Here is a 56,694-nt window from a genome sequence, read left to right as displayed (position 1 = left end):
GCGCTGGAGAAGTCGTTGCAGACCCTTATTGAACGCAACATGGAAGCGTTCCTCGGTGTGCGGTTTCTTGCATCGGAGTTTCCGACGACAAACGGCGGACGCATGGATTCGCTGGGCATAGACGAGAATGGTTCGCCAGTGATCGTCGAGTACAAACGGGCCAGCAATGAGAACGTCATCAACCAAGGCTTATTCTACCTCGACTGGCTGATGGATCACCGCCGTGATTTCGAATGGCTTGTTCTGGAGCGCTTCGGCGCCGAAGAGGCGAAGGCCGTCGATTGGACGACGCCCCGGCTGATCTGCATCGCGGGTGATTTCACAAAATACGATGCTCATGCGGTCAACCAGATGAACCGAAATATCGCGCTGGTTCGCTATCGCCGCTTTGGTGACGAACTGTTGCTGTTCGAACTGCTGACCTCGGCATCGGAGCGGCCCGCGCGCGAAATCTCCGCCAGCGTTGACGCCCAAGGCGAGCCTGCGGCGATGCGACCTCGGTCGCGCCAGAAGACTGTTACGCAGTACCTCGCGGATGCCGACCAAGGTCTTGTCGATCTCTACGAGGCAACGAAGGCGTACCTGCTGGCGCTAGGCGATGATGTCGAGCTGAAGACCCTAGACAACTATGTCGCCTTCCGCCGCCTGAAGAACTTTGCGTGCGTCGAGGTCAAGCCGCAGATCAGGCACCTCAAAGTTTTCGTCAAGGTCGATCCGGCCACCATACAACTTGAGCCGGGTTTTACCCGCGACGTGCGCAATATCGGTCACTTCGGCACTGGTGACCTCGAAATTATCATCACTGATGTCGCTACGCTGGACAAAGCCAAGCCTCTTATGGATCGCAGCTATGATGGGGCCTAATGCTGGAAATTAAGTCTATAAACGGCAAGAAGTATATGAGTGAAATGATTTATCGTCGGAGTCGAGGCGTCTTATTTAAAACTGCCTTTTCCATTGACAGCTAAAGTATAGGTGATGAGTTTAGGGAGGGGGATTTTGGACACGCGACACGTAAAGCCATTAACGAAACGCAGATCCGATGGCGCGCTCTACAGCCGTCGCACGGATGTTGAAGAAGCGTTGGCGAGACTCGTTGAGCAGTCGCGCGAGGAAATCATAGCTGCCCTGAAGATCCGCGACACGTCATCACCGCTCTACGTGAAGTCCGAGTGTATCGTCTATCTGATACGCGACACGCGGCATGACAACGACGAGAGCTATTTCAACGATCTTTACCGCGAACTCATGCGTCGACTCTCATCGGCACTGCCACGCATCGCCGGCGAACGCATCGATGTGTCCGAGAGCGTCCATGTCGCGGATGCTCGCGATAGGGTGAAGGATACCTTCGTCCGCAAGTTGATCGAGGATCGAGCCGAGCCAGGGGCAGCCCTCGATTATTTCGAGGTCATGTTTGCGAGTGCCATCGCAGCGCTCCGCACGACATCCATGCACAGGGCGAGGAGACAGGCGGCGCGCACCGAAGCCATTGAGGCTGACCAGGAGACAAACGAACCCTCGCTGGCGGTAGAGCGCGCGGTCGGGAGTTTAGACCTCAAAGAGGAATTGCTGTCCGACGATCCGATTTACCGGTCGCGCGTAGCCGACGCGATTAGGTCCCTACCAGACAAGTTACGCAGAGTCGTGGAGTTGATCATGAGGGATATGCCAATCGATTCGTCGGACGATAGCGTCATGACCATTCGAAAGGCGATCGGCGTCAAATCCGAGAAAACCGTTCGGAATAGACGTGACGAAGCATACCGACTGATACGCCAAGCTCTGTCGATTGGAGACGATCATGACTGACAGCCGCAACGACAGCGCAGAGGAGATCCTCCTCGCATTCGCAGTTGAGCAGGCGCACGACAATGCGACTCTTGACCGCTACCTTCAGCTATACCCACATCTTTCGGGCGAGTTGATCGACTTATCCCTTGATTTGAGACTGCAGCGCGCGACTGTAGAGATCACCACGCCGGCCGATGAGGCGTGGGTAGAAGCGTCCCTTGCAGCCTTCCGAGCCACGTCGCCGGTTCAGGCATCCGCCGCGGTGGTCGACCCCTTCGCCAACGTCTCGCCCCAGGAGCTGGTAAGTCTTCGCCGTGCCCTTGATGTGCCCAGTGGCGTGATCCAGGGGTTTAGCTCCCGGCTCGTGGACATCGCCAGTGTGCCGGCGTGGTTCGTCGACGCTCTTGCGCGCGGCCTCCGCTCCACCGTGGACGACCTGCGCCGCTTCATGGCAGCACCACCTCGACTTGCGCCTGGCGTCAGCTACAAGGCCGACGATGCTCCATCAGCCGAGCAGGAGAAAATCACGTTCGAGGACCTGCTCAAGCAGTGCAAGGTGCCGGATGAGCGACGGCAGCAGTTGCTGGCCTCACAGGATTGACCCATGGACGCTGTCGAACTCGCGCGGCAGCGTGCCGCGGCGCTTCACGATGAGGTGGTCTCCAAGGGCGCTGACCCCTGGGATCCCGAGGCGCTCGTTAAAGCCGCCGCATCCAGTCTGGAATTGGACATCGAGCTCGTCGAGCCAGGCAGCGCGATCCTGGAGGGCGGCCGGGCACAGTTCGATCCCATAAATCGTGCCATCAGGCATGAGGACTCGGGAACAACCTTCTTCAAGGCCTTCCTGGTGGGCCACGAACTCGGTCACGCCACGCTCGGCGACGACCGGATCGAGCACGTCGCCCACGACGTCGATCCCACGCGGCCGGCGGAAGCTGCCCCCGTTGGCGAGGATCGGGTCGTCGACTACAGCCGGCGGCAGCGCCGCGAGGTCCAGATGGACCTGTTCGGTCGCGAGCTCCTGCTACCGCGCAAACGGGCTCGCGCACTTCATCTTGAGGGCATGACGGCGTCGGAGATTGCGGCGAAGCTGGCAGCGCCCTTCGACGTCGTCGCGCTGCAGCTTCTCGACGCGTTGCTGCTTCCCGCGGTCGAGCCGGAACCCGAGGAGGCCGAGGTAAGACCTCCGAAGCCGCTCAACGTCGAGCAGCGCGAGGCCGCGCGGCATCGTGGGGTCCCATATCTTCTGGAGGCCGGACCGGGAACGGGAAAGACGCAGACCCTCGTCGGGCGCGTTGCCGGCCTCGTCGACGAAGGCATCGATCCCCGGTCGATCCTTGTGCTGACCTTCTCTAACAAGGCGGCCGGAGAACTATCTGAGCGCATCGCTGGACTGCGACCAGAGGCGGCATCGGCGATGTGGATCGGGACATTCCACGCCTTCGGTCTCGATCTGGTGCGACGATACCACAAGCAACTGGGTTTCCCGAAGGAGCCCCGCATGATGGATCGCAGCGAGGCGATCGCGATCATGGAGCGCGAATATCTCGCACTCAACCTCACTCACCATCGGGAGTTCATGAATCCCGACCGTCCGCTCAAGGACATGCTCACCGCGGTATCCCGGGCAAAAGACGAGGTCGCGGACGCTGACCGCTACGCTGCGCTCGCCAAGGAGATGCTGGACAAGGCCACCGACCCCGACGCCCGCAATGCCGCTGAGCGGTGCGCCGAAGTCGCGCTTGTCTATAAGAAATACGAGGAGTTGAAGCTCGCGGCATGCGCGGTGGACTTCGGCGATCTCGTGTCTCTGCCCGTAAAGCTGCTCGAGTCCGATGCCGAGGCAGTCTCGATTCTGCGCGCGACATATAGCCATATCCTCGTCGACGAGTATCAAGACGTGAACCGCAGCAGCGTGAGGCTGCTCCAGCGACTGACGGATGGTGGCAAAAATCTTTGGGCCGTTGGTGATGCGCGGCAGGCCATCTACAGGTTCCGCGGTGCGTCCTCGTTCAACATGTCGCGATTCAAGACTGAGGACTTTCCCGGTGGCACTGGTGATCGGCTGCGTCTCAACTATCGCTCGACGCCCGAGATCGTTGGAGCATTTTCGAATTTCGGTGGGGGCATGCAGGCTGGCACCGGCGATGCGTCCCTCAAAGCAGATCGACCGTCCAGTGGTGTCCCGCCGGAGCATGTCACCTTCGGTGACAACGACGACGAGGCGGACGCGCTCGCAGACGAAATTCTGCGCCATTCTCAGGACGTCTCCTTCCGCGATCAGGCTGTGCTCTGCCCCGGCAACGACCGGCTCAACCGCATGGGTCGTGAACTGGAGCGACGAGGGATTCCGGTTCTCTACCTCGGCAATCTCTTCGAACGACCCGAGGTCAAGGATCTGCTGTCCGTTCTGTCGTTGCTCGTCGACAGGCGGGCCATGGGATTGGTGCGTAAGCCCTCGCTCCAGGGACTGTCGACCGGGATAAGTCTGGCGGGTGCCGCAGCGGTGGTCGAGCACCTTCGGAAGACGGAAGCCGGACCGCTCGCCTGGGGCGGTTCATCGCCCTCGCTGCCAACCCTGGACGCCGCTGACACTGACGCCATGCGCCGGGTGGTCGGCATGCTGGACGGCTTTGACACCAATGCGCTTCCCTGGTCCGTGCTGGCGCACGTCATGCTTGATCGAACACGAACGGCGGCGCTGATCGCATCGACGGACGATATCTCGAGTCGCGCCATGGGCGTGGCGATCTGGCAGCTGATGGGCTTCCTGCGCGCTCAACGTCCAGGGCCGGGTCTGCCGATCCAGCGCACGCTCGACGGGATCAGGCGGCTTGTCCAGCTCGCCGATGAACGGGATCTTCGACAGATTCCGCTGGCTGCTCAGGGCATCAACGCGGTCCGGCTGATGACCATTCACGGTAGCAAGGGACTCGAGTTCCCCGTGGTGCACGTCATGGGTCTGAATAAGGGGAGCATGCCCAGCACTGCACGTAAGCCGGCCTGTCCGGTTCCAGATGGCATGATCGCTGGCGGAGAAGGCGGAACGATTGCTCTGGCTGCTGCGGATCACGCGCTCGAGCAGGAATGCCTTTTATATGTCGCCGCCTCTCGAGCGCGGGACCGCCTCCTGCTTTACTCAGCGACTCGAATGGCGAACGGCAATCGACGCAATCCCTCGGATTTCATTGCACGGCTAGGCGTAACGACAGTCCGCGCGGCAACGCCGCACGTGGACCGGAAGCCGGACCCCGAGGATGAGCCGCTCCCGGTCGTATTGGGGCCTGAAATCAAGATCACGACAGCGCAATTGGATTTGTATGATCGGTGCCCGCGGCGCTTTTTGTACACCCATGTGCTTGGCGTCGGCGGTCGGCGCACCCCGTCAACCATGACGACAATGCACGATCTGGTGCGCGCCATCGTGACGGAAATCGCGGCGACTGATCCCTCCGTCGTGTCGTTTGGCGACGTGGAGAGACTGCTAGAGGAGAGGTGGTCTGAAGGGCCATTGGCCGGGGATGAGTATCGGCTGCACCGCGAAGTTGCGACCCTACTTGTCCAGCGGTTCGTGACGATGCGCGCGGGCACAACCCGCTCGATACCACCTGCTCTTCGAACAGGCATCGGAACGACAACGGTCTCGGCAAGTGCAGACGATGTCGTGATGGCGCCTGGTGGACGGCATATCGTGCGGATGGTTCGGACGGGTCACCGATCCTCCAAGACCGGACAAGGCCTCGCCGCCGCCGCCTTCCAGATGGCGGCTGCCAACTCACTTCCCGGCTGCACGGTCGAGATCGTCCACCTCGGCGACGACGATCACACTACAAAGGTCGAGTTCGACCATAAGGCTCTCGGCAAGAAAACGGAAAAGCTTGCCGAAGTCTTCGCGGCGATCGAGGGCGGAAGCTTCACGCCTGAGCGATCCGACCGCACATGCCCCTTCTGTCCCGCCTTCTTTACCTGCGGTCCAGTGGCCGACGGCAGCCTGCAAAAAAATCTCTGACCAAAATTACCGGTCGGCCGATGCTGGCAAGATTAACCCTGTGAGACCGACGCAATCAGGCCAAGGTCCACAGGAAACAACGAACTATGTCCCTTATCGAAAACCCCGACATCGACGATGTCGCACTCGCCGTGCAGGAAGATCGCCCCCTGCGCCCCGGTCGCTACCGGGTCTCGCTCGCTGTCGACAGCGTCGATTTCAACCCGCTTATCCTCGACGATCCGGTTCCGCTAGGCCGCCAGATCCTGAAGAAGGCAGGCATTAACGACATCGACGGCCACTCGCTGTTCGTGATTACTTCCGAAGGCGACTTCGAAGACGTTCGGGCGGACGAGGAGGTCGATCTGCGCGATCGTGCCGCCTTCCGCTTCATCACTTTCAGCACCGACCCGCTCTACCGCGTCAAGCTGAACGAGGCGCGCATCGTGTGGGGCCGTTCTTCCATCCCTGAAGCGGTGCTGCGTGCGCTCGCCGGCATCGGCAGTGACGATGCGGTCTTCCTGGAGGTGCGTGGCGGCAAGGACAAGCTGATCGAACCGGGCACCGATGCGGATCTCGCCGCCAACGGCGTCGAGAAGTTCATCACGGCGCCCAACAAGGTCACCTACACGTTCTTCGTCAACGGCAAGCCCTATGAGACCGATAAGAAGAAGCTGACCGGCGCGCAGATCAAGGCGATGGTGCCCGACTGGGATCCGCAGCACGACCTTTCGCTGGAGGGCGAGGGCGACGATCCGGACCGTATCATTGCCGATGACGAGGCAGTGAGCCTCACCCCGAAGCATGGTGTCCGCCGCTTCTCGTCGGTCCCCAAGGCGAACTTCGGCTGATGCCCGGCGTTCTCGACATGCAGCTGGAGCAGCTGCGGGAGCGCTTCGGCGAGGTTCAGACCCGGCAGTTGCCGAGCGGCACTACGCTCGTCACCGTGCCGGGCGTCCGCCTGCCAGAGGGGTGGTCGAAGTCGTCGACCACCATCCGCTTCATCGTCCCGCCTGGATATCCATTTGCACAACTCGACTGCTTCTGGGCGGATCCTGATCTTCTTCTAGCACATGGAGGCCCGCCACAGAATTCGGCGTCAAATCCTGTCCCGGAGACCGCCGAGCCGGCGCTGTGGTTCTCCTGGCATCTGATGGGACCTTGGAACCCCAACCGCGACACACTGTCGACGTGGATGAATGTGGTGATCGATCGAATGAGGCAGGTCCAATGAGCCGCGTCCGCTTTCCTGCACCTCTGTACTTCGACCTGGCGTCGACGCTGCTCGACGCCGATGGTCTGGAGAGCTGTGCCATCGCGTATGCCCATCACGATGCGCAGAGCGAGACGTGGATCGTTGCCGACGCCAAACCTGTACCGGACGATGCATATGAGCACCGCACCTGCGTATCTGCCGTCCTGAAATCGTCCTTCCTTATCGAGGTTGCAAACCGCAGCCGGGTCACCGGCATGGCCGTCGTCGCGATCCACACGCATCCCGCCAGTCCCGGCCATCCACGTTTCTCGACGGTCGACGATGCGGGCGAAACGGAACTGGGTTCGTATTTTACGCGTCGAGCCGCTCCAGTGCCGCATGTCGCACTGGTGATCGGGCCAGAGGGTTGTCGCGCACGGCTTCTCGGAAACGATGATGAGATTGACGTGTGGGAAGTGGGCGAAAGTCTCATGCTCCATTCGCCCATGCACGGCGTCTCCGATCAGGAACGCGACGATCGGCAGGTCCGGGCATTCGGAGCGCCGGGGCAACGGCTGCTGCGCCGCCTCCATTTCGGCGTGATCGGTGCGGGTGGGACGGGATCGCTCGAGTGCCAGCAACTTGCCCATCTCGGCGCCACGCGGATCACGGTGATCGATCCCGATCTGGTCGAGGAGACGAACCTGAACCGCCTCGTCGGCTCCATCCCCTCGGACGTCGGCCGGCCGAAGGTCGAGGTGGCGGCCAGAATGATCTGTGCCATTAACCCTGATGTCACGGTGGTTCCGCTTCAAGCTGACATCGTTGACGAGGAGGTAGCTAAGCTCATCGCGGGCTTCGATTTCATGCTGCTGTGCACGGATTCCCACGCGAGCCGGGCGGTCGTCAACCAGGCCGCCTATCAGTATTTGGTGCCCGTGATCGATATGGGCGTCAGCATCACTGTCGCGTACGGAGCCGTCACCCACATCACGGGACGCGTGCAGATGCTCGCCCCTGGACTTCCTTGCCTGACCTGCTCGGGCGCGCTCGACGGCGAGGCGATCCGGCGGGAGATGCTGACGCCAGAGCAGCGTGCGGCGGACCCCTATGTCCACGGCGTGCACGAACCCCAGCCCGCCGTTCTGTCGATCAACTCTACCGTGAGTTCGCTTGCGATGACCATGCTGCTCGGGGCTGCCACGTCGGTTCCGGTCAAGCCGCGTTATCAGGTTTATGACGGCATTCGCGGCCGAGTGAAGGAAATGGCTGTCACGGTGCAGCCGAATTGCGTGGCCTGCTCGTCCATGGGCGCATTGGCAAAAGGCCCAGCATGGAAACTGCCGGTCCGGCCGAAACGTCACAACAGGAGCGATAAATGACAGAGCCTGCACGAATGGTCCGGTTGCTTGGCGATGCCGAATACAGAGACCAGGCTGAAGAAACCCTCAGCGCCCCTGGCGACGCTTCCATGGTGTTTCGCTCACGACCCAGATCGATTGTCATGGCCTGCCCTGATGGGTGCGGCGAGACCTTAGTAATCAACCTGGACAGTCGCGCCGACAAGGCATGGCGCTTTGATATGCGGGGAGAAGGACTTACCCTCTTCCCCTCAGTGTGGCGTGAAGGAGGGTGCGAAAGCCACTTCATCGTCTGGCGTGGTCACATTCTGTGGTGCGACCGATTTGAGGGGGGGAATCGGGAGCCGCCTTATAATCCCGAGATCGAAGCGGCCGTTCTCAGCGCAATGGACGAGGTTCAACCACGCAATGCCGTGGAACTAGCCGATGCGATCGACGAACTCGTCTGGGACGTCAGTCGCGTCGCAAGTCGGCTTGTGGGGCGCGGCCTCGCACGATCGTGGAAGATTAATGGAGGGTGGGTGTTCGTGCGGGTGGTGTGACGTGTAGCGGAGAACGACAGGCGTGCTCTTGCGCGCTGCGTTCAGGTCGAGCTTGCCCTGATATTCTGACCCGCCGTTGTCGAGGAACTGGTAGTAACACCCCGCGAAAACTCGTTTAGGCGTCAGAACAAATTTGCCTGGTAGGCAGTCGCCATGAATGACACACGCTCTTCCAGCGGGCGGGCGCAATTCAAAAAAACGTGGCTGCTGATAGTTTGAAAATGCCCCGTTTAGCGTCGCGTCGGTTAGCAAATGTGGCATATGGCAAACTCTCAGTCTTCGTCTTGATACAAATCCTCGGATTCTGGCCGCTGAAAACCGCACTTTGGTATCAGCCAGCCAGAGAGGCTCAGCGTACCTCGGCTCCCTTGTTCGGCAAGGCCACCCCCATCCCAGCGATCTGGGATGGGGTCGGATGTATTGATTTCGCCGGTTTTGACGGTACTTTATCAGAGGCAAAAGATTCGGGATTTGAGGTCTATGCCTCACCGTGAAACGGTCGATAGATCCCGATAGTTCACAAAAAATTTTCTTCCCAGAAATTTCCTAAAAACCCTGCAAAATCAAAAGGCTAACATTTTGACGGCCTCCATCTCGGCGCAGGGAACCAAAAAGGAAATTTTTTGCAGGAAAATCAAATATTTAGGGCGGGAAAAATATTAGAGTGGGAGTAATTCCGGCTTCTGCCATAAAGGCATGAACCAAGCTTGCAGTGGCCCGTTGCGAAGGAAAACCCCATTCCAACGGAGTCCTTGATATGAAAGCCGTCCGCGTCCGCACCCCCGCCAGCCTCGATAGCCTGGAGGTGGCCGATATCGCCGAACCCGGCACCCCAGCCGCCGGCGAAATCACGGTCAAGCTGCACGCCTCCTCGCTGAACTTCCACGATTATGCCGTGGTCGCCGGCATGATCCCGACCGATGACAAGCGTATTCCCCTGTCCGACGGTGCCGGTGAAGTCGTCGCTGTCGGAGACGGCGTGGAGGAGTTCGCCGTCGGCGACCGGGTGATCTCGACCTTCTTCCCCCGCTGGGAACGAGGCGCGCCGCCGCTCGGCAGTTTCGAAACCACCCCCGGTGACGGCATCGACGGATTCGCCCGCGAAATGGTGACCAAGAGTACCAACGCGTTTACCCATGCGCCGCAATCGCTCGATTTCGTGGAAGCTGCTACCCTGCCCTGCGCGGGACTTACCGCTTGGCGTGCCCTGATGGAGGATGGCAAGCTCGTCCCCGGCCAGACCGTGCTGATCCAGGGCACTGGCGGCGTTTCGCTTTTCGCGCTGCTGTTCGCCAAGGCGGCGGGGGCGAAGGTCATCGCCACGTCGAGCTCGGATGAAAAGCTTGAGACGGTCCGCGATCTGGGCGCCGATCACACGATCAATTACAAGTCCTGCGAGAATTGGGGCGATGCCGCCTTCGACTGGACCGATGGCAAGGGCGTCGATCATGTCATCGAAGTGGGCGGGCCCGGCACGGTCAACCAGTCGATCGCCGCCATCCGACCCGGCGGCCATATCCATCTGATCGGCGTGCTCACCGGGCAGTCTGGCGAAGTCGAAACGGCCGCGCTGATGCGCAAGATGGGCCGCTTGCAGGGTCTGACGGTCGGCAGCCGGGTGATGCAGCAGCGCATGATTGCGGCGATCGATGCCAATGGACTGAAACCCCAGATCAGCGATCGCTTCCCGCTGGAAAAGCTCGCCGATGCCTTCCGCCACGAAGAAAGCGGCAAGCACCTGGGCAAGATCGCCATCGAAATCTGAAGCGCTTCGAACGTGAACCTGCTCGATCTCGGTCCCGATCCGCGAACCGAAACGCTGCGCCGCCTACAGGCGCTGCTGGTTCAGCGGTTCGGGCGGATCGAGCGGGCAGCGGCACAGTGGCGCAGGCCGGAATGGGTGCTGGTGCAGGGCGTGATCGGCGCGCGCACCAAATCCGAAGTGTCGAATGCGGCGACCGACCGGCTGCTGAAGCGATATGGCTCGTTCGAGGCCGTCGCGCAGGCACCGCTGGAGGAATTGCAGGCGGAACTTGCCACCCAAACCTATCCCAATGTCGCGGCAGAGCGGCTGAAGGCCAGCCTGACCGCGCTGGTCGAGCGCCGGGGCGCGGTGGATCTGGCGCATCTTGCGAAAATGGATACGCTCGCTGCGATGCAGTGGCTCGAGCAGCTACCTGGGATCGGGAGAAAGATAGCCGCCGGGGTAATGAATGCGTCCACGCTGGATCGGCGCGCCATCGTTCTCGACAGCCATCATACGCGTATCTTGCAACGCATGGGGCTGGTTCCGCCCAAGGCGACCACCGACAAGGCCTTTGCCGCGATCATGCCCGCCATGCCCGATGAATGGACCGGGGCCGATTTCGACGAGCATCATCTGCTGATGAAGAAGCTGGGCCAGACATGGTGCCGCCCCGCCGCGCCCCAGTGCGCAGCATGCGCGGCGCAATCGCTTTGCAAGACCGGCCTCGCACGCACCGGATAAGTACGGGTTGAAACATGGGAGAAGACCCATTCGCGAATTTCTCACGACGCTGCTTCACGATTTCGGCTGGATCCACCGCGGTATCGGCCTGATCGGGAATCTGACCTTCGTCCTTGGCAGCATACTGTTCCTGCCGAGCTTCAGCTCGCTGCAAACTGCCGGAGTGTGGCTGTTCATCGGCGGGAGCGCGCTGATGTTCGTCGGCGCACTGGGCGAATTCCTAATCAGCTTGCCGGGTATAAGACAGTGGGAGGAGAACCGCGCGGACTAACGGCGCACGAGCCGCAGCATAGGTGCGACCGGAGGCAGGCCCCCTGCGGAACGCGGCTGCTTGCTCATCCGTTGGCCAGCTAAACATCCTTTTGGAGATATCATGTCGATCAAAACCGAAAATGCCGATCTGAAGCCGCTGTTCGAACCTGTTCCCATCGGCGCCTTCGAAGCGAAGAACCGGATTTTTATGGCGCCGCTGACGCGCAGCCGTTCCGAGGCGAAGACGAATGAGCAGACCGGGCTCCACGCACTTTACTATGCCCAACGCGCCGGCGCCGGTCTGATTGTCGGCGAAGCCACGCAGATCAGCAAGCAGGGGCAGGGCTATGCCTGGACGCCCGGCATTTTCACCGAGAGCCAGGTGGAAAGCTGGAAAGTCGTGACCGATGCCGTGCACGAGGCAGGGGGAAGGATATTCTGCCAGCTCTGGCATGTGGGTGCGATCAGCCATCCCGTGTTTCAGCCCGACGGGGGCCAGCCCGTTTCCGCTTCCGCCTGGACGCCCGATGGCGAGGCCTTCGTAGGTGACCGGCATGAAGACGGCCCGCAAGTGCCCTTCCAGGAATCTCGCGCCCTCCGCAGCGACGAGATCCCCGGCCTGATCGAGGATTATCGCCACGCCGCCAAATGCGCGGCGGATGCGGGGTTCGACGGGGTGGAGGTGCATTGCGCCAACAATTACCTGATCGATCAGTTCATCCGGTCTGCAACCAATGACCGCGACGACGATTACGGCGGCAGTCTCGACAATCGCCTGCGCCTAATGCGCGAAGTGGTGGATGCCGTCTGCGACGTCCTGCCCGCTGACCGCGTCGGCGTCCGCCTATCGCCGCAGGGCGGCCCGGGCGGGACGGAAGACGCCAAGCCGGAGGAAACCTATCCCGCCGCCGCCAAGGCACTTGCGGGCCGCGGCCTGGCCTATCTGCATGTGATTCGGCCCAATTCGCATACAGGCGAGGGCAAGGATGAAAGCGGTGACAAGATCCTTCACCGGATGCGCGAGGCTTTCGACGGCCCTTTCATTGCCAATGGCAATTTCCAACCCGCAGAGGCGGCGCGGTGGATCGCCGATGGCCACGCCGATGCGGTGACCTTCGGCCGGCTGTTCCTCGCCAACCCCGACCTGCCGGAGCGCATCGCGCAGGATGGCCCCTATAACGAGCCGGACGAGGAAACCTTCTATGGCGGCGGTGCCGAGGGCTATACCGACTATCCCTCTCTCGAGCAGGTGGACGATGCACTTCCGGCATGAGCCTTGCTGACCCTGCCGCAAGTCGAGGAAGTCTACCGCATCCTCGCGCAGGAAATGCCGGGCCGGACACCCGGGGCAAAGGGGCCGAAAGGTCAGCCCGATGCCTTCCGCTCGTGCATTTCCTGCATGCTTTCGGCCCAGTCGCTCGACCGGAATACGGCCAAGGCAAGCGCGGCATTGTTCGCGCTTGCCATCACGCCGCAAGAAATGCTGGAACTGGACGATCGCGCCATTGCCGCAGCGATAAAGCCGTGCGGTCTCTACAATAACAAAACCCGCTCGATCCGCCGCTTCTGCGAGGCCTTGCTGGCCGAACATGGCGGCGTGGTGCCCGAAACCCGCCAAGGGTTGATGAGCCTGCCGGGGATCGGCCGAAAATGCGCCGACATCGTGCTTAGCTTCACCTTCGGGAAGGACGTGATTGCCGTCGATACGCATGTGCACCGCGTCTGCAATCGCACCGGCCTTACCCAGGCCAAAACGGCCGACAAGACGGCAGCGCAGCTCGAAGAGCGTTCACCGCAATGGGCGCTGCATGATGGGCATTTCTGGCTGATCCAGTTCGGCAAGCGCGTCTGCACCGCCCGCACGCCAAAGTGCGAGACCTGCCCGATCAGCGGGATATGCGAATGGTACTCCGGTCAGGCTTGAGGCCTAGGGACCGCGGGCGCTTTGCCTGAAGCCCTTGGCGCCCGACTTAAATGATTTCGCTCAGCCCTCGTCCGCTTTGCGATAGGGCACGAAGTCGTCGAGGAAGATCACTCCGGAAAAGAAGTTCCCCGTGCGGCTGTAGGTCGTGATCTGATCGGTCCGGCAAAGCGATGTCGCGTCGAACTTCTTGATCACAAGATAATCGCCATCGTCGATCGAATCCGGGCTGCGGGTATAATTCACCCACACCGTGTCCCCATCTTTGTAGACCAGGGCGGTGTCGTCGATTTGCGTGAGCGATTTGGAACCGAAGGTGCGGATGCAACGCTCCGGCTCGCCTGCAACGCGGCCTTCGAGCATTTTCGCCAGCTTCGCTTCGCCCCGGGTCTGGGCGGGCGCTTCAGCGGTTTGCGCAGCGACAGGGCCGGCCAGCGCGCCGATGGCTGCGGCGGAAAGGACAAGACGTTTCAACATGATCGTTTCTCCAAATAGCCCAACCCCGATCTCTTACATCCCAACGCCTGAACCGGCGATGAGTTGCCTTCTTGCTGCGACGGTCAGCCAGTACCGCCAACGGTGATGCCGTCGATCAGAAGCGTCGGCTGACCCACGCCCGCAGGCACGCTCTGGCCGCCCTTGCCGCAGATGCCGATGCCTTCGTCCAGCGTCATGTCATTGCCGATTCCCTTGACGCGTGTCAGCACGCTGGGCCCATCGCCGATCAGGGTCGCGCCTTTGATCGGGGCGACGATCTTCCCCTTCTCGACCTTATAAGCCTCGGTACAGGCGAAGACGAATTTGCCGCTGGTGATGTCGACCTGGCCGCCGCCGAAGCTGGTGGCATAGATGCCGTCGTCCACGCGGCTCAGCAGTTCGGCCGGATCGTCGTTCCCGCTCTGCATGAAAGTGTTGGTCATGCGCGGCATGGGTGCGTGCTGATAGCTTTCGCGGCGGCCGTTGCCCGTGGCTTCGACACCCATCAGGCGGGCGTTGAGGCGGTCCTGCATATAGCCTTTGAGGATGCCGTCCTCGATCAGCACGGTTTCGCGGGTGGGGGTGCCTTCATCGTCGATGCTCAGCGAACCACGCCGTTCGGCCATGCTGCCATCGTCGACCACCGTCACGCCGGGGGCGGCCACGCGCTCGCCGATACGGCCCGAAAAGGCGCTGGTGCCCTTGCGGTTGAAATCGCCTTCCAGTCCGTGCCCCACAGCTTCATGCAGCAGAACGCCCGGCCATCCCGGGCCGAGCAGAACCGTCTGTTCACCCGCAGGAGCAGCCACGCTGTCGAGATTGACCAGCGCCTGGCGCACGGCCTCGTCGATCCCGCGCATCCACGCCCCTTCGTCGAACAGGCGATCATAGAGATAGCGGCCGCCGAGGCCATAGAAGCCCGTTTCGCGCCGCCCGTTCTGTTCTGCGACGACCTGGATGTTGAGCCGGACCAGCGGCCGGATGTCGCGCGCGATATGGCCATCGGGCCGCACGATCTCGATCACGCTCCAGTTTGCCAGCAGGCTGGCGGAGACTTGCGCCACGCGCGGGTCCTTCGCTCTTGCAACAGCGTCGATCTTTTCGAGCAGGGCGACCTTTTCCTCGAACGGCACGAGATCGAGCGGGCACAGGTCGGTATAGAGATGGCGGTTGGTGCGCTCGGGCGGAGCGGCGAGAGGCTGGCTTGTCGCATCGAGTAGCTTTAGCGTTTCGCCGGCGCGGGTGATCGCCGCCGCGCTCACCTCGTTCGCATGGGCAAAGCCCGTGGTCTCGCCAGAAACACCGCGCAGGCCAAAGCCCGAATCGCGTGAATAGTCGGCGGTTTTCAGCCGTCCATCGTCGAAGCCGAAGGCTTCCGAAGCAATGAATTGCAGGTAGAGCTCGCCATCGTCGCACGGTGCCAGCAGTCTGGCGGTCAGTGCCTGGGCCTCGTCGGGCGAAAGCTTGTTGCCGTAGACGAGAGCGAGCGGATCGGTGAGCGGTTCGGTCATGCAAGGGAGATAGGCACGAACATGCGCCCCGTCACCCTTTCATGTCATGCTATTTCCATTGGAAAGGCGCGCGATACCGGCGCCTCTGCGGCCCCCGGATCGCTTCGGCTTATCAGGGGTGCCCCGGATCCGCGCCTTCGGAAATATCTTTAAGCAGCGACTGATCGACGCCGTCGGCGGGGCCGCCTTCGAGCACGAAGCGCCGGTCGCAATAGCCGCAATCGACATAGCCATGTTCGTCGATCTCGAGATAGATCTTCGGATGGCCAAGCGCGGAAGGCTTGTAATTCTTGCCGCTGCGGATGTCGGTCGCGCCGTCGCACCATACGCGGTGGGTGGTGACCTTGGACACTTCGGGTGGGGGCAGACTCATGGCAGCGCCGATAATGGGTTTTTTCGAACCGCTCAAGCGCCTAGGGCATGGGCATGACCACACCTCCTGCAATTCGCATCGACAATCTCGTCAAACGTTACGCGCCCAGCGGCCCGGGAGACGAGGGCAAGCTGGCGCTCAAGGGCGTGAGCTTCGATGTGCCGCAGGGCGGTGTGTTCGGCCTGCTGGGCCCCAATGGGGCAGGCAAGTCCACCATCATCAATATCCTCGCTGGCCTTGTGCGAAAGACCAGTGGCAGTGCCGAAATCTGGGGTTTCGACACCGACGAAAATCCGCGCAACGCCAAGCGTTCGATCGGCATCGTCCCGCAGGAAATCGTCTTCGATCCCTTCTTCACGCCCTTTGAGGTGCTGGAGAACCAGGGCGGCTTCTACGGCATTCCCAAGGCGGACCGGCGCAGCGAGGATCTGCTTGCAGCAGTGCATCTGTCGGACAAGCGCGATGCCTATGCGCGCACGCTGTCGGGCGGGATGAAACGCCGTCTGCTCATTGCCAAGGCCATGGTTCATTCACCGCCGATCCTGGTGCTGGACGAGCCGACCGCAGGTGTGGACGTGGAACTGCGCCGCCAGCTGTGGGAGCTGGTGCAGGAACTGAATGCGGAGGGCGTGACCGTGGTTCTCACCACCCATTACCTCGAAGAAGCCGAGCAATTGTGCGACCGGATCGCGATCATCAACCACGGCGAACTGATCGCCAACAAGCCGACGCGCGAACTGGTGGGGATGGCGCGCGAAAAGATCGTGTCCGTCAGCGTCGACAAGGATCTCGGCGGCCCGGTCATGGAAGAAGCCTTTCTCAAGGCGGAAGTGGTCGGCGAACGCCGGCTCGACATCACCTATGATCGCGACAAGACCAGCGCCGGACAGGTCCTCGCGGTGGTCCAGTCACATGGGTACGCCATCGAGGATGTGACCACCCGCGAAGCCGATCTCGAAGATGTGTTCGTGCAGCTGACGGGCGCGGGCTGACCCGCGCCTTCTCTATCCCTCAGCCGAAATAGCGGCGGCCCAGCCCGGCGTCCTTCACCTGAAGCACGTCCCAGACATTTGGCTCGATCTCTTCCATCGGGGTTTTGCAGCAGACGCATTTGCCGACATGCATGCCCCCGGCTTTGCGCTTGTTTGCGACATCGACCGAATGGCGCCCGAAGGCGCAGGCGAGCAGACCCACTTTCATAATTTTCGACCCTCCAAGATCCCGTAGGCCCCCACGATTCCCTGTCGAATCGCGGCATAGCGTTCTGCAGCCCCATTTTAACCATATTTCGGCGAATCGTTCTGTGCTTGCCGCGGTGCGAAGTCCTCGCCATGACAGCCCGATGACCGAAGCATACGACGTCCTTGTCATCGGATCCGGCGCGGCCGGCCTGACTGCCGCACTCGAACTGGCACAGACCAAGAAAGTGCTGGTGCTGGCCAAGGGCAAGCTCGACAGCGGATCGACCGCCTGGGCGCAGGGCGGCATCGCGGCCGTGCTCGATACCGGGGACACTTTCGAAAACCACATTCGCGATACGATGGTGGCCGGCGCTGGCCTGAACGATCTCGAAACGGTGGAATTCGTCATCGAACGCGCGCCTGCCGCGATCGACCGGCTGTGCGAACTGGGCGTTCCGTTCAACCGCGAGGAAGGCGATCTTCATCTTACGCGCGAGGGCGGACATTCCCATCGCCGCATTGTCCATGTGAACGATGCGACCGGCTGGGCCGTCCAGGCCGCGCTGCTCAAGGCGGCGGAAGAAAATCCAAACATCACCCTGCTCCCGCATCAGAGCTGCGTCGATCTCATAACCGGCCGCAACCAGCAGGACTATTCGGGATCGGGCCGCGTGTGGGGCGCCTATGCGCTGGACGAGAAGAGCGGAAAGGTCGTGGCGCATGTCGCGCGGGCCACCGTGCTGGCCGCTGGCGGGGCGGGGCGCGTCTATCTTTTCTCCACTGCGCCGCGCGGCGCGACGGGCGACGGTATCGCCATGGCCTGGCGCGCGGGCGCTCGCGTCTCCAACATGGAGATGATGCAGTTTCACCCCACCTGCCTCTATAATCTGGAGGTGAAGAACTTCCTCATTACCGAGGCCGTGCGCGGGGAAGGCGGGCGTTTGCTCAACCCGGTAACGGGTGAGCGGTACATGGAAAAATACGATCCGGAACGCATGGAGCTGGCCCCGCGCGATATCGTGGCCCGCGCCAATGACGACCAGATCAAGCGCTTCGGCCTCGACTATGTCCATCTCGACATCAGCCATCAGCCGCCCGAATTCGTGAAGGAACATTTCCCCACGATCCACGAGAAGCTGCTTGGCCTCGGCATCGACATGACCACGGGGCCCATCCCGGTCGTGCCCGCGCAGCACTATACCTGCGGCGGCGTCAAGATCGGCCTCGACGCCAAGACCGATCTGCCCGGGCTCTGGGCGGCGGGCGAATGCACCGAGAGCGGTCTGCATGGCGCGAACCGGCTGGCGTCGAACAGTCTTCTCGAATGCTTCGTGTTTGGAGAAGCTGCGGCCAAGGACATCCTCGAATGCTGGGACAGGCTGGACGAACCGCCCGCCATCCTGCCGTGGGACGAAAGCCGCGTGACCGATTCCGACGAGGAGGTGGTGATCAAACAGAACTGGACCGAGATCCGCCGATTCATGTGGAATTACGTCGGCATCGTGCGGACCACCAAGCGGCTGGAGCGCGCCGCCCACCGCATCCGCATGCTGCGCGACGAGGTGGAGGATTATTACGGCCACTTCCGCGTGACGACTGACCTCATCGAACTGCGCAATCTGCTCGAATGTGCCGATCTCATCGTGACCAGCGCGTTGAAGCGGCGCGAGAGCCGTGGGTTGCAGTTCATTCTGGATTATCCCGAGACCGATCCCGTCGCGCGCGATACGGTGCTGATTCCCTAAAGAGAGGCAGCCGCTGCAAGATGGCGGCGTTTCTTTCCCGGGGCCGGAAAGCACCCTAAGGGGCAGCGGATGCGATTCTACAAGGCGACCTCCTTTCTCTTTCCACGCAGCTATGCCGCGCGGATGTTCGCGCTGTGCTTCGGATCGGTGCATGTGCCGCTCCTTGCGTTTCTCGTCTTCATGGCAATCCGCGGTGAGTGGCAATGGAGCATCTTTTTCGTTCTGCTGGTGGCGACAGTGATGGGAAGCGCCATGGGAATTGTGGGGATCTGGGGACTGCTGGCGCCCGTGGGCGAGGCGACACGCTCGCTGCGGGCCCTGCGCGACGGCGATCTCGACCGGCCGGTTCCCGTCGGCGGGAGCGATATGGCGGGCGAACTGCTCGAATCCGTGGCCCACGCTGTGCGCTCCACCCGGGAAAGGCTGACCGATCTGGAGGGCCTAGCGACGACCGACAGCCTGACGGGTCTCGCCAACCGCCGGGGTTTTCTTGAAGCCCTCGAAAGGCGGGGAGACGTGGAAGGCGCGCTCGCCATTCTCGATGGCGACAACTTCAAACGGATCAATGATGCGCACGGTCATCTGCAGGGCGACCGGGTCCTGCGCGCGATGGCACAGCGCCTCGCCACCAGCATGTCAGGCGGCGAAGTCGTCGGCCGCTGGGGCGGAGACGAATTCGTGGTCTTCTTTCCGGACTGCACGATGGAGGAGGCCGCTTATCGCCTCGACCGGCTTCGTTATTCAATGCGCTGGCGGCCGCTGGCTGAAGTCGACGGCCAGCGGGTCTCCTTTTCCTTTGGCCTGACTCCGATCGATGCGGCCGATGCCGGGCAATTCGATGCAGCCATCAAGCGGGCCGATGAAGCGCTCTATCGCGAAAAGCGGGGGCGGGCCGAAACTGCCTGAAGCTGCGGTCGGCAGCCTCAGAGAGTTTGCATAGTCCCGCATCCTGACGCACACCTTTGCGGCATATGCGGCGTGGCCCTTTCTGCCACCAGCCCCGAGGGAGAACGACGTGCCAAAGGCAACAGCAAACGGGATCGAGATACATTACGAAGAACAGGGCGATCCGTCGGCCCCGGCGATGCTGCTCATCATGGGCTTCGGAGCGCAGCTGACCCTGTGGCCGGATGAGCTGGTCGACGAACTTGCCGGCAAGGGCTTCCGCGTGATCCGCTACGATAATCGCGACATCGGCCTCAGCCACAAGTTCGACGGGGTGAAAGCGCCGGGCCTCGTCAAGATGACGGTGATGGGAAAGCTCGGGCTCATGCCCAAGGTCCCTTACACGCTGGCGGATATGGCGGCTGATGCCGTGGGTCTGCTCGATGCGCTCGGCATCGCCAAGGCGCATATCGTTGGCGCGAGCATGGGCGGGATGATCGCACAGCATGTCGCGGCCAAATATCCCGATCGCTGCCTCAGCTTCACGCAGGTTTTCTCGACAACCGGCAATCCGCGGCTGCCCGCGGCGAAGAAGGAGGCGCTGCAGGCGCTGGTCACGCGCCCCAAGAGCGACGAGGAAGAGGCGCTGGTCGAACATGGCATCATGCTGGCGCGTACCATCGGTTCGCCGGGCTATCCTTCGGCGGAAGAGCGCCTGCGCGACCGCACCCTGACCAGCGTACGCCGCAATTACTATCCCGAAGGGCCGACCCGGCACCTTTCCGCCATTGTAGCAGACGGGGATCGCAGCGCGATGCTGCGCGAGATCACCGTGCCGACGCTGGTCCTGCATGGCGAGGACGACCCGCTCGTTCCCTGCGAGGGCGGGCGCGATACGGCGGCCTGTATTCCCGGCGCGAGACTCAAGACCATTCCGGGCTGGGGTCACGACCTCCCCCTGGAGCTGGTGGACGAACTCGCGGGGGAAATCGCCGCGCATGCCAAGGGAGCCAGCGCCGCCTGACGTCTGCCCGGCGCGGCGTATCACCGGAGTGAATATAGCGCTCGGACGCGCAAGCCGCAGCGTCATCGGGCGCTATCGGAGAACGATCGCCGATTCCAAAATTGCGCCCCGAGATTCGATTGAGTCGCAAGCCGGCAGGATAATTTTTGCCCGCAAAATTTTTTGCACGACTGCATTTTTGGGCTTGCGAAACCGCTCAGTCCAGCTTGGTCCACGCGTCGCTGCCTGGCCTCATGGCGCTGGCTCGGCATCGGTGCGGCAAATCGAGCTTAAAATTCGCTTACCCCCCTTGCGCCGGACTCGCGTCTGATTCACTATTTAGTGGTCGGTTGCCCGGGGGTACCCACTAGACCTAGCTTTGAGCGCGTTTCTCACCATATGGAGAGTTCGGCAGTTCGCCTTCGGTCTGTGGAGAAAAAGGGGAGAAGTTTTCGCCCCGTCCCATGGCTCCCGGTGCTAGGCAGGACGGCAGTTCGCCGACTCGAACACATGGTGAACGGCGGGCCTTGCCCCGACCGCTCGACGAACAGATGGAACGGTGGGCACAATGGATTTTAAAGGCGGAGACGAAGCGGCGATGGGACTCGATCTGGACACGCATGACACAGCCGAGGACAGCACGCCCGCAAAGACCGAATCCGCCAAAACCGATAAGGCAATGAACATGGCGAAGCAGGATCAGGGCAGCGAAGAACTCTTCGCCGACAAGGCCGGACAGGCAATGGCGGGTGCCATGGCCGAAGTCGCCAAGGCTGCGGTCAAGGAAGACAGCAAGAAAGTGCTCGACCGCCGGTTCGACGTGAAAACGGACAGCAGCCGCGACGATCTGCTGACCGAATTCGGCAAGGAAACGCTGGAAGATCGTTACCTGCTGCCGGGCGAAAGCTATCAGGATCTGTTCGCCCGCGTCGCTGATGCTTTCGCCGACGATGCCGATCATGCCCAGCGCCTGTATGATTACATCTCCAAGCTGTGGTTCATGCCCGCAACGCCCGTGCTGTCGAACGGCGGCACCCAGCGCGGCCTGCCGATCTCCTGCTACCTCAACTCGGTGAGCGACAGCCTCGACGGGATCGTCAACACGTGGAACGAGAACGTGTGGCTTGCTTCCAAGGGCGGCGGCATCGGCACCTATTGGGGCAATGTCCGCGGCATCGGCGAGCCGGTCGGCCTCAACGGCAAGACCAGCGGCATCATTCCCTTCGTCCGCGTGATGGACAGCCTGACGCTGGCGATCAGCCAGGGCTCGCTGCGCCGCGGTTCGGCCGCCTGCTACATCGACATCACCCACCCGGAAATCGAGGAGTTCCTCGAAATCCGCAAGCCGTCGGGCGATTTCAACCGCAAGGCGCTCAACTTGCACCACGGCGTGCTGCTGACCGATGCCTTCATGGAAGCGGTCCGCAATGGCGAGGAATTCGACCTTCTCTCCCCGCGTGACGGTTCGGTCCGCAAGACCGTGGATGCCCGCGGCCTGTTCCAGAAGCTGGTGGAAACCCGCCTTGCCACGGGCGAGCCCTACATCGTTTTCTCCGACACGGTGAACCGCATGATGCCCAAGCATCACCGCGATCTGGGTCTGAAGGTATCCACCTCGAACCTGTGCGCCGAAATCACCCTGCCGACCGGCATCGACCATCTCGGCAACGATCGCACCGCCGTGTGCTGCCTGTCCTCGCTCAACATCGAGAAGTGGGACGAATGGAATGCGGACAAGCAGTTCATCGAGGACGTCATGCGCTTCCTCGACAACGTGCTGCAGAATTACATCGACCGCGCGCCCGAAGAAATGGCCCGTGCGAAGTATTCCGCATCACGTGAACGCAGCGTCGGCCTCGGCGTGATGGGCTTCCACTCCTTCCTCCAGCAGAAGGGCATCGGATTCGAAAGCCCGATGGCCAAGGTCTGGAACCTGAAGATGTTCAAGCACATCCAGTCCAAGGCTTCCGAAGCGTCCATGGTGCTGGCGCAGGAACGCGGCGCCTGCCCCGATGCCGAAGAGATGGGCGCGATGGAACGCTTCAGCTGCAAGATGGCGATCGCGCCGACCGCGTCAATTTCGATCATCTGCGGCGGCACCAGCGCCTGCATCGAACCGATCCCGGCCAATATCTATACCCACAAGACGCTCTCGGGCAGCTTCGTGGTGAAGAACCCCTATCTGGAAAAGCTGCTCGACAAGAAGAGCAAGAATTCGACCGCGATCTGGAATTCGATCCTGGAAAAGGCGGGCAGCGTCCAGCATCTCGACTTCCTGACGCCGGAAGAAAAGGCCACCTTCAAGACCAGCTTCGAAATCGACCAGCGCTGGCTGCTCGAATTCGCTGGCGACCGTGCGCCCTATATCGATCAGGCGCAGTCGCTGAACCTGTTCATCCCGGCCGATGTGGACAAATGGGACCTGATGATGCTGCATTTCCAGGCATGGGAAAAGGGCATCAAGTCGCTCTATTATCTCCGCTCGAAGAGCGTGCAGCGCGCCGGTTTCGCTGGAGGCGTGGAAGCGGACAACACCGCCGATGCCGCGAAATACGAACTGGCCGCGGGCGGTGAGCAGACCGATTACGAGGAATGCCTCGCCTGCCAGTAGGACGTATATCGGAATCGTAAATAATCTTGGGATCGCGCGAGCCGTAATATTCGGAAGCGCGGTCCCTTTGCGATTTAAGGGGTCATTCTTTTAGTCGACACTCCTAAGCAATGGAGGTGTCGGTCAGGGCGGCGGGCGTCCTCGCAGGGCGGAACGCTTCGCATCGTCATAGTGCAGCAATCGCTAATGCATTTAGGCCGTTAAATAAGGCGCAATTCGGCTGTCCGAGATAATTGATGCTTTAAATTGGTAATTTGTTAAGCATACCCAATGCGTTTCGCTCAAAGATCGCTGCAGGTGTTTGACCCATATGTCGCAAGATAACGCCCTTCCGGTTCGTCGGTCGGCGGGATTGGGGCCAGTTGTCCTACTGGCTATCGTCGTTGGTCTGCTTGCTTGGGGCGGCATCACGCTTACGCGCGAAAGCGGCCGCGTCGCGGCACTCTGGATACCGAATGCCGTCGTCCTCGCCGCTATCCTGCGCGCGGACAGGCGTACGTCGATCCATTATCTCGTCGCTGCGTTGATCGCGAACTGCTCAGTAAACGTTGCTACTGGCGATGGCTGGGCGCTCGCCGTTTCCCTCGGCCTGATGAACATGACCGAAGTTTTGGCGGTCGTGGCAATTCTGCATTTTCTGCACCCGGGCCCGCTTGCGATGGACAGGCTGGGCGATCTGGCGAAGCTGGTGGGGGCCAGCGTTCTTGCTCCGATTTTGTCTGGTGGGATGGCGGCCGTCGTGCTGGCCGCTCCGGGAGTGTTTTTCTCTACGGATGTATGGCTTTCGTGGGTGGCAGCGGACGGCCTCGGCCTAGTGATTGTTACGCCCATCATGTTGATCGGGATCGATGCCTGGCGCAATCGCCGTAAGCCGACCGCCGAAGAGGTCAGGGAATGGGTGATGCTCGTCCTTCTCGCTTCAGCGGCCAGCATCGCCGTGTTCGGACAGACGCGCTATCCCTTCCTTTTTCTTGTCTGTCCGATCGTGTTGGTCGCCGCATTCAGGACCGGCGTGCTCGGCACGGCGGTGGCGGTCATGATCATCTCCATTGTCGCATCGGTGGCCACCATGCTTGGACACGGCCCGGTCATGCTTGTCCGGGGGGATTTGCCGGCGAAGCTCGTCGTTCTCCAGCTCTTTCTCGCAAGCAGTTTTCTGATGGCTCTTCCGGTGGCCGCCGCATTGGCAGGGCTTGCGACTACGCGCCGGGAACTGCGCGAAAGTCGCGATTCGGCGAGATCGATCTTGGAAAACATGCGAGAGGTCGTGTTCCGGACCGATGCGAAGGGGCGCTGGGTGTTTCTGAACCCGGCGTGGGAGGAACTGACCGGCTATACCATTGAGGAGAGCCTCGGCTGGCCGACCACGAAACTCCTCGATGCAAATGATTACCAAGAGGCAGTCGCGGTCTATCCCAAATTCGTTTCGGGCGAATTGCAGGATTGCCAGCTTGAGCAAGTCTTCATCGATGCGGCGGGGGAAAGCCACAATATTCTGGTCAATGTAAGACGCCTTACCGACGATGATGGCAACTTCATCGGGACGGCGGGTAATCTGCGCGATGTCACTTTACGCAAGGCTGCAGAAACCCGCTTGCTCGAAAGCAAAGAGCGCTTCCGGCTGCTTGCCGAGGCCGCGCCTGTCGGCATATTCCAGCTGGGACCGGACCACAGACTATCTTACGCCAATTCGGCGTGGAGCAAGATGTCGGGCCTGACGCTCGAAGGGGCGCGCGACAAGGGCTGGACAAAGGCGTTGTCGGCGGAAGATGCGGAACGCGTCTTGGCGGATTGGGAAAAAGCACTGGAAGCTTCTTCCGATTTTCGCAGCGAGTATCGCTGGTTGCATGAAGGCGGCGGCGAAAGATGGGTGGATGTGCTCATCCGGCCGATCAGGCGAGCCGACGGCGAACTGATCGGTCATATCGGCGTTTCGAACGATATTACCGAGCGCAAGCAGATGGAGCTGGAACTGCGTGACGCCAGGCAAAAGGCAGAAGCTGCAGCCCGCGCGAAATCGGTATTCCTGGCCAATATGAGCCACGAATTGCGCACGCCCATGAACGGCATTCTGGGATTCACGGATCTGCTTCTTTCGGACCGACTGAGCGAGCGCCAGCGCAGGCATGCGCAATTGATTGCCGATTCCGGGCGAGCAATGATGCGCTTGCTGAACGACATCCTAGACATCTCGAAAATCGAGGCAGGGCAGATGCATCTGGCCACCGAGCCTGTCGATCTGCGCCACACGCTGCGCAACTGCGTCAATCTGATGAACCCGCTGGCAGCGCAGAAGGGCGTCGATCTCAGGCTCGAGGTCCCGTCCGACGTGCCGGAGTGGATCATGAGCGATCCCCTGAGGTTGCGGCAAATCGTTCTCAACCTGCTCGGCAATGCTGTAAAATTCACGCATGAAGGCAGCATTGTGCTCGCCGTAGCTGCTTCGGCTGACGAGAAGGATCCTGCATTGCGGATCAGGGTGGCCGATACCGGCATCGGTATTCCCGCGGACCGGCTGGATGCGGTCTTCCAGAGCTTCGCGCAGGCCGAGACGACGACCGCGCGCAAATATGGCGGCAGCGGGCTCGGGCTCACTATCAGTCACGATCTCGCCAAGCTGATGGGGGGCTCAATAACCGTCGAAAGCCGCGAAGGCGAAGGCACGACGTTCGAGGTTCTACTGCCGCTGGTAGAGGCGGAAACGACAGTGCCAACGCAACCTGTCGACCAGCCGGCTGAGGCAAAAGCTTCGGGGCTGGAGGCCCGGGTTCTTGTTGCTGAAGACAACGATATCAACCAGGAACTTATTCGCGCCATGGCCCAGCGATTGGGGCTGGAAATCGATATCGCCGGCAACGGACAGGAAGCAATCGAGCTGGCCACCGCTGCGAAGGCCGGCGGCAAACCCTACGATATGATCCTGATGGATATCCAGATGCCTGTAATGGATGGTCTGGAAGCCACCCGCAGGTTGCGCGCCTCGGGCATGGATGCTGCCGAATTGCCGATCGTCGCGCTTACCGCCAATGCCTATGCGGAAGACATCGAAGCCTGCCTGGCCGCAGGTATGCAGGCGCATCTGGCGAAGCCCATGAAGCTGGGGGAATTGCAGCATATCGTGGAGCGGTGGGGGCAGAGCAAAACCGCTACGCCGCCGCCTGCTGCGGAAGTACCCATGCCCGGCACATTGATGGAAAAATACGCCGAGCGTAAGCGCGACACGCTGGCCAAGATCAAGGAGAACCTTGGATCGGATGAGATCGACGAGGCCGAACTTAAGGAAATCCTGGACCTGCTCCACAAGCTGGCGGGCACGGCCGGTCTGTTCGGCGACGATCGGCTTGGCGAGCTCGCCTCCCAGATCGAGCATTCGCTTCTTGCGGCGCCTGGGGAAAGCCCCCGAATTCTCAGCGATGGCTTTCCTCGGCTGCAAGCGGTCGCATAGCGCAACGCACGGATACGTTTCCGTCCCACGCAAGCGAAAGCCCCACCCTCCGGTTTGGAGAGCGGGGCTTTTCGTTATTCGGCTGCGATATATCGCTTAGGACATGACCGCCTTGTTGCCGAGACCTTCGGGGAGGCGCGTGCCTTCCTTCAGATAGATGCGGTTATCATCGATCTTGTCGACGCTATCCAGCTTGATGAAATGGTGCATATCGTCGCTGCTGTCCGACTTGGTGAGCTTGATCGCGTCGTCCTGCGTATCATCGACCGTGCCAACGTGCTGGCCCTTCGAATCGACGATTTCCATGTGTTCCTTGATGCGTAGCTTCTCAAACATAAATTTCTCTTTTCTTTAAAGTGCTTATACCTAATCAACGGGCGGGGCGGTGATCGGGTCCACGGCTCGCCGCCGCTGGGGAACGCCCTGTTGCGTCCGCTCTCGATTGCGCCGTTATGCACCCGGAGCGCTCACGAAAAAGCGCCCCGCCTTTGAGGGACGGGGCGCCGGGGTAATGCGAGACAGGCCCGCAAAAGGGGAAAACCGGACTTGTCCGCTAGCCCCCCAAACTCGTTAAAACCTCAGTCCTTGCCGAGCGGGCGATTGGCATCCGCTTCGGCGCGTTCGTCAGGCCGCGAGGAGGTCTCGCCAGGCTTCACCTTGCCCTTGTCCGCTTCTTTGCCAGCTTCGGCGCCCTTGGCGGCTTCCTTCTCCATGTGGCCTTCCTCGTCGCGCGCATTGCCGTAACCGGGCTGCGCCTGTTCTGCCTGGGCGTTGATATTGCCCGCCTGGTTGACTTCGTACTGGTCGTATTCGGGCCGTGCACCGCCGACCTGCGCATCGAGCGCTTGCTGCTGGTCGCCGGGCTGTGCGCCCTGACCCTGCTGCTGCTCTTGCTGCTGGTCTGTGCCGTCGTCCTGGTCCTGCTGGCGCGTTTCGCTTTCGCGCGGGCCGGTGCGCTTGATGCCGCCGGGCTCGTGCCCGTCATTAAGCGTCACGTCGCGGCTGTCGTCGGGTTCATACTGTCCCATGAGAAACTCTCCTTTGCCCAATTAACCATTCGCCACGCCAATGCGTTCCGCCATTCGTCGCGCGCACGGGGCGCTTTCCGCCCGATTTCGGGGCCGCAAAAACTTACCCCGCTCTTATCCCCACCGAATCATCCCCTCTTGCCTTCGAATCCGAGGCATGATTCCCTATATGAGTCGTTCACACGCAGATCCGGAGACACAAGATGTCGTTGCTCGAAGCCCGCAAGACCTACAAGCCGTTCGAATACCCCTGGGCCTACGAGTTCTGGAAGCGCCAGCAGCAGATTCACTGGATGCCGGAAGAAGTGCCGCTGGGCGAAGACTGCCGCGACTGGGCGCAGAAGCTGTCCGAGCACGAGCGCAATCTGCTCACCCAGATCTTCCGCTTCTTCACCCAGGCCGATGTCGAGGTGCAGGATTGCTATCACGACAAATACGGCCGCGTGTTCAAGCCCACCGAGATCAAGATGATGCTCACCGCCTTTTCCAACATGGAAACGGTGCACATCGCGGCCTACAGCCATCTGCTCGACACGATCGGCATGCCCGAAAGCGAATACAGCGCCTTCCTCGATTACGAGGAAATGGCCGACAAGCACAATTACATGCAGCAGTTCGGCGTCGACAACGATGAAGACATCGCCCGCACGCTGGCCATGTTCGGCGCCTTTACCGAAGGCATGCAGCTGTTCGCCAGCTTCGCCATGCTGATGAACTTCCCGCGCTTCAACAAGATGAAGGGCATGGGTCAGATCGTCAGCTGGTCGGTGCGCGACGAAAGCCTGCACTGCGAAGGCATCATCCGCATGTTCCACGAATTCGTGCGCGAGCGGGACTGTCTGACCAAGGCGGTCAAGGAAGACATCATCGATATCTGCCAGAAGACGGTGCGGCTGGAAGACAATTTCATCGACCTCGCCTTCGAGATGGGCCCCGTGCACGGCATGACGCCCAAGGATATCAAGAAATATATCCGCTACATCGCCGACTGGCGCCTGGGCCAGCTCAACCTCGATCCGATCTACATGATCGACGATCACCCGCTGCCCTGGCTCGCCCCGCTCTTGAACGGCGTGGAGCATGCCAACTTCTTCGAACAGCGCGCGACCGAATATTCCAAGGGCGCGACCAAGGGCGACTGGAACACGGTGTGGTCGAGCTTCGACAAGCGCCAGAAAGCCAGGGCCGCCAACGAGGAAGTCGCGACCGACGACGGCCCGGGCCTGTTCGGTGACGGGGAAGAGGTTGTGGCTGCGGAGTGAGTGGGGGTCTTGACCGGAACGCTTAGTGAACATATCTCCAAAATATCTGGAGATCGAAGCCTTTGCAGAGCACCGAAAATATTAAGTGTGACGAATTCGGTCGAGACGCACTCGTTAGATTTGCGAATGCGCGAGATGCAGCACTCCAACAATCTAATCGATTTCTTTTATTCGGAATTGCTTCTTCAGTTTTTTACGCCATCAAAATGGCGGGTTTACGAATCGATATAGTTATCGCGGATACGAAAATTTTCGAGACGCCGTATGGGTTATTTATATTTGGGGTTGTCGGGGCCGCATGCTTTATTCTAGCGCAGCTACGCTACTTAGACGCAGAAGCATTTGACGATCAGTTGAAAAAGCTTGCGTCGAGTAGCGGGCCAGTAGAGTTTAGATATAGCGCCTTCCCATCCAAGCATCATTGGCTATCGCCAGCGAATGATGAATACGGATCTGACACAGCCTCATTTAGCAAAAAGGTCGCATTCGCCTGTTTGGCGCTATGCGTGTTCGCACTTTACGTTACCCCACTCTTCGCAGCCGTTCACTTTTTGATTGTCTGGCCTAAATTCGCGGGCGAAACTTATACTGACTTGCAATGGTGGCTTGTTTTCGGAATGTTACTCGCCTCTGTGCTAGTTTACGTATTAGTTCAGTCGTTGCAATCTATGCGGGGGTGATGGATTCATGGAAATACGCTTCGAGGGGGCCGAGGCCGAAGAGCACGAAGTGGAAGCGTATACTGGTGCGATCTCTTTAGAAGGCATAACTCGGGCAGCAACGCTTGCGGCACACTATGCAGCAACCGAAAACGTACGATTTCGGGCTCCATACTCCAATGAGCTAGAGTTCCGCATTTTTTCCCCAGAGTCAGGTTCTCTCAGATTTCCGCTAAAGGTATTTGCAAATATAGCCGGCTCCATAGGCAAAGAGAAGCTCGCGGCCGCTTTGTCTCAACCGCTATGTCGAGAAGACAAATGAGTGGGTCAGCATCAAGTTCGTTCCGATCCATTTTGCGGACGGTCGCTTAAAAAGAATAATCATAATGGATTGCGCTCTAGCATCCGAACTCGAGTAATCGAACGAGATCGGGATCGCCATTCCTCAGGCGAGAGTTCCGCCTATAATGCGAAAGGACAAAACTTTGGCTTTCGAAGCTGAAGAATGGCTGGTTTTGAACGACCAGATGTCTATCTGGACTGACGAGAGGCCGTCGATTTTCCCAGTGAACCACCCGCAAACCGACTAACCAAAACCGTTTTCCTACACGGATAAAATCTGCTCCATCCTGCTCGATGAAGCATTATCCTCCTCCGCGCGGCCCCCTTCATCGGCGCAAGCGCTCCATTCCCGCCTTTCATCCCGTACCCGTCTGCCCGCGCGCCGATGGGTGGACGCCGCAGCGGCAGGTCGATTTCATCGGCCATCTGGCCGAAACCGGCAGCGTGCTCGCCGCGGCGCGGGCGGTGTCGATGGGGCGCGAGAGTGCCTATCGCCTGCGCCGGCGGCACGGCGCGGCGGGCTTTGCCGCGGCCTGGGATGCGGCGCTGGGAAAGCCACACGATCCTGTGGATCTGGCATCGGGAAAGGCCACAGGGCTGCTGGCATCCTATCGCTGCGAACACGGGCGGCTGAAGGTGGTCATGTATAACGGCCGCTATGCCGCGCACCGGCGGATTCCCGACAATGACGCGCTGCTGCAATGGGAATCGCAGACCGCCCGGGGGATGCTGTGACAAAGGGCCGGACAGGGTGAAAGTCACACTGGTACGCCCAGCTACTGCGTCAACCTGCGAAGCGTGTGGACTTTACGTTGCTCGCATGTGTATTATTTGAGCAATACACATAAGGGAGTAGACCGACATGATCGCCGCCACCGGGCTTGCCGCCCTCCTGCTCGCGCAGGCCGTTCCATCCGCAGACGCTACTTCGGGCGCACCTTCCTTCGCCAGCGCCGCTGCACCGCCGATGCCGACGGGCGCGGAGATGACCGCGCGGATCGAGGCGAATGACGCCGCCCTGTTCTGGAATTTCTTCGAAGCCTGCGATCCCACCGCCGCCGCGCCCCTGCTGCATGAGGATTTCCGCATGCTCCACGATCTCGCCGGACTGGCCTCCGCCAGCGCGGAGGAATTTCTCGCCGGGGAACATGAGCAATGCGACCGTCGCAAACCCGGCGGCGAGGACGAGGGCTATCGCAACCGCCGCCTGCTGGTGCCCGGCAGCCGCACGATCAAGCAACTGGGCGATTGGGGCGCGCTGGAAGAAGCGCACCATACCTTCCTCGAATGGGGGGGCGAGGAGAAAGGCTGGGTGCAGACCGGCGGCGGCCGGTACATCCACATCTGGCAATGGATGCCGCAGGAAGCGCGCTTCCGCCTGCTCGAAAGTCTCAGCCTCGATCACGGCGCCGCCCCGCAATATCCGCCCGAAGGTGCGCAGTGACAGGCTTGGACGCGATGGGAAGCAAGTGGCCAGACCCCCGCGCCCGATACACTGGATGATAGAGTATTACACCGCCTCGTGCGCAACAAAAGTTAAGAGAAATAAGTAAAATCTGACCCGGATTCTTAAGATACGTACGAATCCTATTTAATTTGGAACGTTTCTCTTCATGGGCGGCTTTTGGCTTAGGGGCACGCGACTTGACGCGCTGTTGGGTAGTTGTGTCCCCAATGAGGAGGATACCCTATGGCTGAAATTCCAGTCGAGAAGAAATCGTCTCTTTCCTGGCTCTGGTGGCTGTTGCTGCTGGCCGGTGTGATTGCGCTAGTCTGGTATCTCGTGGAAAGCACCAATGGCGATGACGAACTTGTCGCCGATGAAACGGTGGTCGAGGAACCTTATGTCGATGAGACGGCCGCCACCACAGACACTGCAATGGCAGGCGAAATGGCGACCGTATCGGGTCTCGCCGGTCTGGCCTCGCTCGGTGACATGATCGGCCAGGACGTGCGCCTGACCGATGTCGCGGTGAACGAAGTTGTGGGCGATGAAGCCTTCACCGTCGGCGAAGGCGAGAACGAAACGCTCGTCATGTTCGACGAATACGCGACGCCCGACACGCCCATGGAAGGCCAGGTCGACGTGAACCCCGGTTCGTGGGTGACCATCGAAGGCGAAGTGCGCGCATTCCCCGGCGATCTGCCCGAAAGTGTGACGCGTGAAGTGGACACCAGCGCCACCGCCATGATCTTCGCCAGCCGTGTCGACACGGTCGAGTAAGGAAATACCCATGCATCATGAAGACAGATTTGCCGATCTCGATGCGCTGTCAAAATGGCAGCTTGTTAACGAGGAACAGGACATTCGCGGCTATCCGGTCCGCTCCGTCGAAGGACAGGAGTATGGCAAGATAGAAGACATGCTGGTCGACAAGGACCGCGAGGAAGTTCTCGCGGTGCGGATGGAAGACGGACGGCTGGTTGCAGCCGAACGTCTCGACATCCACGACGACTATGTGATCTATACCCGTAACGACGGGACATCACGCACCAATTATACCTACACGCGGGTTCGCCCACGCACGTAGCGCGGGCCGTCCTTTGATAGGGATGACCACAGGATCGGGGGCGGCGAGTTTTCGCTGCCCCTTTTTCACATCCACTTTGCTATAAAATGTTGGTTTCCTGCGGCCTTCGGTCGACTGGCGCAATTCCAGCCCCTACTGGCGCAAGGGCTGAAACCATCGCTCTTCCAGTCGCTTGATTGACTGTGGCCGGTATCTTCCGCGCCACGATTTTCCGAAGGAAAACACCATGGACAACAAGGACCAGAAGTCCGGCCAGCCCCAGCAGGGCGGCAAGGACGCAAACTGCGACAAGCAGCCCCAACAGCAGGGCGGTGCCGGTAAGCAGAATGATGGCGCCAAGTCCGACAAGAAGCCCGAACAGAACAAGTAGGGTTTCACCTTAGCGCCTCTCACAAGGCACAAAACGGCGCCCGCCCCGAAACGGGTGGCCGCTGATTTGTTGTGAGGCTTTGTTGTCGGGCGGGGATGGCGCGAAAGGCTGGCGGGGCAGGGCGGCGATCATGCTCTTCCGCCCCGGCGATCCAGCGGCTAATGGGGCGCACGAACCCACAGGATAGCCGATGGAAAGAGTGCCCATGAATCTCACCGATGCCAGCGCCAAGGCGCAGACGCTGATCGAAGCGCTGCCCTATTTCCAGCGCTATGCCGGGCGCAGTTTCGTGGTGAAATACGGCGGCAATGCGATGGGCGATGAAGACGCCGCCCGCGAATTCGCCGAGGATGTGGTGCTGCTGAAAGCGGTCGGCATCAACCCGGTGGTGGTCCATGGCGGCGGCCCGCAGATCGGCGCCATGTTGAAGAAGCTCGGCGTGGAAACCCGCTTCGTCGACGGGCTGCGCGTGACCGACAAGGCCACGGCGGACGTCGCCGAAATGGTCCTGTCGGGCGCGATCAACAAATCCATCGTCGGCTCGATCGCCCGCGCCGGGGGCAAGGCGATGGGCATTTCGGGCAAGGACGGCGGGCTGGTGACCGCGCGCAAGGTCGAACGCACGACCAAGGATCCGGAAAGCAATATCGAAAAAGCGCTCGATCTCGGCTTCGTCGGCGAACCCAGCGCGGTCGATACCACCATCATCGAAACCGCCACCGCGGCGGGCATGATCCCGGTGGTCGCCCCCATCGGCACGGGCGAGGACGGGCATACCTACAACATCAATGCCGATACCATGGCGGGCTCGCTGGCGGCGGCGCTGGGCGCGGCGCGGCTGCTGCTGCTGACCGATGTCGACGGCGTGCTGGACAAGCAGGGCAAGCTGCTCACCGATCTGACCCCGGCGGACATCGCCGAACTGCGGGCCGAAGGCACGATCAGCGGCGGCATGATCCCCAAGCTGGAAACCTGTGTCAGCGCGGTGGAGGCGGGCTGCGAGGCGGCGGTCGTGCTCGACGGGCGGGTGCCGCATGCGATGCTGCTGGAATTCTTCACCGCCCGCGGCGCCGGCACGCTGATAAGCGCGGCTTAGGGGTGGCGGCGCGCGCACACCTCTTGTAGGGGCACAGGCCAAAGGTACTGCCACTCAAGACAACGGGATCGACCCAAGTGCTGATTACCCTCTACCAGATCATCGAGATGATCACGAACATCTTCGTGATGCTGATCATCATCCAGTTCGTCATCGGCCTACTGTTCGCCTTCAACGTGGTGGGCCGCAACGAATTCCTGATGGGCTTTTACGACGCCATCAACCGCTTGCTGGAACCGGTCCTCAGGCCGATCCGCAACCGGATGCCCAATACCGGGTCGATCGATTTCTCTCCGCTGGTGGTGATCATATTGCTGCAGATCATCCTGATCGTGCTGCGCAACATCATCATGTCCGTATGACCGCGGAACGGATCGACGGAAAAGCCTTCGCCGCCAACCTGCGCGAGCGGGTGGGGGACGAGGCCGCGAAATTCTCTGCCGCTACGGGCCGCAAGGCGGGCCTGGCTGTGGTGCTGGTGGGTGAAGATCCCGCCAGCCAAGTCTATGTCGGCAGCAAGCACAAGGCCACCGTGGCCGCCGGCATGGAAAGCTTCGAACACCGACTGCCTGCCGGCACCAGCGAAGCCGAATTGCTGGCGCTGGTCGAACAGCTGAATGCTGACGAAGCGGTGGACGGCATCCTCGTCCAGCTGCCGCTGCCCGATCATCTGGACGATCAGGCCGTGATCGCCGCGATCAGTCCGGACAAGGACGTGGACGGGTTCCATGTTACCAATGCTGGCCGCCTCGCCGTGGGGCAGAGCGGCTTCGTGCCCTGCACGCCGCTTGGCTGCATGATGCTGCTGACCGACCGGCTGGGCGACCTGTCCGGTCTCGACGCCGTTGTGATCGGCCGCTCGAACATCGTCGGCAAACCGATGGCGCAGCTGTTGCTCGATGCGAACGCCACCGTCACCATCGCGCATAGCCGCACAAAAGACCTGCCCGCCGTGGTCAAACGCGCCGACATCGTCGTAGCCGCTGTGGGCCGCGCGGAGATGGTCAAGGCAGACTGGCTGAAGGATGGCGCAACCGTGATTGACGTCGGCATCAACCGCCTTCCCCCCGCCGAAGGTGCGGAAAAGGGACGCCTGGTGGGCGATGTCGATTACGCCGGGGCGGAAGCGGTCGCTGGAGCAATCACCCCGGTACCGGGCGGCGTCGGGCCGATGACGATCGCAGTGCTTTTGCGGAACACGCTGGTCGCGGCCTACCGTAATGCCGGATTACAGGTGCCGGACAGCCTGTGAGCTGGCGTCTCGCTTTCGCGGCCCTCGCAGCCCTGTCTCTCTCCGCGTGTGCAGGCGGTTCGCAGGAACGCTACGGCCGCTTCATCAAGCCCGTCGCCAATCCGGGCAAGGTCGTGGCGACGGAACTCGCCTTCGCCCGCACCGCGCAAGACGATGGCCAGTGGACCGCCTTCGCGGATTACGCGGCGGATGATGCGACGATGTTCGTGCCCGAAGCGGTGAATGCGCAGCAGTGGCTGAAAGGCCGCGCCGATCCCGCACGCGCGGTAGCCTGGCAGCCGCATCAGATCTGGTCGAGCTGCGACGGCAGCCTCGCGGTGTCGCAGGGCGCGGCGCAGTGGCCCGGTGGCAGGAACGGTGAATTCCTCACCGTCTGGCGGCGGCAGCGTGACGGTTCCTATCTCTGGGAAGCCGATATCGGGCAGGATTTGGACGCACCGTTAACAGCGCCGGATTTCGTGTCGACCAAGGTGGCGAACTGTGCCGAACCCGTGCCCGCCGGTCAGCGCATGGCCAGCAGCGAACGTCCGGCGGTTAAGGGCCAGTCTGACGATGGCTCGCTCCAATATCTGATCCACACGATGGACGGCGGCAGCACCGTCACTCTGTTGCTGTGGAATGGCGAATTCGAAGTAACCGGACCAAAGGTGTTCACAGACTGATGCTTGCCCAGCTCTTCGTTTCCGCCTTCATCACTCTGTTCGTGGTGATCGATCCGCCCGGATGCGCGCCTATTTATGCGGGTCTTACCAAGGGCGCGTCGACGGCTGAGCGGCGCAATATGGCTATCCGCGCCGTCCTGATCGCGGCCGTCATCCTTCTGATTTTCGCGCTCTTCGGCGAACAATTGCTGGGCGCGCTCCACATCGACCTCGACAGCTTCCGCATCGCAGGCGGGTTGATGCTCTTCTGGATCGCGTTCGAAATGGTCTTCGAAAAGCGCACCCAGCGCCGCGAGGAGCGGGCCGAGAAGGTCGCAGCCACGCCTGAGGTCGAGGATGTCTCGATCTTCCCGATGGCCATTCCGATGCTGGCCGGTCCCGGCGCGATCGCGGCCATCATGCTGCTCATGAACGAGGCGAGCGATCTGGCCCAAACCTTCACCGTGCTGGGCGCGCTGGCTGGCGTGCTGATCATTACAATGCTCGCTCTGATGGCCGCGGGGCCGATCATGCGTCTGTTCGGAGACAAGGTGGAAGCGGCAATCACCCGCGTGCTGGGCGTCCTGCTCGCTGCACTGGCTGCCCAATATGTGATCGACGGCCTTCGTGGATCGTTCAATCTTTAATGGTCGGACAAGCCTTCGCGCGGATCACTGAAGGGTAACGATCTCGTCACCGTCATCGCGCAGGGCGAAGAACTGCATCAGTTGGATCATCAGTTCGCAGCGTTCCGATAGCGTGTTCGCCTCGAGCAGGGCCTGCTTTGCGGCGCTGTCAAAAGGAGCGATCTGCGCGACCCCGTTGATCAGCGTCTCATCGTCGAGCCGTTCGACCGAATCCCAGTCGACCGAATAGCCTTGCATGGCAGCAAACCGCTTGGCCTCGAACTCGAAGGCGGCGCGTTCAACACTGGCCAGAACCTCGTTCTGCGGATCTTCGATGAGCTCGGCTTCTACTTGCCGGAATGCCGTGCTGACTTCCAGTTCGCGCAGGACGCGGAAGCGCGCTTCGCCGTCGAGTACGATGTTATAGCGGCCATCTTCCAGCGCCTCGACATCGTCTATCCGGCCAAGGCAGCCGATCTCGTAAAGCGGGGAACCGTCGGCGCTGCGATGCGGCTGCACCATGCCGATCAGGCGATCCTTGGCGAGCGCGCTGCCCACCAGATCGCGATATCGCTGCTCGAAAATATGCAGCGGCAGCTGCAAGCCCGGAAACAGGATTGCTCCAGGCAGCGGGAAGATGGAAAGGCGCTTTGTTTCGCTCATCCGAAGAGCAGCTTCGAGAGGCGGCGGCGCGTCGCCACGACCCAAGGGTCTTCGAGCCCCACCGCGTTGAAGATATCGAGCAGCTTGGTGCGCGCAGCACCCTCGTTCCATTCGCGGTCAGCCTCGACCATCGAAAGCAATTCGTCGGCCGCCGCATCGCGTTGTCCGGCGGCGAACGCCGCCTCTGCGTAGGCGAGCCGGGCATCCATTTTGGCAGGATCGGCGGCAGCCTTCTCGCGCAGCGCGGCAAGTTCGCCATCATCTACTTTATTGCCTGCCAGTTCTAGGGCTGCCTTGGCGTTGTCGATCAGGCTGTCATTGGCGAGCGCCGGATTGGTCTCGACCGCGGCAAGGACGGATTTCGCTTCTTCTACCTGTCCCGCTTGCGTCAATGCCCTGATGAGCCCTGCATGCGCGGCGGCATTGTCGGGAGCCATCTCGGTTACTTGCGCGAAAATGCCGGCAGCCCGAGCAGCATCGCCTTCGGCCAGCACCTGCTCGCCCATGGCGACGAACTGCTCTACCTGTTCTGCGGCTTGGGCCTGCGCACTAGCGGCATCATCGCCGCCTTCAACCGGAAGCTGGGACAGGATCTGGTCGAGGGTCTGCTTGAGCTGCGATTCGCTGCGTGCATTCGTAAGGTCGGCTACTGGCTGACCCTGGAACATGGCGTAGACCGTCGGGATCGACTGGACCTGGAATTGGGCCGCGATGAATTTGTCCTGATCTACATCGACCTTGACCAGCACCACGCCTTTGTCGGCATACTCGCCCGCGACCTTTTCCAGCATCGGGGTGAGCGCCTTGCAAGGGCCACACCATTCAGCAAAGAAATCGAGGATGACGAGTTTCGTCATCGACGGTTCGACGACGTCTTTCTTGAACTTCTCGACTGCTTTCTGCTCGTCGATGCTCAAACCCATGCTCGCCACGTAAAACCGCCTTTCGCTATATAAACTGTCACCCGCCCATGTGGGCTTTCCCGAGCGAATGTGAAGGGCAGAAGCCCCTCGCGCAAGCGGAGCGAAAAAAAGCGCATTTTTTTGCTTGCGGGACTCGAGAGCCGTTGCTAGTTGCGCGCCTCCCCACCGGGCCACACGGTTCGGTAGAGCGCCAGTGAGCGGGCGTAGCTCAGGGGTAGAGCACAACCTTGCCAAGGTTGGGGTCGGGCGTTCGAATCGCCTCGCCCGCTCCATTTTCCAGACTGTGAAGACGTAAAGGCTGCCGAAGGCGGCCTTTTGTCGTTTGTCGCACAAATATGTAATTCGTCGCGAGAATGGTTGCGTTCGCATGGATCGCGGCTATGGGGCGCGTTATGTTGTATCACACCGTAACGCTCCGCCGCGCTCTGGGCGCATCCCTGTCACTTGTCGCCCTCAGCTACGCCGCGCCGTCCATGGCGCAGCAGGCCAGCGTGCCGGACGACAGCCCCGCTGCCGAGGACGACTTGCACAACCGCCGGATCGGTCCCGACGGCACCATTATCGTGAGCGCCGAAGGTCTGCGCCAATTCGACCTTCTGGCGGGAACTGACGTGATCTCGGGCGAAGAGCTCGATTCCAATATGGACGGCCAGATCGGCGAAGTGCTTGCCCATATTCCCGGTGTCACTGCAACCGGCTTTTCTCCCGGGGCGTCGCGGCCGATCCTGCGCGGCTTCTCTGGCGAGCGCGTGAAAGTTCTGGTCGACGGTATCGGTGCGATCGATGTTTCGAACACTTCGGCCGACCATGCCGTATCGATCGACCCGCTGACTGCTGAAAGCATCGAAGTCCTTCGCGGTCCGGCCGTGTTGCTCTATGGCAGCCAGGCAATCGGCGGCGCGGTGAATGTGATCGACAAGCGCATTCCGCGCCGCGTGCCTGCCGAAGATGTGCATGTCGACGCGATGAAGCGCGCCAATACGGTAGCCGACCTGCGCGAAGGCGGGGCTTCGATCGATCTTCCTGTGGGCGGTGGCTTCGTCGTCCACGCCGATGGCCTCTACCGCAAGACCGACGATCTCGAAGTTCCCGGCTATGTGCTGTCCGACAATCTGCGCGCGGACTTGCTGGCCGATGCCGACGAGGAAGAGGAAGAGGGCGAACTCGAAGAGGCAGAAGAACTGCGTGAAGCGGCCAATGCCCGTGGTCGCCTCTTCAACAGCGGCACCGAAACCTGGGCGGCCAATGGCGGCGTCGCTTTCTTCCGGGGCGGATCCAACCTTGGCGTATCCGTCGGCGTCTACGATACATTCTATGGCGTACCCATTCTTCCCGGCGCTCACCATCATCACGAGGAAGGCGAAGAAGGAGCCGAGGAAGAGCATGGTGAAGAGGAAGGCGCGGAAACCGTCAACATCGGCTTGCGCCAGTATCGTGCGGACATGCGCGGAGACCTTCTGCTGGGGGATGGCTTCTTCCAGCGTCTGAAGATCCGTGCGGGTTACTCCGATTACACACACACCGAATTCGAAGGTGATGAAGTCGGCACAGTCTTTGACGTGCAGGGTATCGAGGCACGCGCCGAGATCCTCCAGAACCCCGACAATGTGCTACGCGGCTCTACCGGCGTGCAGCTTTACCTGCGCGATTTTGCGGCGGAAGGCGCGGAAGCCTACGTCGCGCCCAACCGTACCGAGCAGCTGTCGGTCTTCACGCTGCAGGAATACGGCGACGGCCCCCTCCAGCTTGAAGGTGCGCTGCGCTACGAGACCACCGATGTAGATTCCGTCCCGCTCGGCATCGAGCGCGACTTCGACGGAGTATCCGGAGCGATCGGCCTTGCCTACGAACTCACTCCCGCATTCCGTACGGGTGTGAACGTGTCGCGCGTTTCACGTGCTCCCAGTGCCGAGGAGCTTTTCTCCAACGGTCCGCACGTCGCCACGCAGCAATTCGAGGTTGGCGACGTCGATCTCGAGATGGAAAAGGCATGGGGGGTCGAACTCTTCGCCCGCGGCACGCTCGGTCCGGTCGATCTTTCGCTGGCGGCCTATCGTTCGTGGTTCGATGAGTACATCTACCTTAGCGAAACCGGTGAAGAGGAAGACGAGTTGCCGGTTTTCCAGTATCTGCAACAGGGTGCGACCTACACCGGAGTCGAAGGGCAGGTCGCCTGGAACTTCATCGATACGCCCGGCTTCGACATGACCGCCGAACTGCGCGGCGAATATCTCGATGCCGAACTGGATGATGGTTTCAACGTGCCGCGCATCCCGCCGCTGAGCCTGGCCGGTGCGCTCGAAGCGGATACGGGCAACATCACCCTGCGCGGTGAAGTCGAATGGTTCGACGATCAGAACGATGTGGCGCCTTTCGAAACGCCGACCGAAGGTTTCACCTTCGTCAACGCTTCGGCAATCTGGCGTCCGCTGCCCAGCGATCCGGCCCTGTCCGTCATTTTCAAGGCCGAGAACATCTTCGATGAGCAGGGGCGTCGCCATTCCAGCTTTACGAAAGACTTCGTTCCGCTGGCGGGCCGCAACTTCAGCGTCGCCGTCCGCATGAGCATCTGACGAAAGATCTGGGGGGAGCGCGCGGCGCTCCCCCTTTATCTTTAATTCTCGACTTCGAAGCTCAAGTGCGCATGTTGGCGCAGCCGGTCCACCAATGCCTCGCCGAGAAAAGAGCCAGGAGTGCCGACGCCTCCTTCCGCGTCGCTATCGAGTAAGGCCATGGCGGTTTCGCCGAGCATACGGCTGGTCGAGCCATAGCCCGGATCGAATTTGCCCTTCACGGCGTAACGCATGGTCTTTCCATCGGGCCATTCTCCGACAAACACCACATCGTAGAAACCGTTTTCGCGCTCTTCCTTCGTCGGTCCTTCGCCTAGCTTGGGCGGCTTGGAGCCGAAGGGGTTTTTGACCATCTGAACCAGCGCATCGGCGGCTGCCTTTCCGGCGTCGCCCGGACTGGTCAGCACCATCTCGTCATAGCGAAAATCGGTGCCGTAAGGATGGCCGCGCAGAAAGTTCGTGCGGTGGACATTCTTCGTGTTGATCGCCGCCATGACAAATGGCGCGGCCCACTTGCCGAGATCCTCTTCATAATGCGGGACCATCCCCGATGGTTGATCCGGCCCTTCGAAGCCCGGCGTCAGGGCGAAAGGGTCCCGTAAGACACCAACTACGGCAGGATTCTTGACTGCTGCCTTCATCGTGGCACCGAGACTGGCGGCGGTACCGCCGGAGAACGTCCCCTTCATCGCCCGTACCCGGCCCTTCACGCGTGGAGCGGGCGATCCATGGCGCTCCTTCGCCTCCTTCTGGAGCATCAGCACGCCAAGGTCGAACGGAATTGAATCGAAGCCCGATGAAAAACAGATACGCGCCCCGCTTTCCTGTGCTGCTGTATGATGCTCAGCGATCTTCTCCGCCATCCAGGCCGGTTCTCCGCAGAGGTCGGCATAGTCCGTACCCGTTTTCACGCAGGCTTCGACCAGCGCATCGGCATATAGCTGGTAAGGTCCGACGGTGCTGATGACGACCTTGGCGCGGCGGCACATGGCTTCGAGGCTGGCCGGGTCTTCGGCATCGGCAACGATCATCGGTGTGACAGGTGAAGCGCCGATCTCTGCGCGCACAGCAGCCAGCTTGTCTTCGTTTCGCCCAGCCATAGCCCATTTGGTTCCGCTGTCGGAAGCGCCGTATTCGCGCACGAAATGTTCCGCCACAAGGCGTCCAGTATAGCCGGTCGCCCCATAGACGATGATGTCGAATTCGCGAGTGTCCACTATATCTCTCCCATTCTTATCGGGAGATGTGGCCTCGCCTCGCGATCAAGTCAAAGACGTTGCGGCATTACCCCTCGGGGTCACAGGCGGGGGAGGGTCACGCCGCGCTGACCCATATATTTGCCCGCCCTGTCCGCATAGGTGACTTCCGGCCGTTCGTTGCCCTGCAGGAAGAGGAACTGGCAGGCCCCTTCATTGGCGTAAATTTTTGCCGGCAAGGGCGTGGTATTGCTGAATTCCAGCGTCACGTGACCTTCCCAGCCCGGTTCGAGCGGGGTGACGTTCACAATAATCCCGCAGCGGGCGTAGGTGCTCTTGCCGAGGCAGATCACGAGAACGTCCTCCGGGATGCGGAAATATTCGACCGTCCGGGCGAGTGCGAAACTGTTCGGCGGGATCACGCAGACATCGGTCTGCCGGTCCACGAAACTGGTCGCGGCAAAATCCTTGGGATCGACCACTGCATTGTCGACATTGGTGAAAATCTTGAATTCGTCGGCCACCCTGGCATCGTAACCAAAGGATGACAGGCCGAAGCTGATCATCCCGTCGCGCCGCTGGCTCTCGACGAAAGGTTCGATCATGTCGCGCGTGGTGGCCGCTTCGCGGATCCATTTGTCGGAGAGAATCGCCATGGATCAGTGATTGACCTTCGCGCCGCCCAACCGCAAGCGCGAGGCACGAATAATCCCCCTCGAATGCCCAGCCATTGGATCAGCGCTGCATGTCGGCGATTGTTTGCGTACTTTTCTCAAGCACGACAAAGCGATCGCAGTCGGGCCGTTTCTTGCGATAGAAAGCGGCAAGTTTGGCAAGATCAGCCCGAAAATCTCCTGTCGGCATCAGCGGTTCTCCCATGCCGCCGGTCATGGCGTCATGATTGACCCAGGCAGGAACAATCGGGACACCGGCGGCCATGGCGATATGGTAGAAACCGCTCCGCCATTCACCTTGCGATGTGCGCGAGCCTTCGGGTGCGATCACGAGCGCGAGCTCATCCGCATCCTCGAATTCTTTCACCACCTGAGAAACGTAATTTGCACGCTGTGAGCGATCGACTGGCACTCCGCCCATGTCGAGCATGAAATTGGTCGCAGGCCATTTGAAAAGGCTGTTCTTGCCCATGAAGCTGGGGCGAATACCCAGATCGTCAGCAACCCCGAGAAAAAAGACGAAGTCCCAGTTCGAGGTATGGGGGGCGCCAAGAATGACGAACTTCGCGACATCCGGGCGCGACCCTTCGATTTGCCAGCCTTTCCACCGGTAAAGCAGGACAAGGATGCGTCGCACGAGGCGGCTGAGAAGGGACGGTTTGCGATGCATCGGGAGCTCCGAGGGGCCGCTTTAGCAGGGCCGCCTCGGATTGGGACTGGCAAGGAGGGAGTTACACCCGATCCCGATCGCGCAGTGCGGGATCACCTGAAGGGCGGACAGGAGCATTCTCATCGCGGCTATCGACGTCACCGTATTCAACGCTCACATTCTGTTCGCGGTACTCTGCAGTTGACCCTTGGTCAGCATCGGAAACTTCGCTCGTCATTTCGCCATACAGGGCTTCGTAGTGATTGATCGCCCTGCGCAGTTCCTCGGTGGTCGCGTCGCTTGACCGGTCGGCGATTTCATGACCCGCCAGATAGTGTTTTGCGACATCGCCATGATCCACGGTAAGATCTGCATGACGCTTTTCGAAATCCGCCATCGGATAACCGCGCGTAGACATGATGTCGGTCAGCAGACGGTCGGCGCGGCTAACAGCCTCGACCGGACTGTCGACGAACAGTGCCTTGGTATCCTTCCACTCGCCGGCGAAGCGATCGCGCTCCGAAGCTGAGAGCGGACGGATTTCCAACTTTTTCACGCGTTCTTCGCGCTCGACAAGGTCGGCTTCAGCGCTTCTGCGGCCGCCTTTCGCCTCGAGCGTACGATCATATTCTTCGCCATAGCGATCACGCAATTCCCTGGTGCGATTTCGCTGGATGAACAGCCATGCAAGCAAGGCCCCCACCAAGAGGACGATGACGATAATGGCGATTGTGACTTCTTGGCCTTCCATGGAACTCTCCTCAGCCCAGCCCAAACCCCATCTTATAAAGCTGGAATGTACGGAGCGCCGAGAAAGTTCCTTCGCTACATCCTGAATACGCCGAACTGCGGGCTGTCGGGTATCGGAGCTTCGAGTGTCGCAGCAAAAGCAAGCGCCAGGACGTCACGGGTCTGAGCCGGATCGATCACGCCGTCGTCCCACAGGCGGGCGGTGGCGTAATAAGGATTGCCTTCGTCCTCGTATTTCTGGCGGATCGGGGCCTTGAATTCCTCGGCCTGTTCTTCGGACCAACTGTCGGCGTCGCGGTGCACGGTGGCGAGGACCGACGCGGCCTGCTCGCCGCCCATCACCGAGATGCGAGCATTGGGCCACGTGAACAGGAAGCGCGGGGAATATGCTCGGCCGCACATGCCGTAATTGCCTGCTCCAAAGCTTCCGCCGATGACCACGGTAACCTTGGGCACGGTGGCGGTGGCGACCGCGGTCACCAGTTTCGCACCATGCTTGGCAATGCCTTCGGCCTCGTATTTTCCGCCGACCATGAAGCCGGAGATGTTCTGCAGGAACAGCAGCGGAATACGGCGCTGGCAGGCGAGTTCGATGAAGTGCGCGCCCTTCTGCGCGCTTTCGGAAAACAGCACTCCGTTATTGGCGAGGATTGCCACCGGCATACCCCAAATATGCGCGAAGCCGCAGACAAGCGTGCTCCCGTAATGCTGCTTGAACTCGTGGAATTCGCTCCCGTCGACGAGGCGGGCGATGATTTCGTGCACATCGTAGGGCGCGCGGACATCTTCGGGCACAATGGCGTAGATATCGTCGGCGTCGAATTTCGGCGCGCGCGGTTCCTTAAGCTCGATACCTTTGGCTGCTGCGTAATTGTCGCCAAGGTGGCTAACGATATCGCGCACGATGGTCAGGGCATGCTGGTCATTCTCGGCCAGATGATCGACCACGCCCGATTTCTTGGCGTGAAGATCGCCGCCGCCAAGGTCCTCGGCGCTGATTTCCTCGCCTGTCGCGGCTTTCACCAACGGCGGCCCGGCGAGGAAGATCGTGCCTTGGTCCCGCACGATCACCGTCTCGTCGGACATGGCGGGCACATAAGCGCCGCCCGCGGTGCAGCTGCCCATCACGCAGGCGATTTGCGAGATGCCCATCGCCGACATATTCGCCTGGTTGAAGAAGATACGCCCGAAATGGTCGCGGTCGGGGAAGACCTCGGCCTGATGCGGCAGATTGGCCCCTCCGCTGTCGACAAGGTAGATGCACGGCAGGCGGTTTTCCTGCGCGATCTCCTGCGCGCGCAGGTGCTTCTTCACCGTCATCGGGTAATAGGTGCCGCCCTTCACCGTGGCATCGTTGCACACGATCATCACCTGACGGCCCGAAACGCGGCCGATACCCGCGATCAGCCCCGCGCCGTTGATTGCATCCTTACCGTACATGCCATTAGCGGCGAGCTGGCCGATCTCGAGGAACGGGCTGCCTGGGTCGAGCAAGCGCTCGACACGCTCGCGCGGCAGGAGCTTGCCCCTTCCGACATGCCGTTCCCGGCTGCCTTCGCTGCCGCCCAGCGCCGCCTCTGCAACCGTCGAGCGCAGGTCGGCCGCGAGTGACTTGTTGTGGTCGAACCGCGCCTTGGCGTCAGGAGCCTCGCGGTCGAGCGTGGAGGTAAGAACGGGTGCGGTCATAATTTTGGACTCAGCGTTTCTTCACGAATTCGGCGCGCAGGACGAGGCCCTTGATACCGGGATATTTGCAGTCGATTTCCAGAGGGTCACCGGTCAGGCGGATCGATTTGATCAGCGTGCCCTGCTTCAGCGTCTGGCCTGCGCCTTTGACCTCAAGGTCCTTGATCAGCGTCACTTGGTCGCCATCGGCGAGCAGATTTCCCACTGCGTCGCGAACCTCTATTGTTTCAGCGGCCGCCTGCTTCGCCGCCAGTTCGGAAGCGGGCATCCACTCGCCGCTTTCCTCGTCGTAGACATAGTCTTCGTCGGCACTCATCCTGCGGCCCCGATCAGTTCGCGCCCGATAAGCATCCGGCGGATTTCGTTGGTACCTGCGCCAATGTCGAGCAGCTTGGCATCGCGCATGTAACGTTCGACCGGCCAGTCGAGCGTGTAGCCTGCGCCGCCCAGTGCCTGGACGCTCTCGGCTGCCACGCGGAAAGCGTTCTCGGATGCGAGCAGGATTGCGCCCGCCGCATCGAACCGCGTGGTTTTTTCTGCATCGCAGCTCTTGGCCACGGCATAGGTATAGGCGCGGGCCGATTGCAGCGCGACATACATATCGGCGACCTTGGCCTGCATGAGCTGGAAGCTGCCAATCGGCTTGCCGAACTGCGTCCGCTCGCGAAGGTAAGGGATGACCGTGTCGAGGCAGGCCTGCATCACGCCAAGCTGTATCCCCGACAGAACGACACGCTCGTAATCAAGGCCGCTCATCAGCACGCCCACGCCGCCGTTTTCGGGGCCCACTACGTTTTCTTCCGGAACGAAGCAGTCATCGAACACCAGTTCTGCAGTGGGCGAGCCACGCATGCCTACCTTCTCGATCTTCTGGCCGATGGAGAAACCGTCGAAACCCTTCTCGATCAGGAAAGTGGTAATGTCGCGGCTTGCCGCTTCCGGTGCGGTCTTGGCATAGACGACCAAGGTATCGGCATAGGGCGCATTGGTGATCCAGAACTTGGTGCCGTTGAGGACATAACCGCCGTCGACCTTCTCGGCCTTGGCTTTCATAGACACGACATCCGATCCGGCGCTCGCCTCGCTCATGGCCAGACTGCCGACATGTTCGCCGCTGATCAGCTTCGGAAGGTATTTGGCCTTTTGAGCATCGTTGCCCCAGCGAGCGATCTGGTTGACACAGAGGTTGGAATGCGCGCCATAGCTAAGCCCGACAGACGCACTGGCGCGGCTGACTTCCTCTACCGCGATAACGTGCTCGAGATAGCCCAGGCCCAGCCCGCCGTCAGCTTCCGAAACGGTTATGCCGTGCAAGCCCAGTTCGCCCATTGCTGGCCACAAATCGCGCGGGAACCAGTCTTCGCGATCGACCTTTTCGGCGAGAGGAGCAATCTGTTCGTCAGCGAAGCGCGAAACGCTGTCACGGATCATCTCGGCACTCTCGCCAAGCTGGAAATCGAAATCGGGAGTCGCGCGCATAGTCTCTCCTTCATGCCTCGCGAAAATTCGTATGCGAGCAGGCCCGTAGCCGAGCAGGGCGCATGGGGCAAACCCCTTCACCCCTGCTTCGGAGAGGTGAAGGTTAAACTCTTTGTCCCGCGCAGAAATTTCGATTAGGGAGCGCTCAACAGTGATTTACAAAGACGAGACAATCCTCTGGCCCGAAGGGCGCGATCCCGATCCCGCTTTTTGCGGCGAGGATGACCGCCTTTCCGTACTCGCGTCGTACGGGACAGAAGCGCTTTCTCAAGACCCCGAATTGCAGCAGATCGCGGATTTCGCGGCTAAGCTGTGCGATGTCCCCTATGCATCAGTCACCGTGGTCGAGCGGACCCGTCAGGTTTTTCTCGCGCAGACCGGGCTGAACCGGGATGGCACGCCGCGGTCCGACAGTTTTTGCGCTCACGCGATGTTGCAGCACGAGCCGCTGGTTATCGAAGACGCGACAAAGGATCCCAAATTCTCTGAAAATGGGTTGGTGACGGGGGTGATGGGCCTGCGGTTCTATGCTGGCTTCCCGCTCATATCCTCGGAAGGGGCTCCTCTCGGGGCGCTCTGCGTAATCGATACCAAGCCGCGGCCGGGTGGTTTGACGGAGTTTCAGGCCGAGGGAATGGCGGTTCTCGCCCGCTCGACGATGCGGCGCATGTCCCAACTGCGGCTTGGCCAATCGGCGATCGCGGCTGTGGAACGACGCGAGGCCGACTTGCGCGACTTGATCGACAGCGTGCCGGGAATAGCGTGGACGAGCGATGGGGAAGGAAACTTCACTTATGTGAACGCGCGCTGGAAAGAGGTAACCGGTCTCGACGCTCCGACGCGCGTCGGGGATTGCCGGGCGGCTCTCCATCCTGAGGATCAGGATCGGGCTCTCGAGCGCTTGCGTACAGCGCTGAGCGGACAAAACCTGTTCGAAGACGAGTGGCGTATAAGACTGGCTGATGGGGAATATCGCTGGGTGCAGGCGCGTGCGGTCCCTGTCGCCCGTGAAGATCACGAGGTCCGGTGGTTCGGAACCATCATCGATATCGACCGCGCTTATCGTCTTTCAGAAGCACGCGATCTGCTGGCGAACGAGCTATCACACCGGATCAAGAATATTTTCGCGGTGGTCTCGGGACTTATCGCGCTGCGATCTCGCGGCATGCCCGAGGTCAAACCGTTCGCTGACGATCTCAATTCCGCCATTCGGGCTTTGGGCACGGCGCATGACTATGTCCGACCCGGTGACGGCCGCGGGGCAGACAAGCTGCAGGGTTTGCTGACGGATCTGCTTGCTCCTTACGAGGGCGGAAAAGGCGAGCGCGTGCTCATTTCCGGCGACGATGTGGATATCGGCGCGCGGGCCGCGACCCCGCTTGCGCTGATCTTCCACGAGCTGGCGACCAATGCGGCGAAATACGGAGCTTTGTCGATTGAGGATGGCAAAGTCTCGATCGAGATCAAGCTGCCCTGCGGCGACGCCGACGAGGTCTGCGTTTTCTGGCGTGAATCTTCCACGAGCACCCAAAATGGCGACAGCGAATCCAGAGAGGGCTTCGGTTCGCGCATGTTGCGTATGGCGATAGAAGGCCAGCTGCGCGGCAGTTTCTCCCGATCGTTTTCCGATGAGGGACTGGATGTGCAGATCGCGTTCCCTCTTTCGTCGCTCGGAACTTGAACCCGCTCTCGCCAAGCGGCCGCTGGTTTTCTATGGCGGAATTCCATGCCGAAAGGAGGCCGGTTTGCGCGGCAACTCAGACAATCTGTTCGTGATGGTCGTCATCCTCGCGGGCCTGTCCGCAGCCTCCTGCACTCCCGCACAGGACGATCCGATGGCAGAGGTTGAGAGCGAGGCGACGCCTGCAGAACCCGACGCCGGAAATGACTCTTCTAACGGGCCGCCGACATTCGCGGACACTGCCTGGCGCAGTGTTTCCGAAGACGGCGCGCGTTACACCACCATGCTCGATCGCGATGGGACCTATCGCGATCTTCGCAATGGCGATCCTTGGCAACAGGGTAGCTGGACCTACGCCGAAGTGGATAATCGCAAGGAGCTGTGCTTCTTGCCCGACGCCGAAAACGGAGTTGAACGGTGTTGGACGCCTGGCCGTATGGAAGATGGCACCTTGATCGCTACCGGCCCCGGGGAGCGCCGGATCGAACTGGAGCGTGTCGATTACCAGTCGCAGGAAGTCAGCGAAGCCGATGAGGCTGAAGAGAGCGAAGAAGACCAGTGACCGCAGCCCCCCCAGAAGCGCTGGTCTTCGAGGGGATCGTCAAAAATTACGGCTCAACAATTGCAGTCGCGGATGTAACGCTCACTATTATGCGCGGCGAATTTGTTGCGCTTGTCGGTGCCAGTGGATCAGGCAAGTCGACGCTCCTGAAAACGGTAAATCGTCTTGTCGATCCTACGTCGGGCACGGTCCTGTTTGCAGGGGAGCACGTAACGGTCAAACCGCTGCCCGCCCTTCGCCGGCGCGTCGGCTATGTGTTCCAGTCGATCGGGCTCTTTCCTCACATGACGGTGGCAGAGAACATTGCCATCGGACCGAAGCTGGCTGGCGAAAAGCTTCGACGCGATCGGATCGAGGAACTGCTAGCTCTCGTTGAACTCGATGCTGCGCTAGCCACGAGAATGCCCGACGCTCTCTCAGGTGGGCAGCGCCAGCGCGTCGGTGTTGCCCGCGCCCTCGCCGCCGGGCCTGAACTCCTGCTGATGGACGAACCTTTTGGTGCGCTTGATCCTGTCACCCGCGATGCGCTGGGTGAGAGGGTGCGGGCTCTTCACGAAGATCTTGGTCTCACGACAGTCATGGTCACCCATGATATGGCCGAAGCCTTGCTGCTGGCAGATCGGGTTCTGGTGATGGACAAGGGGCGGATCGTGGCAGACGAGACCCCGAAAGCGCTCGTGGCGGGTGAAGGCGGTGAGGTCGCACAGGAACTTGTCGCAGTCCCACGTCATCAGGCCACTCGCTTGGCAGAGCTTGCGCGATGAACGGTCTCTGGAATGCAATTCTTGGATCGCAGGATCAACTCTCGGCCCATGTTCTTCTGTCGGCCTCCGCGATTGCGCTGGGGATCGCGGTGGCCTTGCCGCTGGCCGTATGGGCCAGTCGCTCCGAGCGGGTAGCGCGGATCTCGCTCGCTTTCGCCAGTCTGGTTCAGACTATCCCTGCGCTTGCACTGCTGGCGCTGTTCTTCCCCGTTCTGCTCAGCCTGCGGGCAGTTTTCGGGGACGGATTGCCGACATTGGGCTTTCTGCCCGCGCTGCTTGCGCTCACCCTCTATGCGCTACTCCCGATCCTGCGGAACGCCGTGACGGCTCAGGCCAATCTGGACCCCGGTGTGATCGAAGCTGCCGAGGGCGTCGGCATGACACTTCGCCAGCGTCTCCTTCTAGTGGAAGCTCCGCTCGCCGCGCCCTACATCATGGCCGGAATTCGCACCGCCGCCGTGTGGACGATCGGGGCCGCGACGCTCGCCACCACGATCGGGCAGAAGAGCCTCGGCGATCCGATCTTCGCCGGGCTCCAGACCCAGAACTGGGTGCTAGTCCTGGCAGGCTGTTTCGTCAGTGCGGCGCTCGCCATGGTCGCGGATACTCTGCTGGGCTTGATCGAGCGCGGCTTCCGCGAGCGGCGCCGGGCCCTGTCTATCGGGGGGCTGGTGGCCGTCGCGCTTGGCGTGGTGGCAGCGCTTTTCGCGCAATTCGGCGGTAATGAAGACGAGCGTATCGTCATCGGGGCCAAGAGCTTCTCGGAGCAATATGTGCTCGCGCGGCTCATTGGCCAGCGCCTTGAAGCCAAAGGCTTCGAGGTCGAGTATCGCGACGGGCTCGGTTCGGCCATCGCCCATAGCGCGGCGGCGACCGGGCGGGTGGATATATACGTCGATTATACCGGCACCATCTGGGCCAACCAGATGAAGCGGGAAGACAACCTTCCCCGCGAGGCGATGTATGATGAAATCGTCCGGTGGGAAGAGGCCAATACCGGTATGCGCGTGCTGGGCCGGCTTGGCTTCGAGAACGCTTACGGGCTGGCTGTCACCCAAGACACCGCACGCTCGAGGTCGCTTAATTCTATCGCAGATCTCGCGCGGGTGGCTCCGCAAATGACGGTTGGCGGCGATCCCGAGTTTTTCGAACGACCCGAATGGATTGCAGTCCGAGATGCCTACGGCCTGCGGTTTGGCGAACAGCGCAATTTTTCCCCGACCTTCATGTATAACGCCCTGCGATCAGGCGAAGCGGATGTGATCGGCGCCTATACCTCTGACGGGCGGATCGAGGCGGACAAGCTGACGGTCCTGGCCGATCCGGAAGGCGCTTTCCCGAATTACGATGCCGTGCTGTTGCTGAGCCCGGAAGCGGGAAAGAACGAGGTTCTCGTTTCGGCGCTGCAGCCCCTGATCGGCGCGATCGACGTTGGCGCGATGCGCGCGGCGAACTATTCCGTCGATCGCGAGGAGGACAAGCTTTCGTTCGACGAGGCCGCGCGCCTTTTGGTACAGCGCGCGGGCCTCTAGGTCTTAGCGTTTATCAGCGGGCCTTTGTCCAGGTCTGCGTTTTGCAGAATGGGCCAATGCAGCCTTTCACTTCCAGCGTGTTGGCATTCACGCGGCGGATGGTCGAACGGTAAGTCTTGCCGCTCTTGGGGTCGTAGATCTCGCCGCTCCAGTTGTCGCCATCGTCCGTGAAGCCCGTGAGGATCGGCATGCCCAGCAGCTTGCGATCACGCAGCTTCGGGTTCTTGTTCTTGGTGTCCCGCTGGTCGAGCCCTTGCGGCGGGGTGACGACGAACTTGGAAATGCGGCCGCAGACGGTCTTGCCGCAATCGCCGATGGTGACCACGGCGTTACGTTCCTCGGTCAGCCATTTGCCATCGACGGGCTGAGCGGCGAGCAGGGGAGAGGCGGCGACGAGCGCGGCGAATGCGAGTGCTTTCTTCATCTGATGTCCTTGCGTGAGTGCATGATGCGGGGTTGTGAGAGGGGATGGATGAACCTTAGCCGAAGCCGGCTCCGCGCGGAGCATTGCGGGGTGTGAGCGCCATAACTTTAAAAAGGTCACCCATATGGGCGGGGGCGACGAGGCGGTCGTGGGCCTCGGAAATGGTTTTGGCGTGGGCGGGGCTTTCGCTACTAAGTGACTGAGCGCGCAGGCTAATTCCCATGGCGGTGAGCCAGGACCCTTGGGCGGCGGTGGCGACAGCAAGGCCTTCCCGGGCCGCGACCTTTGCCAGCGTGGCAAAATCGACATGGGCGGTCAGATCCATGTCGCCAGGCGCATCGAACAGGCCGACCTTTTCGTGCCGCCGGACCGCCTGCATGGTCTGCCCGGTACGGGCTTCCAGATAGCCATAATCGATGAACAAGGCCGCGCCGCCCTGGACATCGATCCGCTGCGCGATCCCGGCCACCGTTGCCGCTGCGCCGGGGCAGGTCTCGATCACCGTGCCGACCGGCTGGCTGCGCTGTTCGGCCGGAACGGCATCGTCCATCGGGCTGGGCCCGGCGGCAAAGACGAAGCCGTCCCCGCCGAGCGCGACCATCCGTTCGCGCCAGCCCTTATCGGTCATCACGAGCTGCCGGATCGGCAGCGCATCGAGAAATTCGTTGGCGACGATATAGAGCGGGCGGTCTTCGGGCAGAGTGTCGATCGTATCGTGGAACTGCGGCGCCCCGAGCGCGGCCGCCTGCGCGCCGCGCAGCGCATCGGAACCTTCGACCAGATGCACCGGCGGGTTGAGGCCCGTACTCGCCATGGCGCGCAGCGCGTCGCGGGCGAGCGTCCCCCGCCCGGGGCCGAGTTCGACATAGGCGGCATCGGGCCTACCGGAACGGCTCCACAGATCGGCCAGCCACAGCCCCACCATTTCGCCGAACATCTGGCTGATTTCGGGCGCAGTGGTGAAATCCCCCTGCGCCCCCAGCGGATCGCGGCTGGTATAATAGCGCGCGTTGCTTTCGCCCATGTAACGCGACACGGGCATTGGGCCGTGCCGCTCGATCAGCCGGCGAAAGGTGGCCGCCAGATCGGTCGGCTGGATGCCGTCCGTCATGCAGTCCGGGGCTGGGAAGCCGGTTTTCCGGCGCTGCCCACCGGAGACCTGACCAGCGCATAGATCAGCACCGCGATACCCACCGCGATCATCGGCAGCGACAGCCACTGGCCGCGCGACAAGCCCGTTTCGGTCACGACATAGGCCAGATAGGCATCCGGTTCGCGGAAGAATTCGTTGACGAAGCGGCCGACGCCCATGCCGATGGTGAAGATCGCCACCAGTAGGCCGGGGCGATAGCGGGCGCGGGTTTTCCAGAACAGCGCCAGCAGGAGAATGCCGAGCAGCAGCCCTTCGAGCCCTGCCTGGTACAGCTGGCTGGGATGCCGCGCGACATCGCCGCCGGCGGGGAACACCATGGCCCAGGGAACATCGCCTTCCACCGGACGGCCATACAGTTCGCCATTGATGAAATTGGCGATGCGGCCGAGCATGTAGCCGATGGGGACGTTGACCGCGACATAGTCGCACACGCGGAGCCAGTTCAGCCCGCCGCGCCAAGCAACCCAGCTGATCGCCACCAGCACGCCGATCACGCCGCCATGGAAGCTCATCCCGCCGTTCCACAGCTGGAACAGTTCGACGCCGCCGAACAGTTCGGGCTGATAGAAGGCAGCATAGCCGAGCCGTCCGCCAAGGATCACGCCCAAAGTGCCGTAGAAGAACAGATCGTCCGCATGACGCTGCGCCAGCGGGGCGCCGGGCGCCTTGATCATCTTCGACAGATGCCAATAGGCGAAGAGGATGCCGAACAGATAGGCCAGCGAATAGTAACGGAGCTGGAAACTGCCGATTTCGAACAGATAGGGCCGAAGTCCAAGCTCCGCCCACTGGATCGGTTCGTGTGCAGCCGCAGTCGCGGCCAGTAGTGACAGCAAGGTTTTATCCCCTTAGAGAATATCGCGAAGGCCGACACGCGCGACCCGTTTCGGATGCGGCTTTTGGCATAGCAGGCCTTTTGGGGAAAGCCTGTCTCGCATCTCTTTTCGTCCCATCGCGGCGAATAGCGTATGCATATGCCCGGGCAGACAATGGAGAGGAAATACCACGACAATGCCGACTGAACTCGACAAGGATATCCAGCGTTTCACCAGCGCCGTGACCGCGCCCGGACAAATGTTCGAAACCGTCCCCACGATGCGCCGCGGTGTGGAAATGCCCGCCTTCAAGAACGCCCCGCCCAGCGTGGCACATTATTTCGCGCATTTCGCGAAAGAGAAAAAGGACGTGCTGTTCCTTGTCGATGGCGATCTGCGGCTGACCTTTGGCCAGGTCTATGGGGCCGCCGCCTGCGTTGCTCACGGCCTGGTGACGAAGCACGGCCTGAAAAAGGGCGACCGGGTGGGCATTGCTGCCCGCAATTCGGCCAACTGGATCATCGCCTATATGGGCACGCTGATGGCGGGCGGCTGTGCCACCCTGCTCAATGGCTGGTGGACGGGCGAGGAGCTCGCCTACGGCATCAATCTGTGCGACTGTTCGCTGGTGTTGGCCGATCCGCAGCGCGCCAAACGCATGGAAGGCGAGGACATTTCCGCCAAGGTGGTGGTCTTCGATCACGGCGTTCCCGCCGAAGGGCTGGAGCCGATCTGGGCCGAAGGCGATACGGCGATGAAAATGCTCGGCGAACTGGGGCCGGACGATCTGGCCACGATCCTTTATACCTCGGGTTCGACCGGCAATCCCAAGGGCGCCTATTCCGATCATCTCGGCGTGGTGTCGGGCACGATGAACTATGTCGCGCAGACGGTGATGATCCTCCAGATCCTGACCGAGCGCGGCGAGGCGCCGACCGTCCAGCCCAGCGCGCTGGTCGCAGTGCCTTTGTTCCATGTCACCGGCGAAATCCCGTTGCTGCTGCAAAGCTTCGCGCTGGGCCGCAAGCTGGTGCTGATGCCGAAATGGGATCCGCGTCAGGCGCTGTGCCTGCTGGAAGAGGAACAGATCACCTATTTCGTGGGCGTTCCGCTGATGAGCTACGAAATGGCCACCCATCCCGAGCGCGAGAGTTTCGACTTGTCGAGCTGCAAGAGCTTTGCCGCCGGCGGCGCGCCGCGCCCGCCCGAGCATGTGACCAAGATCAAGCAGGCATTTCCCGATGGTTTCCCGCTGCTGGGTTATGGCCTCACCGAAACCAATGCGGTGGGCTGCGGCAATCTGAACGAGAATTACATGGCCAAGCCCGGTTCCACCGGCATGCCGTCGAAGCCGCTGGTCGACATGGCCATCATGGACGATGACGGAAACAAGCTGGCATCGGGCGAAGTGGGCGAGGTGTGCATCCGCACCGCGGCCAATTTCCTCGGCTACTGGAAGAACGAGGAAGCGACCGAGGCGGCCTATACCAAGGATGCCTATTTCCGCACCGGCGATCTGGGCTATCTCGATGCGGACGACTATCTGTTCATCGTCGACCGCAAGAAGGACATCATCATCCGCGGAGGCGAGAACATTTCCTGCATCGAGGTGGAAGAAGCGATCTATGCGCATCCCGCCGTCGCCGAATGCAGCGTCTTCGGCGTTCCCGACGAACGGCTGGGCGAAATCCCGGCCGCGGTCTATTTCACCCATAAGGGGCAGGATCTGCAGCCCGACGAGCTGCAGGATTACCTGCGCGAACATATCGCATCCTTCAAGGTGCCGGCACGTGTGTGGCGGGCAAGTGACAATCTGCCGCGCCTCGGCACGCAGAAAGTCGACAAGCGCGCCGTGAAGGCAACCTACGCACCGAGCATCACTGCGGTTTGACTACGCCCGCCATCCCCAACCAGCGCAAGATATTCGACCGGCGCGAGATCGCGTCCCGGATAGAAGCGCTGGCGCAGGCGCATGGCGACAAATCGCGCCAGCCGGTGGTCGACCTGCTCAAGCAGGCGCTGGAAGGCGGACGGCGGGAATTGGAAGGCCGGCTGGAGGCGCAGCCTTCGGCCGGTCATGCCATTGCGGGCGGCTATTCCTTCCTGATCGACCAATTGGTGCGTGTGATCCACGAATATGTGACGCAGCACACCTATCCCGCGCCCAATCGCAGCGCGGGCGAACGGCTCGCGATCATGGCGGTCGGCGGCTATGGGCGCAGCGAGATGGCGCCGCATTCGGATGTCGATATCGCCTTTCTGGTTGGCGAACGGCGCAATGCCTGGTGCGAACAGGTGGTCGAGGCCATGCTCTACATCCTGTGGGATCTGGGGCTGAAGGTGGGGCATTCCACCCGCACGATCGACGAAGCGATCCGGTTGGCGAAAGAAGATCTGACGATCCGCACCGCCCTGCTGGAGGGTCGCTATGTGTGGGGTGACCGCGACCTGTATGCCGAAGGCGGGCGCCGGTACACCAGCGACGTGGTGCGCGGGAACGAGCGCGCCTTTCTCGCCCAGAAGCTGGATGAGCGTAATGCGCGGCACAAGCGGATGGGTGACAGCCGCTATGTGGTCGAACCCAACGTCAA

At 61.2% G+C, this 56,694-nt stretch carries 57 protein-coding genes and 1 tRNA gene (2 of these 58 only partly in view); 40 read left to right on the top strand and 18 right to left on the bottom strand.

Going from position 1 to position 56,694, the window contains the following annotated elements; translation table 11 throughout:
* The 14 genes from ACI2I1_RS05185 to nth (ACI2I1_RS05120) all read left to right on the top strand — a co-directional run.
* Positions 1–864: the 3' portion of a DUF5655 domain-containing protein gene (locus tag ACI2I1_RS05185; RefSeq protein ID WP_404678185.1), read on the top strand. Its footprint begins 66 nt before the window's first position; the window shows 864 of its 930 coding nt (coding positions 67–930); its start codon lies off the left edge, out of view; its stop codon occupies positions 862–864.
* 135 nt (positions 865–999) lie between these two features.
* On the top strand, positions 1,000–1,812 hold the full coding sequence (locus tag ACI2I1_RS05180; RefSeq protein WP_404678184.1) for a DNA-binding response regulator: 813 nt from the start codon (positions 1,000–1,002) through the stop codon (positions 1,810–1,812).
* A complete protein-coding gene (locus ACI2I1_RS05175) occupies positions 1,805–2,395 on the top strand; it encodes a hypothetical protein (protein WP_404678183.1) in 591 nt (196 codons plus the stop codon). Before ACI2I1_RS05180 ends, ACI2I1_RS05175 begins: the two co-directional genes overlap by 8 nt.
* Before the next feature lie 3 nt (positions 2,396–2,398).
* Entirely contained in the window at positions 2,399–5,803 is a 3,405-nt protein-coding gene (locus tag ACI2I1_RS05170) for a UvrD-helicase domain-containing protein (protein ID WP_404678182.1), read from the top strand.
* Between the two features lie 86 nt (positions 5,804–5,889).
* The gene (locus tag ACI2I1_RS05165; RefSeq protein WP_404678181.1) at positions 5,890–6,633 is read left to right on the top strand and encodes a multiubiquitin domain-containing protein; all 744 of its coding nucleotides are present in this window, start codon (positions 5,890–5,892) and stop codon (positions 6,631–6,633) included.
* Positions 6,633–7,016 carry an E2/UBC family protein gene (locus ACI2I1_RS05160; protein ID WP_149747797.1) on the top strand — a complete coding sequence of 128 codons (384 nt, stop codon included), beginning with the start codon at positions 6,633–6,635 and terminating at the stop codon, positions 7,014–7,016. Before ACI2I1_RS05165 ends, ACI2I1_RS05160 begins: the two co-directional genes overlap by 1 nt.
* Complete coding sequence (locus ACI2I1_RS05155) at positions 7,013–8,359, top strand: HesA/MoeB/ThiF family protein (protein WP_404678180.1); 1,347 nt, start codon at positions 7,013–7,015, stop codon at positions 8,357–8,359. Before ACI2I1_RS05160 ends, ACI2I1_RS05155 begins: the two co-directional genes overlap by 4 nt.
* On the top strand, positions 8,356–8,880 hold the full coding sequence (locus tag ACI2I1_RS05150) for a DUF6527 family protein (protein ID WP_404678179.1): 525 nt from the start codon (positions 8,356–8,358) through the stop codon (positions 8,878–8,880). Before ACI2I1_RS05155 ends, ACI2I1_RS05150 begins: the two co-directional genes overlap by 4 nt.
* A 200-nt stretch (positions 8,881–9,080) precedes the next feature.
* Entirely contained in the window at positions 9,081–9,374 is a 294-nt protein-coding gene (locus tag ACI2I1_RS05145) for a hypothetical protein (protein WP_404678178.1), read from the top strand.
* A 263-nt stretch (positions 9,375–9,637) separates the two neighbouring features.
* Positions 9,638–10,645, top strand: coding sequence for an NAD(P)-dependent alcohol dehydrogenase (locus ACI2I1_RS05140; protein ID WP_404678177.1), 1,008 nt, complete (start codon positions 9,638–9,640; stop codon positions 10,643–10,645).
* A gap of 12 nt (positions 10,646–10,657) precedes the next feature.
* Positions 10,658–11,368: an endonuclease III domain-containing protein gene (gene nth / locus ACI2I1_RS05135; protein ID WP_404678176.1), complete on the top strand. Its 711-nt coding sequence runs from the start codon at positions 10,658–10,660 to the stop codon at positions 11,366–11,368.
* A 7-nt stretch (positions 11,369–11,375) separates the two neighbouring features.
* Complete coding sequence (locus ACI2I1_RS05130) at positions 11,376–11,639, top strand: YrhK family protein (protein ID WP_404678175.1); 264 nt, start codon at positions 11,376–11,378, stop codon at positions 11,637–11,639.
* Positions 11,640–11,741: 102 nt separating this feature from the next.
* Positions 11,742–12,893 (top strand): alkene reductase, encoded by a 1,152-nt coding sequence (locus ACI2I1_RS05125; protein WP_404678174.1) that lies wholly within the window; start codon positions 11,742–11,744, stop codon positions 12,891–12,893.
* 3 nt (positions 12,894–12,896) lie between these two features.
* Positions 12,897–13,544, top strand: a complete 648-nt coding sequence (gene nth, locus ACI2I1_RS05120; RefSeq protein WP_404678173.1) for an endonuclease III domain-containing protein — start codon at positions 12,897–12,899, stop codon at positions 13,542–13,544.
* A 60-nt stretch (positions 13,545–13,604) separates the two neighbouring features.
* Here the strand turns inward: nth (ACI2I1_RS05120) and ACI2I1_RS05115 are convergent, their stop codons facing one another.
* From ACI2I1_RS05115 to ACI2I1_RS05105, 3 genes are all read right to left on the bottom strand, one after another.
* On the bottom strand, positions 13,605–14,018 hold the full coding sequence (locus ACI2I1_RS05115) for a hypothetical protein (protein WP_247710756.1): 414 nt from the start codon (positions 14,016–14,018) through the stop codon (positions 13,605–13,607).
* 83 nt (positions 14,019–14,101) lie between these two features.
* A complete protein-coding gene (tldD, locus tag ACI2I1_RS05110; protein ID WP_404678172.1) occupies positions 14,102–15,529 on the bottom strand; it encodes a metalloprotease TldD in 1,428 nt (475 codons plus the stop codon).
* Between the two features lie 112 nt (positions 15,530–15,641).
* A complete protein-coding gene (locus ACI2I1_RS05105) occupies positions 15,642–15,902 on the bottom strand; it encodes a zinc-finger domain-containing protein (protein WP_404678171.1) in 261 nt (86 codons plus the stop codon).
* 53 nt (positions 15,903–15,955) lie between these two features.
* Here ACI2I1_RS05105 and ACI2I1_RS05100 point away from each other — a divergent pair, with 53 nt between their 5' ends.
* The gene (locus tag ACI2I1_RS05100) at positions 15,956–16,894 is read left to right on the top strand and encodes an ABC transporter ATP-binding protein (RefSeq protein WP_404678170.1); all 939 of its coding nucleotides are present in this window, start codon (positions 15,956–15,958) and stop codon (positions 16,892–16,894) included.
* A 19-nt stretch (positions 16,895–16,913) separates the two neighbouring features.
* Here ACI2I1_RS05100 and ACI2I1_RS05095 read toward each other — a convergent pair whose 3' ends face one another.
* Positions 16,914–17,102, bottom strand: a complete 189-nt coding sequence (locus ACI2I1_RS05095) for a hypothetical protein (protein ID WP_221542483.1) — start codon at positions 17,100–17,102, stop codon at positions 16,914–16,916.
* Between the two features lie 142 nt (positions 17,103–17,244).
* Here ACI2I1_RS05095 and nadB point away from each other — a divergent pair, with 142 nt between their 5' ends.
* The 5 genes from nadB (at position 17,245) to ACI2I1_RS05070 (ending at position 26,772) form a co-directional block, all read left to right on the top strand.
* Entirely contained in the window at positions 17,245–18,828 is a 1,584-nt protein-coding gene (gene nadB, locus ACI2I1_RS05090) for an L-aspartate oxidase (protein WP_404678169.1), read from the top strand.
* Between the two features lie 69 nt (positions 18,829–18,897).
* Positions 18,898–19,734 carry a GGDEF domain-containing protein gene (locus tag ACI2I1_RS05085; protein WP_404678168.1) on the top strand — a complete coding sequence of 279 codons (837 nt, stop codon included), beginning with the start codon at positions 18,898–18,900 and terminating at the stop codon, positions 19,732–19,734.
* A 109-nt stretch (positions 19,735–19,843) separates the two neighbouring features.
* A complete protein-coding gene (locus tag ACI2I1_RS05080; protein ID WP_404678167.1) occupies positions 19,844–20,737 on the top strand; it encodes an alpha/beta fold hydrolase in 894 nt (297 codons plus the stop codon).
* Between the two features lie 547 nt (positions 20,738–21,284).
* Positions 21,285–23,327, top strand: a complete 2,043-nt coding sequence (locus ACI2I1_RS05075) for a ribonucleoside-diphosphate reductase subunit alpha (protein ID WP_404678166.1) — start codon at positions 21,285–21,287, stop codon at positions 23,325–23,327.
* A 310-nt stretch (positions 23,328–23,637) separates the two neighbouring features.
* Entirely contained in the window at positions 23,638–26,772 is a 3,135-nt protein-coding gene (locus ACI2I1_RS05070) for a PAS domain S-box protein (protein WP_404678165.1), read from the top strand.
* 96 nt (positions 26,773–26,868) lie between these two features.
* On the opposite strand, the gene ACI2I1_RS05065 is transcribed toward ACI2I1_RS05070, so the two are convergent.
* Both ACI2I1_RS05065 and ACI2I1_RS05060 read right to left on the bottom strand, forming a co-directional pair.
* The gene (locus ACI2I1_RS05065; RefSeq protein ID WP_404678164.1) at positions 26,869–27,108 is read right to left on the bottom strand and encodes a DUF2171 domain-containing protein; all 240 of its coding nucleotides are present in this window, start codon (positions 27,106–27,108) and stop codon (positions 26,869–26,871) included.
* Positions 27,109–27,350: 242 nt separating this feature from the next.
* Positions 27,351–27,800: a hypothetical protein gene (locus ACI2I1_RS05060; RefSeq protein WP_221542492.1), complete on the bottom strand. Its 450-nt coding sequence runs from the start codon at positions 27,798–27,800 to the stop codon at positions 27,351–27,353.
* Positions 27,801–28,003: 203 nt separating this feature from the next.
* On the opposite strand from ACI2I1_RS05060, the gene ACI2I1_RS05055 reads away from it, so the two are divergent.
* The 12 genes from ACI2I1_RS05055 (at position 28,004) to ACI2I1_RS05000 (ending at position 36,600) form a co-directional block, all read left to right on the top strand.
* Positions 28,004–29,062 carry a ribonucleotide-diphosphate reductase subunit beta gene (locus ACI2I1_RS05055; protein ID WP_221542493.1) on the top strand — a complete coding sequence of 353 codons (1,059 nt, stop codon included), beginning with the start codon at positions 28,004–28,006 and terminating at the stop codon, positions 29,060–29,062.
* 62 nt (positions 29,063–29,124) lie between these two features.
* The gene (locus ACI2I1_RS05050) at positions 29,125–29,742 is read left to right on the top strand and encodes a hypothetical protein (protein WP_404678163.1); all 618 of its coding nucleotides are present in this window, start codon (positions 29,125–29,127) and stop codon (positions 29,740–29,742) included.
* Positions 29,743–30,357: 615 nt separating this feature from the next.
* A complete protein-coding gene (locus tag ACI2I1_RS05045) occupies positions 30,358–30,798 on the top strand; it encodes a hypothetical protein (RefSeq protein ID WP_404678162.1) in 441 nt (146 codons plus the stop codon).
* Between the two features lie 127 nt (positions 30,799–30,925).
* Positions 30,926–31,507, top strand: a complete 582-nt coding sequence (locus ACI2I1_RS05040) for a DUF4440 domain-containing protein (RefSeq protein ID WP_404678161.1) — start codon at positions 30,926–30,928, stop codon at positions 31,505–31,507.
* Positions 31,508–31,753: 246 nt separating this feature from the next.
* Positions 31,754–32,287 carry a hypothetical protein gene (locus ACI2I1_RS05035; protein WP_404678160.1) on the top strand — a complete coding sequence of 178 codons (534 nt, stop codon included), beginning with the start codon at positions 31,754–31,756 and terminating at the stop codon, positions 32,285–32,287.
* A gap of 10 nt (positions 32,288–32,297) precedes the next feature.
* The gene (locus ACI2I1_RS05030; protein WP_404678159.1) at positions 32,298–32,594 is read left to right on the top strand and encodes a PRC-barrel domain-containing protein; all 297 of its coding nucleotides are present in this window, start codon (positions 32,298–32,300) and stop codon (positions 32,592–32,594) included.
* Positions 32,595–32,820: 226 nt separating this feature from the next.
* Positions 32,821–32,964, top strand: a complete 144-nt coding sequence (locus ACI2I1_RS05025) for a hypothetical protein (RefSeq protein WP_404678158.1) — start codon at positions 32,821–32,823, stop codon at positions 32,962–32,964.
* 205 nt (positions 32,965–33,169) lie between these two features.
* A complete protein-coding gene (argB, locus tag ACI2I1_RS05020; protein ID WP_404678157.1) occupies positions 33,170–34,060 on the top strand; it encodes an acetylglutamate kinase in 891 nt (296 codons plus the stop codon).
* Positions 34,061–34,137: 77 nt separating this feature from the next.
* Entirely contained in the window at positions 34,138–34,422 is a 285-nt protein-coding gene (locus ACI2I1_RS05015) for a YggT family protein (protein ID WP_224812551.1), read from the top strand.
* Positions 34,419–35,312 (top strand): bifunctional methylenetetrahydrofolate dehydrogenase/methenyltetrahydrofolate cyclohydrolase FolD, encoded by an 894-nt coding sequence (folD, locus tag ACI2I1_RS05010; RefSeq protein ID WP_224812550.1) that lies wholly within the window; start codon positions 34,419–34,421, stop codon positions 35,310–35,312. Before ACI2I1_RS05015 ends, folD begins: the two co-directional genes overlap by 4 nt.
* A complete protein-coding gene (locus ACI2I1_RS05005) occupies positions 35,309–35,974 on the top strand; it encodes a hypothetical protein (RefSeq protein WP_404678156.1) in 666 nt (221 codons plus the stop codon). Before folD ends, ACI2I1_RS05005 begins: the two co-directional genes overlap by 4 nt.
* Positions 35,974–36,600 carry a MarC family protein gene (locus ACI2I1_RS05000; protein ID WP_221542504.1) on the top strand — a complete coding sequence of 209 codons (627 nt, stop codon included), beginning with the start codon at positions 35,974–35,976 and terminating at the stop codon, positions 36,598–36,600. Before ACI2I1_RS05005 ends, ACI2I1_RS05000 begins: the two co-directional genes overlap by 1 nt.
* Before the next feature lie 24 nt (positions 36,601–36,624).
* Here ACI2I1_RS05000 and ACI2I1_RS04995 read toward each other — a convergent pair whose 3' ends face one another.
* Both ACI2I1_RS04995 and ACI2I1_RS04990 read right to left on the bottom strand, forming a co-directional pair.
* Entirely contained in the window at positions 36,625–37,242 is a 618-nt protein-coding gene (locus tag ACI2I1_RS04995; protein WP_404678155.1) for an LON peptidase substrate-binding domain-containing protein, read from the bottom strand.
* Entirely contained in the window at positions 37,239–38,165 is a 927-nt protein-coding gene (locus ACI2I1_RS04990; RefSeq protein ID WP_404678154.1) for a tetratricopeptide repeat protein, read from the bottom strand. The genes ACI2I1_RS04995 and ACI2I1_RS04990 overlap by 4 nt, the downstream gene beginning before the upstream one ends.
* A gap of 197 nt (positions 38,166–38,362) precedes the next feature.
* Between ACI2I1_RS04990 and ACI2I1_RS04985 the strand changes: the two genes are divergently transcribed.
* Together ACI2I1_RS04985 and ACI2I1_RS04980 are read left to right on the top strand one after the other, a co-directional pair.
* A tRNA-Gly gene (locus ACI2I1_RS04985) sits at positions 38,363–38,437 on the top strand.
* Between the two features lie 81 nt (positions 38,438–38,518).
* The gene (locus ACI2I1_RS04980) at positions 38,519–40,738 is read left to right on the top strand and encodes a TonB-dependent receptor (RefSeq protein WP_404678153.1); all 2,220 of its coding nucleotides are present in this window, start codon (positions 38,519–38,521) and stop codon (positions 40,736–40,738) included.
* Positions 40,739–40,779: 41 nt separating this feature from the next.
* Here the strand turns inward: ACI2I1_RS04980 and ACI2I1_RS04975 are convergent, their stop codons facing one another.
* From ACI2I1_RS04975 to ACI2I1_RS04945, 7 genes are all read right to left on the bottom strand, one after another.
* Positions 40,780–41,955, bottom strand: a complete 1,176-nt coding sequence (locus tag ACI2I1_RS04975) for a saccharopine dehydrogenase family protein (RefSeq protein WP_404678152.1) — start codon at positions 41,953–41,955, stop codon at positions 40,780–40,782.
* Between the two features lie 80 nt (positions 41,956–42,035).
* Positions 42,036–42,590, bottom strand: coding sequence for a dCTP deaminase (gene dcd / locus ACI2I1_RS04970; RefSeq protein WP_224812545.1), 555 nt, complete (start codon positions 42,588–42,590; stop codon positions 42,036–42,038).
* Between the two features lie 79 nt (positions 42,591–42,669).
* Positions 42,670–43,278, bottom strand: coding sequence for a lysophospholipid acyltransferase family protein (locus tag ACI2I1_RS04965; RefSeq protein WP_404678151.1), 609 nt, complete (start codon positions 43,276–43,278; stop codon positions 42,670–42,672).
* A gap of 61 nt (positions 43,279–43,339) precedes the next feature.
* Positions 43,340–44,008 carry a hypothetical protein gene (locus tag ACI2I1_RS04960; RefSeq protein ID WP_404678150.1) on the bottom strand — a complete coding sequence of 223 codons (669 nt, stop codon included), beginning with the start codon at positions 44,006–44,008 and terminating at the stop codon, positions 43,340–43,342.
* Between the two features lie 74 nt (positions 44,009–44,082).
* Positions 44,083–45,693: a carboxyl transferase domain-containing protein gene (locus ACI2I1_RS04955; protein WP_404678149.1), complete on the bottom strand. Its 1,611-nt coding sequence runs from the start codon at positions 45,691–45,693 to the stop codon at positions 44,083–44,085.
* Between the two features lie 10 nt (positions 45,694–45,703).
* Positions 45,704–46,009 (bottom strand): alkylphosphonate utilization protein, encoded by a 306-nt coding sequence (locus tag ACI2I1_RS04950; RefSeq protein WP_404678148.1) that lies wholly within the window; start codon positions 46,007–46,009, stop codon positions 45,704–45,706.
* Complete coding sequence (locus tag ACI2I1_RS04945) at positions 46,006–47,172, bottom strand: isovaleryl-CoA dehydrogenase (RefSeq protein ID WP_404678147.1); 1,167 nt, start codon at positions 47,170–47,172, stop codon at positions 46,006–46,008. Before ACI2I1_RS04945 ends, ACI2I1_RS04950 begins: the two co-directional genes overlap by 4 nt.
* A 151-nt stretch (positions 47,173–47,323) precedes the next feature.
* Between ACI2I1_RS04945 and ACI2I1_RS04940 the strand changes: the two genes are divergently transcribed.
* From ACI2I1_RS04940 to ACI2I1_RS04925, 4 genes are all read left to right on the top strand, one after another.
* Positions 47,324–48,853, top strand: a complete 1,530-nt coding sequence (locus ACI2I1_RS04940; RefSeq protein ID WP_404678146.1) for a PAS domain-containing protein — start codon at positions 47,324–47,326, stop codon at positions 48,851–48,853.
* Between the two features lie 64 nt (positions 48,854–48,917).
* Positions 48,918–49,415 carry a hypothetical protein gene (locus tag ACI2I1_RS04935; RefSeq protein ID WP_404678145.1) on the top strand — a complete coding sequence of 166 codons (498 nt, stop codon included), beginning with the start codon at positions 48,918–48,920 and terminating at the stop codon, positions 49,413–49,415.
* Positions 49,412–50,179 (top strand): ATP-binding cassette domain-containing protein, encoded by a 768-nt coding sequence (locus ACI2I1_RS04930; protein ID WP_404678144.1) that lies wholly within the window; start codon positions 49,412–49,414, stop codon positions 50,177–50,179. The genes ACI2I1_RS04935 and ACI2I1_RS04930 overlap by 4 nt, the downstream gene beginning before the upstream one ends.
* Positions 50,176–51,711: an ABC transporter permease/substrate-binding protein gene (locus ACI2I1_RS04925; RefSeq protein WP_404678143.1), complete on the top strand. Its 1,536-nt coding sequence runs from the start codon at positions 50,176–50,178 to the stop codon at positions 51,709–51,711. Before ACI2I1_RS04930 ends, ACI2I1_RS04925 begins: the two co-directional genes overlap by 4 nt.
* A 13-nt stretch (positions 51,712–51,724) precedes the next feature.
* On the opposite strand, the gene ACI2I1_RS04920 is transcribed toward ACI2I1_RS04925, so the two are convergent.
* The 3 genes from ACI2I1_RS04920 to lgt are packed head-to-tail and all read right to left on the bottom strand — an operon-like array spanning position 51,725 to position 54,124.
* Positions 51,725–52,135, bottom strand: coding sequence for a DUF2147 domain-containing protein (locus ACI2I1_RS04920; protein WP_404678142.1), 411 nt, complete (start codon positions 52,133–52,135; stop codon positions 51,725–51,727).
* A 55-nt stretch (positions 52,136–52,190) separates the two neighbouring features.
* Positions 52,191–53,246 (bottom strand): class I SAM-dependent methyltransferase, encoded by a 1,056-nt coding sequence (locus tag ACI2I1_RS04915; protein ID WP_404678141.1) that lies wholly within the window; start codon positions 53,244–53,246, stop codon positions 52,191–52,193.
* Entirely contained in the window at positions 53,243–54,124 is an 882-nt protein-coding gene (gene lgt, locus ACI2I1_RS04910; protein WP_404678140.1) for a prolipoprotein diacylglyceryl transferase, read from the bottom strand. Before lgt ends, ACI2I1_RS04915 begins: the two co-directional genes overlap by 4 nt.
* A gap of 175 nt (positions 54,125–54,299) precedes the next feature.
* Between lgt and ACI2I1_RS04905 the strand changes: the two genes are divergently transcribed.
* Entirely contained in the window at positions 54,300–55,994 is a 1,695-nt protein-coding gene (locus ACI2I1_RS04905; protein WP_404678139.1) for a class I adenylate-forming enzyme family protein, read from the top strand.
* Positions 55,991–56,694: the start of a [protein-PII] uridylyltransferase gene (locus ACI2I1_RS04900; protein WP_404678138.1), read on the top strand. It continues 2,056 nt past the right edge of the window; 704 of the gene's 2,760 nt are visible here — the first part of the coding sequence; it begins with the start codon at positions 55,991–55,993; its stop codon lies off the right edge, out of view. Before ACI2I1_RS04905 ends, ACI2I1_RS04900 begins: the two co-directional genes overlap by 4 nt.

Source organism: Qipengyuania sp. NPDC077563, from assembly GCF_044901345.1.
GTDB lineage: Bacteria > Pseudomonadota > Alphaproteobacteria > Sphingomonadales > Sphingomonadaceae > Qipengyuania > Qipengyuania aestuarii.
Note: the sequence above shows the minus strand (reverse complement) of the source record. Positions and strands in the feature narration are given on the sequence as shown.

Bases quoted from the DNA above. Each gene is read 5' to 3' on its own strand.
- ACI2I1_RS05175 (WP_404678183.1), top strand. From the start codon at position 1,805: ATGACTGACAGCCGCAACGACAGCGCAGAGGAGATCCTCCTCGCATTC.
- ACI2I1_RS05170 (WP_404678182.1), top strand. From the start codon at position 2,399: ATGGACGCTGTCGAACTCGCGCGGCAGCGTGCCGCGGCGCTTCACGAT.
- ACI2I1_RS05165 (WP_404678181.1), top strand. From the start codon at position 5,890: ATGTCCCTTATCGAAAACCCCGACATCGACGATGTCGCACTCGCCGTG.
- ACI2I1_RS05160 (WP_149747797.1), top strand. From the start codon at position 6,633: ATGCCCGGCGTTCTCGACATGCAGCTGGAGCAGCTGCGGGAGCGCTTC.
- ACI2I1_RS05155 (WP_404678180.1), top strand. From the start codon at position 7,013: ATGAGCCGCGTCCGCTTTCCTGCACCTCTGTACTTCGACCTGGCGTCG.
- ACI2I1_RS05150 (WP_404678179.1), top strand. From the start codon at position 8,356: ATGACAGAGCCTGCACGAATGGTCCGGTTGCTTGGCGATGCCGAATAC.
- ACI2I1_RS05140 (WP_404678177.1), top strand. From the start codon at position 9,638: ATGAAAGCCGTCCGCGTCCGCACCCCCGCCAGCCTCGATAGCCTGGAG.
- ACI2I1_RS05125 (WP_404678174.1), top strand. From the start codon at position 11,742: ATGTCGATCAAAACCGAAAATGCCGATCTGAAGCCGCTGTTCGAACCT.
- ACI2I1_RS05115 (WP_247710756.1), bottom strand. From the start codon at position 14,018: ATGTTGAAACGTCTTGTCCTTTCCGCCGCAGCCATCGGCGCGCTGGCC.
- tldD (WP_404678172.1), bottom strand. From the start codon at position 15,529: ATGACCGAACCGCTCACCGATCCGCTCGCTCTCGTCTACGGCAACAAG.
- ACI2I1_RS05105 (WP_404678171.1), bottom strand. From the start codon at position 15,902: ATGAGTCTGCCCCCACCCGAAGTGTCCAAGGTCACCACCCACCGCGTA.
- ACI2I1_RS05100 (WP_404678170.1), top strand. From the start codon at position 15,956: ATGACCACACCTCCTGCAATTCGCATCGACAATCTCGTCAAACGTTAC.
- ACI2I1_RS05095 (WP_221542483.1), bottom strand. From the start codon at position 17,102: ATGAAAGTGGGTCTGCTCGCCTGCGCCTTCGGGCGCCATTCGGTCGAT.
- nadB (WP_404678169.1), top strand. From the start codon at position 17,245: ATGACCGAAGCATACGACGTCCTTGTCATCGGATCCGGCGCGGCCGGC.
- ACI2I1_RS05085 (WP_404678168.1), top strand. From the start codon at position 18,898: ATGCGATTCTACAAGGCGACCTCCTTTCTCTTTCCACGCAGCTATGCC.
- ACI2I1_RS05075 (WP_404678166.1), top strand. From the start codon at position 21,285: ATGGATTTTAAAGGCGGAGACGAAGCGGCGATGGGACTCGATCTGGAC.
- ACI2I1_RS05070 (WP_404678165.1), top strand. From the start codon at position 23,638: ATGTCGCAAGATAACGCCCTTCCGGTTCGTCGGTCGGCGGGATTGGGG.
- ACI2I1_RS05065 (WP_404678164.1), bottom strand. From the start codon at position 27,108: ATGTTTGAGAAGCTACGCATCAAGGAACACATGGAAATCGTCGATTCG.
- ACI2I1_RS05060 (WP_221542492.1), bottom strand. From the start codon at position 27,800: ATGGGACAGTATGAACCCGACGACAGCCGCGACGTGACGCTTAATGAC.
- ACI2I1_RS05055 (WP_221542493.1), top strand. From the start codon at position 28,004: ATGTCGTTGCTCGAAGCCCGCAAGACCTACAAGCCGTTCGAATACCCC.
- ACI2I1_RS05045 (WP_404678162.1), top strand. From the start codon at position 30,358: ATGAAGCATTATCCTCCTCCGCGCGGCCCCCTTCATCGGCGCAAGCGC.
- ACI2I1_RS05040 (WP_404678161.1), top strand. From the start codon at position 30,926: ATGATCGCCGCCACCGGGCTTGCCGCCCTCCTGCTCGCGCAGGCCGTT.
- ACI2I1_RS05035 (WP_404678160.1), top strand. From the start codon at position 31,754: ATGGCTGAAATTCCAGTCGAGAAGAAATCGTCTCTTTCCTGGCTCTGG.
- ACI2I1_RS05030 (WP_404678159.1), top strand. From the start codon at position 32,298: ATGCATCATGAAGACAGATTTGCCGATCTCGATGCGCTGTCAAAATGG.
- ACI2I1_RS05025 (WP_404678158.1), top strand. From the start codon at position 32,821: ATGGACAACAAGGACCAGAAGTCCGGCCAGCCCCAGCAGGGCGGCAAG.
- argB (WP_404678157.1), top strand. From the start codon at position 33,170: ATGAATCTCACCGATGCCAGCGCCAAGGCGCAGACGCTGATCGAAGCG.
- folD (WP_224812550.1), top strand. From the start codon at position 34,419: ATGACCGCGGAACGGATCGACGGAAAAGCCTTCGCCGCCAACCTGCGC.
- ACI2I1_RS05000 (WP_221542504.1), top strand. From the start codon at position 35,974: ATGCTTGCCCAGCTCTTCGTTTCCGCCTTCATCACTCTGTTCGTGGTG.
- ACI2I1_RS04995 (WP_404678155.1), bottom strand. From the start codon at position 37,242: ATGAGCGAAACAAAGCGCCTTTCCATCTTCCCGCTGCCTGGAGCAATC.
- ACI2I1_RS04990 (WP_404678154.1), bottom strand. From the start codon at position 38,165: ATGGGTTTGAGCATCGACGAGCAGAAAGCAGTCGAGAAGTTCAAGAAA.
- ACI2I1_RS04980 (WP_404678153.1), top strand. From the start codon at position 38,519: ATGGTTGCGTTCGCATGGATCGCGGCTATGGGGCGCGTTATGTTGTAT.
- dcd (WP_224812545.1), bottom strand. From the start codon at position 42,590: ATGGCGATTCTCTCCGACAAATGGATCCGCGAAGCGGCCACCACGCGC.
- ACI2I1_RS04965 (WP_404678151.1), bottom strand. From the start codon at position 43,278: ATGCATCGCAAACCGTCCCTTCTCAGCCGCCTCGTGCGACGCATCCTT.
- ACI2I1_RS04960 (WP_404678150.1), bottom strand. From the start codon at position 44,008: ATGGAAGGCCAAGAAGTCACAATCGCCATTATCGTCATCGTCCTCTTG.
- ACI2I1_RS04955 (WP_404678149.1), bottom strand. From the start codon at position 45,693: ATGACCGCACCCGTTCTTACCTCCACGCTCGACCGCGAGGCTCCTGAC.
- ACI2I1_RS04950 (WP_404678148.1), bottom strand. From the start codon at position 46,009: ATGAGTGCCGACGAAGACTATGTCTACGACGAGGAAAGCGGCGAGTGG.
- ACI2I1_RS04945 (WP_404678147.1), bottom strand. From the start codon at position 47,172: ATGCGCGCGACTCCCGATTTCGATTTCCAGCTTGGCGAGAGTGCCGAG.
- ACI2I1_RS04925 (WP_404678143.1), top strand. From the start codon at position 50,176: ATGAACGGTCTCTGGAATGCAATTCTTGGATCGCAGGATCAACTCTCG.
- ACI2I1_RS04920 (WP_404678142.1), bottom strand. From the start codon at position 52,135: ATGAAGAAAGCACTCGCATTCGCCGCGCTCGTCGCCGCCTCTCCCCTG.
- ACI2I1_RS04915 (WP_404678141.1), bottom strand. From the start codon at position 53,246: ATGACGGACGGCATCCAGCCGACCGATCTGGCGGCCACCTTTCGCCGG.
- ACI2I1_RS04905 (WP_404678139.1), top strand. From the start codon at position 54,300: ATGCCGACTGAACTCGACAAGGATATCCAGCGTTTCACCAGCGCCGTG.